The organism is Halobacillus sp. ABA4_118 (assembly GCF_056160205.1).
Window position 1 is genome coordinate 3,699,765 of the sequence record NZ_JBSWWS010000001.1, and the last position, 56,848, is coordinate 3,756,612.

Genomic DNA, 56,848 nt, shown 5'->3' on the forward strand with positions numbered 1-56,848 from the left:
CCCGTCGGTTTCGAGTACAGCTGCTTCCACGTGGCTGAAACTGAAGACACCTTTTTTTCTTAACTCTGCAATAAGTTCATCCACTGTAAAACGTACTTTTTTCATTTCTTTCATCTGAATCTGTCCATCTTTCATGAGTATGGCTGCTTCACTATTGAAAATCCGGCGGATCCAAAGACTTTTCAACGTCAAATGGTCGATAAGAAAAACCAGTCCCGAAAATAAAGCGAGGGCAAGGATGCCACGAGGAAGAGACACACTTGGGGATAGAAACGTCGTCGCTGTCATACTTCCCAGGGTTATACCTGCAATAAAATCGAAAAGCGTCATCTGGGATGTCAATTTCTCTCCAAGTGTCCGGGCCAGTATATATAATACAAAAAATAAAACGATTCCGTTTCCAAGATACATAACCATATGCATCAGGCACCCTCCTTACTCTTTTTCCTTAATCCTAGGGTTCCATATTTCATCAGGGAATATGAAAAAGTCACCGAATTATATATTTGGAGGGTTCCTGTGTGATTAATAAGCCTTTAAGTTGATGAAATGAAACGGCTCTGAAATAATAAGACCACACCTACTAGAAACGGAGGTATGAACATGGATGCATTTATCCGCTCCGATCAATACCATTATATAAAGAATGAAACCCAGAATCTGCTGAACGGCCACCGGACGACCAATGATTCATCGGTCACTCAGGCACTTACCTCTCTTTCTTCCGAAAAAGCCCTCGATGTTTTTGAAGTGTTAACGGAAGAACAGCACGAATTGATCCGTCAGATTGAACAGGTGCAGGAAGAAACGGATGCCATTTTTTATTTTTCCAGACTGAAGCATTATGTGATTCCTTTCCCGCAGCTGACCGACGCAGAAATCAGTCTCCTGTTTCCTAAAGTTAAAAAACTTCAGGTTCCGGGATTCGATGAAATGGACTGGGCTGAAATGTCCTATATGGGGTGGAATGACCCTGCAGCCAATCGTAAATATATCATCACGAAAGTCGACGGCCGGTATACCGGTCTTTACGGACACTACCTGCCATCCCGGCAGAAAAACATATGCACGCTCTGCCATGAACAGGAGCGTGTCGGCCTGTTTACGGTCACCAGCCAAGGGAAAGATGCTGAAGAAAGCGTAACCCGTGGGAATTATATCTGCTATGACAGCAGGAAATGCAACGAAAATATAAAGTCCAGGAAACCTCTGGAGTCGTTCATCAACCGTATGATGAACCTATAAAAAAAGCCCATCCGGAATCCGGATGGGCTTTTTTTATGCTTGTTTCTGTTCAGTTTCTTTGTCGTAATCAGGAGAAACCGCACGCTTAATCGTCAAGGCAATGACCACAGTGATAACTCCCAGGGCAAGCGCAAACCAGTAAGCTTGATGAACGCCGGCTGTCATGGCTTCGGCCATTAGGGCACTTCCCTCCTGTGCCTGTTCTCCATCGAGATAATTTCTCTGCCCCTGGCTCATAATGCTGACAAAAATGGATACTCCAAGCGCTCCTCCGATCGGCTGCAGCGTATTGGCTATCGCTGTTCCATGAGGATACAAGTGCTTCGGCAGCTCATTCAGCGCATTGGTCTGGGAAGGCATCATAATGGCTGAAATCGACAACATCAGCAGGATATAAGCAAGAACAAAACTCCACGTCGGGATGGAGGGTGTGATTTGGCTGAAGAAGAACATCACCCCTGTCAGGATAATCGTCCCGGGAATAATCAGCTTCCGTGGGCCGACTTTGTCAAATAACGTCCCCATGACCGGTGACATTAACCCATTAAGCAGGGCGCCGGGAAGTAAAAGCAGTCCGGCGATTTTAGCGGAATATCCAAGAGGACCCTGGAGATACATCGGCATGACGATTTCGGAAGCGAACATCGCCATAATGACAATAACAAAAATAGAGATGCCTCTGGCATAGCTCGGGTATTGAAAAACCCGTACATCAAGAAGCGGCTCATCCAAACGGAGCTGGCGGAAAACAAACCAGACCATGCTGATAACTGCAACAGCCAGGATCACGATAATCGAGGGTGAGGCGAATCCTGCTTCCGTTTCCCCTGCACTGCTGAAGCCATAGACGATTCCGCCGATTCCTATAGAAGAAAGGACAATCGAAAGTGCGTCCGCCTTCGGTCGTGTGATCTCACCGACATTCTCAAGGAATTTCCATGCGAAAATGATGGAAAACAAAGCAAATGGAATGACGGTAATAAACAACCAGCGCCACCCCAGGAAATCAACAATGACCCCGGATAATGTCGGGCCGATCGCTGGAGCGAACATGATGACGAGTCCGAATGTTCCCATAATCCTTCCTCTGACCGCAGGCTCATACAGCAAAAGAAGGGCATTCATAATGACAGGAATTAACAATCCGGTTCCCACCGCCTGAATCATACGCCCGGTTAAAAGCATCGGAAAGTTCAATGCGGACGCGGCAATTGTCGTTCCTATTAAGAAGATCGTCATAACTCCGATAAACATCTGTCTCGTCGTAAACCATTGAATTAAGAGGGCGGATATCGGCATCAAGACCCCCATCACCAACATGAAGCCCGTGGCCATCCACTGGACCGTCGGAGCACTTAAGCCGAAAACATCCATAAGTTCTGTTAATGCTATGTTCAAAAGCGTCTCGTTGAGAATGGCAAAAAACGCCCCGATCATAAACGTGGCCAATATAATTTTTCTATTCTGTGTCGTCTCCATTTTGAACCTCCATCTTCTCTGTCAAAGTACAATCCTTCCCTATGTTCTATAAAATGATCCACTTTTGCAAGGGTTTTGCTTTTCTTTACGATCATTTACACCTGTTTTTACAAAGACTTCCTTATAAAGAAAAGAAATCAATCTTTCTTTGACAGAAAGCTCACAATGATGTAAATTACTATTGTACGAACAATAATTTTAATTATTACTAAAATATTCGTGTTTCAGGAGTGATTTTGATGGAAAATGTATTTGATTATGAAGATGTTCAATTAATTCCCGCAAAATGTGTCGTAAATAGTCGTTCTGAATGCAACACCTCTGTTCAATTTGGAGATCATACGTTCAAGCTGCCTGTGGTTCCCGCCAACATGCAGACCATTATTGATGATGAAACAGCAACAAAGCTTGCTGAACATGGATATTTCTATATCATGCACCGCTTCCAGCCTGAAACACGCACCCGTTTTATTGAAACCATGAAGGAAAGAGGTTTAATTTCTTCCATTAGTGTTGGTGTGAAGGAAGACGAATATGAATTTATCGAATCATTGGCTGCGCGCCATCTGACTCCGGATTATATTACGATCGACATCGCCCACGGACATTCCAGCGCTGTCATTCACATGATTCAGCACATCAAAGCCCACCTTCCTTCCACGTTCGTCATTGCTGGAAATGTCGGTACTCCAGAAGCCGTCAGGGAACTTGAAAATGCCGGAGCCGATGCCACTAAAGTAGGAATCGGACCAGGAAAAGTATGTATTACCAAAGTCAAAACCGGTTTCGGTACGGGTGGGTGGCAGCTGGCAGCTTTACGCTGGTGTGCAAAGGCAGCCAGTAAACCTGTTATTGCCGACGGCGGAATCCGCACCCATGGAGATATCGCAAAATCCATCCGTTTTGGCGCCTCCATGGTAATGATCGGCTCCCTCTTTGCCGGTCACGAAGAATCCCCGGGAGAAACCGTTGAAAAAGATGGGAAACTCTACAAAGAATATTTTGGCTCTGCTTCTGAATATCAAAAAGGGGAAAAGAAAAACGTCGAGGGCAAGAAGATGTTCGTAGAATACAAAGGACATTTGAAAGATACCCTTACAGAGATGGAACAGGATCTTCAGTCCGCCATCAGTTATGCAGGCGGTACCGACCTTGATGGCATTCGACACGTGGACTATGTCATTGTAAAAAACTCCATCTTCAATGGAGACAAAGTTTATTAAAAAGAAAACCGGCCGCTTCTACGGCCGGTCAGGCTGTCGGTAACGTTTCCGGCAGCTTTTTTTGTACAATGGATTCCCGATCTTATGAAAAGCCCGTTAAGTATGCCTGCAGAAGCACGATCATTCGAAGATCTGCTTGGTCAGGAATCTCTACCGGAAAAAGTTAACGGAGGCCGTGCTACCGACAGGCTTCTTCCCATATGCGGGCCTTTGCAATCAAGATGACATAAAGCCACCTCTACATGATGTTTCTAAAGCCGGGACGGTCTTCTTCTTTTCCATCCGTATCAATAATCTCGCTGCAGAAGTGGGATGTATATATCAAAATCATGATGATCCATTTCCCTTGGCACCGGGTACTTCTCGAACTTGATTGGCAGATCATCATACTCCACACCAGGTTCACGATGAGGTTGTCTCCCCATATTCTTAAACCATTGATAGACAGCTGTATAGGTATCTGCAACACTTTTTCCTTTCAAATGCTGCACGTGCAGATAGGTTTGTTCTGGAATCGTTTGAAGATTCATCGTCGAGGGAATTTCCACCGACTCGTCAACCTGAATAGTGGACAAATCCATCATCCCTCGTATGATAAGAAAACCCCCATTGTTCAGATAGATGCTCAAGGTCAGCTCTTGCGATCATTTCCGCCATTACACCCTCTATAAACCCTTTCAGATCCGAAAGCTCTGTGTAACTCCCTTCCCATCTCCGGCAGGCGGTCTTCCATTCCGGAAGCGTAATGATTTCCATAAACTCACTCCTTTCCCGTAAAACAAGATTTATCAGTTATGTCAGAGGTTCAATCTGTTTTCTCTACTACGTATGTGCCTCTTTTTCCCCTTTCCAAACCAGCCCATATAAATAATCAGGTCTTCCAATAATAAGCATCCATCTATTCCGTTACCTTGTTTCGCTGGACAGTGCCGCCTGCTCTTCTACACGGTCGACAAACTCCTGGACGACTGTATCATTCCCTTTTTTATTCGCCAGCTTCATCATGGCACGGCCGACAAAGTTGGTCCCACGATTGGACCCGGAGTATATCAACCTTGTTGTTGAATCATCTACTTTTTCCAATCGGAAGGACGCCGTTACTTCAAACGCTCTGCCGATCACAAAAGCGATTTTCTTATGTTTAAATGCCGGTTTGTCTTCATACACAAGCGTATCTACAGTATAGGTTTCGAGACGCTTCCCTTCTCTGTAAGTCTGAAGATGTTTCGCACCAGCTTCCGTTTCTGTTTTTTCGATCAGCTTATGCTCTTCCACCTTAGGCATGATCCGCTTAATGTTTTTATCTTTGAAAAGATCCCACACATCCTCAAGTGAAGCGCCGATCATTTTTTCTTTTTCCCATTCTATCATTCGTTCTCCTCCTTACCAGATTGGATAAAATCATCCAGTTCCTTAATTCTTTCTTGAATATCTTCTGCCTCTTGTTCCATTTTGCTTTTCTTTTCGGCTAACAATTTTTCCAGACTGGTAAAGGAGTCATCGTCCATGACCGTTTTCATTTCCTGTATGGAAAAACCGAACCTCCGCAGTTTACCAAGCAGAAGAGCGAGAAAATAGCTGCCGTCATCATAGTACCTGTACTTGTTTTCGGGATGAATAAAAGCCGGTTCCAACAGGCCCACCTCTGCATAATACCGGAGTGTATCCTTGCTGAGGCCGGTAATGTTTGAGAATTCACTTCTTTTATACATGACACACCCTCCTGCACTTATTATAAACCGTGGGGTACACACCATAGTCAAGGAATCTTTCCAAATGAAAAAAAATCCCCTCCCATTGACCTTATTTCCTCTATCATTACGAATCTTTCACGCTGCACCAGGCAGGATAAAAGTCCGGGTAGTTTTTGTTTCATGTTTAACGTTGAAAGATATTGTCTGAAGTGTGGACTTCAACCCTATTATGCGAAGTAAGAACATGAGGAATTTACCTTGTAATATAATGGAAATTTACATACACTTAATCATAAACCTGTTAAACAATCTTTCGCAAAGGAGTCCGCTATGCTCACTAAAGTAAAGCAAGTCTTATTTTTAAAGCGCTTGGAAAAAATGCTGGGATCTTACAGGATAGACGTTCTCCATTTTATTCCCGGCAGAGTACGGCTTTCGTCGCCTTATTGGGAAGGGCGATCTAAAATTATTCAGCGTTTGATTCCATTGTTGGAATTGGAAAGTAAAATATACACCATCAAACACACACCTGAGACCGGAACACTCCTTGTAGAGTACGATCCTGATCCAAATGTAGGGGAAAAACAAATAGAGAACTGGCTAACCATCATTCAACGCGTTCACAATGATGTAATATCCAAAGAAGTGACTGAATTATGATCCAGAATTTAATTGGTCTTGGTGCATCTTTGGCCGCTCCAGAAATCATGAAGCGGATGAAAGATCAAAAAGTTCAGGTCCTCCATGCGATGCCGGGAAGAGTCCGTCTCCAAAGCGATCATTGGAAAAATGAAACGACAGCTGCTGCTCTGGAAGAAGTATTCACGGAACTCCCCATCGTCCAGCATGTGGAAGCTTCCGGTATCACAGGGAGTCTACTCATCTTGTTCAACAGCAGTACCCTGACATCGGAACAATTTGATGCCTTAATCCAGCTTGCCGTCGACACGTCTACATCAACCTACCCCTACATAGAATCAAAGATGAAAAGTTCGTTCCGAAAAGGGATGAACTCTCTGAACAATACGGTCAAGAAGCAGACCGGAGGGAAAACCGATGCGGAATCCCTTTTGGTTTTATGGCTCCTATATAAAGGAACAACAGGTTTCGGCGGCAATCCGGCCTTCGCCAGCAGCCTCCTTTACTGGGCTTATACTCTCATCCAGAAAGATGGTGACGATAAACCTTGATACAAGGAACAATCATACATCAGCTGCCAGGAAGGACGAGGTTGAGAATGGAAAAAGGACGAAGGCAAGAAGTCGTCGAAGCTTTTCATCGAAACCTTCCAGGGGTGAAATCCGCCCTTTACACCCCGGAAACGGGGTCGCTGCTGCTCCACCACGACGTTCACTGGAATGCGGACAGAAGCAGCACAGCTGGTTTACTCTCTTCAGTGTCTGAACTTTCACCCTATAGAAAAGAACTTCAAGCAGCAGGTGCTGCTTTCCTGATCGACTTTTTCCTGCCTGCCTCCCGTTTCACTGGAATGCTGAAAGTCCTTTCCCCTTCAGCATTGACCACCTTGTACGCTTGCAGGAATACTCTAAAGAACGGGATGCGGCCACTTCAGGAAAAGACCCGCCCAAATGCCGACACGTTGAGCATGGCGGCTATCATCGCCTCTATTTTAAAAGGAAATCCGAAATCAGCCGTTACGATTCTCATCATGTCGACGTTAAGTGAGATCATTACCGACATGACATCACAGCGAACGAAGACATACGTGCGGGATATGATGAGCGTGGATACGCCATATGTATGGAAAGTAATAAAGAACGGCCGGGAAGAGAAAGTCCCCATACAAACCATCAATCCCGGTGATACACTGGCGGTTTTCGAAGGGGAAAAAATTTCAGCGGATGGCCAAGTGTGCCAAGGAAACGCCACCATAGATCAATCGGCCATTACAGGAGAATACATGCCTCAAGAAGTGTTCAAAGGGCAGGAAATGTTTGCCGGGACTATTGTACTGTCCGGAAGTCTGCAGATGGAGGTTACCCGCGTCGGAGAAGACACAACCGCTGCCGGAATCATTCATATGATTGAACATGCTCAGGATTCCAAAGCCCCGATTCAAAATTACGCAGACGACATGTCGGAACGGCTGGTTCCCGTTTCATTACTGCTGGCGTTATTGACATACGCTCTTACAAGAAGCTGGGACCGTGTGTTGAACATGCTTGTCATAGATTATGTATGTGGGATCAAGCTGGCTACAGCTACAGCTACAGCTGTTTCCGCTTCAATCGGCAGAGCAGCCCGTCAAGGTGCGATCATAAAAGGTGGGCAGTACCTGCAGTCCTTAGCCTCTGTCGATACCGCCATATTGGATAAGACCGGAACCATTACAGAAGGACGGCCTGAAATTGTTCAAATCCTTCCATTTAATGGTTTCACAGAAAACGATGTACTGCGATACGCAGCGTCTGCTGAGGAGCATTCCTCTCATCCCATAGCCGAAGCTATTTTAACTAAAATGAAAAAGAATGGTCTCACTGCCTATGACCATGACCACTCAAGCATTGAAAATATCGTAGGTCACGGCGTTAGAGCGATCGTCAATAAAAAGGAAGTACTGGTCGGCACCCAGGAACTTCTCATAAAGTCAAATGTGGATATGACCAGCCTGCCTTTTCTTAAAAAATCGTTAAAAAAGAAAAACACCGTATACGCGGCTGTCAATCAGTCCATTGCCGGCGTGATTGTTATCGAAGATGCTGTCCGCTCTGGGATGAAACGGACGATAAACCAATTAAGAAGAAGCGGGATCGATGAAATTGTCATGATTACAGGGGATAAAAAGGAGACAGCTGAGGAAGTCTTCAAGGAGCTCCATCTGGATCACTATTTCCCTGAAGTCCTCCCCCACGAGAAAGCAGCCTTTGTCCATCATTACAAAAATCAAGGAAGAAATGTCATGATGGTCGGTGATGGAATTAATGATGCTCCTGCTTTGGCAGCAGCTGATATAGGAGTAAGCATGGGAGGAAAACGGACAGATATTGCCGTGGAGGCCAGTGACCTTGTTATCACTTCAGACGATCCTCTAATCCTGGCAGATATGATTCAACTATCGAAGTCCACCATGCGGATGATCCGGCGAAATTTCGCTGTTACCATTGCTTTAAATAGCGCCGCTATATTGTTAGGCCTTTTCGGTTGGATTACACCGACAGTGGGTGCGGCCATACACAACTCGGCTACAATCGGAGTTGTCCTGAACAGCACACGTTTGTTGGTGAACAAGGAGAGAAAACCATGCAGGCAACCTTTACCATCGTCCACGACATACCTGGTCGACTCCGCCTGATCATTCCTGCTCTCTACGATAAGAAAGAACACGGGCAGATCCAGGATATGTTTACGTCCATCAAAGGAATACAGAAGGTAAACATTGAGCCGGCTATTCAATCGATGACGGTTCACTACTCCAAGGACGTGATTAACAGAAAAATCATCCTCCGTTTTATCAGTCTATTTTTCAAGCAGACGCAGTTTGATCCGCTGGACAATATCATGATCAATATTGCCCCTGCCCAGCGCAAGGATTTTCTACGTAGTCTTGTTACAGGATTCCTTATTCTGCTGGCCTACTTGAACAACAAACCGGGGAATGTTCCTGGAATGCTCGACTATGCCGTCGTCATTTCCACTGCTTATACGGTTTTATCCCATGGAGAAAACAAACTTCGCCACCCGGATGTTCTCACAGGAATTGTAAGCATGCTGTCCATCGGGGCAGGAAACATTCTTCAAGTAGCGATGGTAACGTGGGCTGTCAACGTCCTTGAGCTTTTAAATGATTCAAATAAAAAAAGATTACTGGCATTCTAAAAAAAACAGGAGGTATCACTATGGTATTAAATAAGGATTTCATGATGGGATTTGTATCAGGAACAGTCGTTGGAGCAGTCGGCTACCGGCTCTACGAACAAAACCAGGGTCAGCTTTCACAGCTCATTCAAAACCCCGGCGTTCAATCTATGAATTCACTGCCTTCCCTTTCAACGAACCAGAATGAAGTTACGGTGGAGGACTTGATCGCACAGAAAGAACGCCTGGAAGATTATATTGCCGAGAAAAAAGTGAACAGTGCCCAATAAGAAGAAGGCCAAAAGGTACACTCCCCCGGGAATGTACCTTTTTTATAAACTTTCGTATAATATTCTGACTTCACTGTTGACATTTCATGGAGTTAGCTATATATTTTGCACATAGGAAACTTTTTATGCCAATAGCAATATTGTCATCTTTTTTTGGGACCCCCATATAGTAAAGGGGTATCTTTTTTAAACTAAAAGTTGCACTCGGCAAATTTAAATGCCCTAATATAAATTTCATGAAGACATGCACGAACCATGCATATAGAAAATGATTAAAGGAGGATCATCATGCACCACCCTGCTATATCCATCAAAGATCTTCACGTTTCCTATTATGGAAATGAAGCTGTCAAAGGTATCAGCCTCTCTGTGCAGCCAGGGAACCTTATCGGCATTATCGGGCCAAACGGCGCAGGTAAATCTACGTTTCTAAAAGCTATACTGAATCTGATTCCTAAAGATAAAGGAACCATACAGTTATTCGGGAATTCCATTCAGGAAGCACGACGGAAAATCGCCTATGTCCCTCAAAGAAATGATATCGACTGGGATTTTCCAATTACTGTCCTCGATGCTGTCCTGCTCGGCACCTATCCCAACCTGAAACTGTTCCGGAGGCCGGGAAAAAAAGAAAAAACCTGGGCACTGGAGTGTTTGGACAGAGTCGGTATGAAAGATTTCAGCAAGAGACAGATCGGTGAACTTTCCGGGGGACAGCAGCAGCGTGTATTTCTTGCCCGCGCCCTGGCCCAAAAAGCAGATATGTTCTTTCTTGACGAGCCTTTTGTAGGAGTCGACGTATCCAGTGAGGAAACGATCGTCAAGATCTTGAAGCAGTTATGCTGGCAGGGAAAAACCGTCGTGGTCGTCCACCACGATTTAAGTAAAGCAGAAGAATATTTCGATCAGCTCATTTTACTAAATAAAGAATTGGTAGGTTTCGGTCCTGTCAGTGAAGTTTTCCGTACAGAAACCATCGCCAAAGCTTATCAAGGACAATTCGCCTTTATGAAAGAGATTGGAGTGTAATTATGGAATTTATTGAAGCCGTCTTTCAATATGAATTTCTACAAAAAGCGCTGCTTACATCGATTATGGTCGGTATCATCTGCGGAGTCATTGGCTGCTTCATTATCTTAAGAGGGATGGCACTCATGGGAGACGCCATCTCACACGCCGTCCTACCTGGTGTTGCCATCTCTTATATGCTGGGAATCAACTTCTTTTTCGGTGCCGTTTTCAGCGGTGTACTAACGGCCATTGCCATTGGATTCGTCAGTCAAAACAGCCGGATCAAACATGATACATCCATTGGAATTATGTTCACCGCTGCATTCGCTGCCGGGATTATCATTATTACACTGCTGAAGAGCAGTACAGATTTGTATCACATCCTGTTCGGGAATGTCCTCGCCGTCCGTTCGTCAGATATGTGGATCACCATGGGCATCGGTCTATTTGTTTTGGCAGCTGTGTATTTATTCTATAAAGAACTGCTCGTTACATCCTTCGACGAAACGATGGGAGCCGCCTATGGGCTGCCTGTACGTATGATTCATTATTTTCTTATGACTCTGTTGACGATGGTAACCGTGGCTTCTCTGCAGACCGTCGGCATTGTCCTCGTCGTAGCCATGTTGATTACGCCGGCAGCCGCCGCTTACCTATTAACAGACCGGCTTTCCATCATGATTTTTCTCGCTGCCGGTATCGGCGTCATATCAAGCATTACAGGGTTGTACTTCAGTTTCACCTACAACCTGGCTTCAGGAGCTGCCATTGTTTTAGCAGCCACCGCTCTATTTATTCTCGTCTTCCTTTTCTCACCAAAGCACGGACTTCTATGGAAAATGCTGAAAGTAAGGAAAAAGCGGGCATCCCTCGTTTAATGAATGAATAAAGTTAATGGGAGTCATCATTAATGCAGGGAAGACAAGTACCTCTTCCCTTTTACCACTTGTTATCTAAAGCACCATGGTATAAAACAACGATTAACGAATAGTCAGGAGGAATGATATTATGTTAAAAAAGAATTGGATCCTTAGTGTACTCGTGTTTTCCACTCTGCTCTTTCTGGCAGCCTGTGGAGACAATGAAGCAAGCGGAACGAAAGAGGAAGATGAAAAAGTACAGGTCGTAACGACGTACTCCATTATTTATGACATCGTTAAAAATGTCGGTGGTGACAAAGTGGAGATTCACAGTCTCGCTCCCATCGGCTCCAACCCCCATGAATACGATCCACTACCGGAAGATGTAAAGAAAACAACAGATGCTGATGCCGTATTCTACAATGGTTTGAATTTGGAAGCGGGAAATTCATGGTTCAATAAACTGATGGAAACCACCGGAAAAGCCGGCGACGATGCTCCTGTCTTTTTAATGAGTGAAAATGTTGAAGCCATGTACTTAACCACAGAAGGCAAGGAGGGTGAAGAAGATCCTCACGCCTGGCTGAATATTCAAAACGGGATCCAGTATGCTGAAAACGCACGGGACGGCCTGATTAAGGTGGATCCTGAGAACAAGGAAGTCTATGAAAAAAATGCAGAAGAATATATCGCAGAACTGCAGGATCTGCATGATGAAGCAGTGGCCCAGTTCGAGGAAATCCCCGAGGAAGAACGTGTGCTCGTTACAAGTGAAGGAGCATTCAAATATTTCAGTGAGGCTTACAACTTCCAAGCCGAATACATTTGGGAAATCAACCAGGAAAACCAGGGAACTCCTGATCAAATTACTAGAATTGTAGATTTGATCAATGAAAGAGAAATCACAGGATTGTTCCTCGAAACCAGTATTGATGCCCGGAGTATGGAAGCTGTATCATCAGAAACCGATGTTCCGATCAGGGGTAAAGTCTTTACCGATTCCCTTGCTGAACCTGGAGAAGATGGAGACAGTTACATCTCCATGATGGAATGGAATATCAAAACGATTAAAGAAGGATTGACTCAATAAATGCTAAAAACGCCTCCCGGCTGATCGGGAGGCGTTTTTTGTACAGCAGGAAGCGGCCGGGACCCACCCCCTGTATATATATTCATTTACGTGTCTTACAGCCTGATATTCAGTGATTCAAGAGACGTAATAATTGGCTGTCCTGTGACTTTGAAATATTAAAAGGGAGAGTTTCTGGACTTCAGAAACTCTCCCTTTCTTCAAGAAAAGCCTATGATAAGCTCTCTTCCTGATTGCCAGTAGACATCCATATTTTTTTAATAGTCAACGGATGTCCCGCAATAGGAAACCGGTGATCAGGACTTCTTCAATAATAGATAAATAAAATAAGGGGCGCCGATAAGCGCAGTCATAATTCCGGCTGCAATCCCATCGGGTTCTGCGATGTTTCTCCCGACCGTGTCAGCAAACAACAGAAGCCACCCTCCTATCAGGATACTCAAAGGCAGGTACAGCTGGCTTCTCGGACCGATAAGTACCTTGGCCAGGTGAGGAGCCATCAAACCGACAAATGCAATCCCTCCGGTAACGGATACAGCAGAAGCAGCAAGAGCTACTGCGGTCATCAACATAATAAAACGCTCTTTCTTAAGCGGAAGACCAACGCCGATGGAAACCGGTTCACTTGTGTTTAGTAGATTCATAACGTTGCTTTTCCAAAGTGCAAATGGAATTAAAACGATGATCCATGGCAGCAGCGCAAGGATGAAAGGCCAGTCTGTGCCCCAGATACTGCCTGCCAGCCATTTGGAGATGAAGTCCACTTTCTCCCTTGGTGCTGATGATATGAGAATAATCATTAAACCGGAAAGAGCCATGGAAAACCCGACACCGACCAGCACTAAACGGACAGGCTCAAACCCGGTCCTTTTATTATAGGAAAACAAATAAATACCCAGGGCCGTAATCATTGCTCCCCCGAATGCGATCAGTGGAAGAATATAAACGAAAGAGCCTGCATCAATGGGAGCAAACAAAAAGAAGAGCGCAACAGCAGCCCCTGCCCCTGCATTGATTCCGATAATTCCCGGATCAGCGAGATCATTCCGGCTGATCCCTTGAAGAATAGCGCCGGATAAAGCAAGAGCCATCCCCGCCAGTACGGTTATGATCATCCGTGGAAGACGAATCGAAAATAAAACAAATTCCTCTTTAAAACCGCCGTTCCCGAGGATCGTTGGAAGAATCCGGTCATAGGAAACGGAGGAATATCCGAGACCAAGCCCTGCTACAGCGGTTGCTAAAATTAAGAGTGAAAGCAGGACCAGATATAGACGTTGTTTTTTCAAGACGGAAGGATGAATCATGAGAATGCATTCCCCCTTTTTTGTATAACAAAGAGGAAGAACGGCAGACCGAGTACAGCAACAATCGCTGCAACCGGCGTTTCATAAGGGGCGTTAATCGTCCGGGCCAATGTATCCGCGAGGAGAAGGAAAGCTCCACCGAACAAAGCAGACATCGGAAGCACCATTCTGTAATCATTTCCCACGATCGGTCTGACCATATGGGGCACCATCAAACCGACAAAGGCAAGATTTCCGACCAGCGCCACCGCTGCTCCGGCCAGCAGGGTAATGACGATGAATAAGATAATTTTAACAGTCAGGATATTCTGCCCGAGTCCAACGGCCACTTCCTCATTCAAGCTGATAATCGTCAGCTGACGGGCCAGCAGGACAGCAACGATCGTCCCGATGAATACAATGGGAGCAATAAGCTGTATCTGACTCCAGGACGTTCCGATCAACCCACCGGCCGTCCACATGGATACATCTTTGGACACTTTGAAATAAAGGGCTACACCTTCGGCCACAGCGAACAAAAACGCTGAAATGGCTGCTCCGGCAAGTACAATCCTGAACGGAGAAAAACCGCCGCGTTTAGCTGAACCGATTCCAAACACAAGAACCACTCCGACGGCCGCTCCAATGAAACAGGCCAGCATAATTCCCATGTAATTCGCAGAAGGGAATAAAGCAAGTGTAACCGCAAGTGCAGCATTTGCCCCTGCGGTTAAACCAAGCAGACCCGGATCAGCAAGAGGGTTCCGGGTCAACCCCTGCATAATCGCCCCTGACACCGCCAGCGCCGCCCCGACAAGGGCGGCAGCAATCTCCCGCGGCAGACGGATTTCCCTTAACATCGTCGTAGTTGAGTCCAGCGAACTGGTCGTCATGGAAACCCACGCCTGCTTAAAGGTGGTGTCCGCCGCCCCGAATGTCATGGCGACAAAGAAAGAAAGGATGAGGACGGCGATTCCAATTATGAATTTATATAGTTGCCTTACTGAAAAAGTCTGCATAAAGTCTCATCTTTTCTACAAAAGGTTATTCGTTCAAAAACTTCTCTTGAAAGAAGCTGAGCTGGTGTTCCAGTGAAAGAGGATCATTGAAGTAGAAAGCTTCGGCATCTGCTTCAAACACTTGATCGTTTTCTACAGCAGGAATATTCTTGTACGTTTCCGTTTCCTGGAAGGAGCTGTCTGCACCATCCGACTTACTGAAAATCATGTAATCCCCGGCAAAGTCTGAGAGCACTTCCGGAGAAATCGCATAGAAACCATCCTCAAGTGCCATTTCCTTCACTTTATCAGGCATCTTCAGTTCCATCTCTTGATAGAGAATTTCTGTTCCGCGTGCCCAGTTATCTCCGAAGACATAAAGCTGCTTATCAAACTCTTCGAATACAGTGACCGTCGCATCTTCACCGATTTCATTTTTGATTTCTGTACCCGCTTCCCCGGCTTTTTCCTTAAATTCATCCACCCACTGCTGGGCTTCCTCTTCTTTGTTCAGAAGTTTCCCGATTTCCACATGCTGCTCCAAATAATCGAGCTCACCATACGTGTAGGTGACGGTCGGAGCAATTTCATTCAGTTTGTCCTTGTTTTTCGTGTTCGCCAGCCCGATAATCAAATCCGGGTCAAGCTCAATGATTTTCTCAAGACTTTCATCAGAAAGCTCTTCTGCATCCGCAAGATCTTCCTCGAACAACGGGTTGCCTTTAGACCATGCGTCCACCCCTACAATGTTCGTATCCAGCGCAAGAACATTACCCGCGAAGGACGAGAGGACAACCACCCGCTCCGGCTCAGCCGGAACTTCAACTTCACCGTTTTCGGACTCATACATTCTTGTTTCTGAATCAGCACTCGTCTCTTCGGTTTGTGTATCGTCTCCGCTTTCATTCCCTGTATTTTCGTTTTCTGTTTCTCCACCACCACAGGCGCTAAGAATGAGCAGCAGTGACAAGAGACCGATCAGCCAGATTTTCTTCATGATTTCTATCTCCCTTTAATAAGTTGTATGTCAAACAAATAGGTTTTCCTGTTCGAGGGTCCGCAACGATTTCAGCATCAATATGAAAGACCCTTCTTAACACGCTTTTATGAATGACTTCCTGTCCGGATCCAGATTTTATGATTCGTCCGTGCTTCAATGCAATCAGGTGATCAGCAAACCTGGCAGCCTGGTTGACATCATGAAGCACCATGACAATCGTCCGTCCTTCTTCTTTATTCAGCCGTTCCAGCAGTTCGAGAACTTCCAGCTGGTGTGCCATATCAAGATAGGTCGTCGGTTCATCAAGCAGGATGAGATCTGTTTCCTGAGCCAGGGCCATCGCAATCCATACCCGCTGCCGCTGTCCACCCGACAAGGCATCCACCGGCCGGTATTTAAATTCCGTCATTCCTGTCATTTCAACAGCCCAGTCAATGACCTCCCGATCTTTTTTCGATAGACGGCCGAACCCTTTTTGATAAGGAAAGCGTCCGTATGATACAAGCTCACCGACTGTTAATCCTGGAGCACCTTCCGGAGATTGAGGAAGAATCGCCATCTTTTTGGCCAGTTCCTTTGTCGGGTGATTATGAATGCTTTCACCGTCCAGATAAATGCTTCCTTCCTGTTTAGGGATGATGCGTGCAATCGATTTCAGCAGTGTGGATTTCCCACAGCCGTTGGCCCCAATAATCGTCGTTATTTTCCCTTCCGGAATTTCCAGTGTCATATCCTCTACAATGAGTTTATCCTCGTAGCCCACATGGAGACCATCCGTATGTAGACGTGTCATAATAAGGACCCCTTTCGAACATTTAAACCATTTAACAGTGATAATGATTCTCACTCTCGTACATTATACTACGTGCTTCCGAGAAATTTGTCAACGCTTCATTCTCTTTCAAATGTGCGGAATTACCGATTCCATGAAAAAATACGATACTATTCTGTATTTTCCATAAAAAAAGAAGCAGAGCGGTGGCTCTGCTTCTTTTGATCCTCTGCTTAATTGACGCCTACATTATTCCAAGCCTGTGTAACAGCGCTGGCAGTTGAAGATCCATATAGATCCTGAGCTGACTGCTCAAGCGCCTGCTTGGCACTGGAAAAATTGCTGTTCGGTGTCAGGTAAACCGTAAGGGCACGGTAATAAATCTTTTCTGCTTTCGATTTCCCAATGCTGTTAATGGTATTGTAAGCAGCTTTGTTCGGAATGCCGCTGTTGATGTGGACACCGCCCCAGTCCCCTGCTTCCGTATTCGGAAGGTTGCGGTATTCATTCATATGAGAGGGCTGGTCATAGGCATTCGGATTGGACATGGAACGCAGCGCATCTCCTGAACGACCCGGCGTATACACATCCTCACCCATCAGCCAGTCCTCTGAATCTACAAAATAACCAAACACATCAGAGAAGGACTCATTTAAAGCTCCCGGCTGATTTTCATACACAAGGTCAGCGGTTGTATCTGTCACAGCATGAGTCAATTCATGAGCGACGATATCGTCAGCACCGGATAGATATGTGAACGTACTGCCGTCCCCATCTCCATAAATCATCTGGTTCCCTGTCCAGGCTGCATTATTGTAATTCGAACCGTAATGGACAGTGGAACGAATATTGGATCCCTGGTCATCATAACTTTCACGACCGAATGTATCATAGAAATAATCAAAAACTTCTCCAGCATAGTAATGAGCATCTACAGCCGCTTTCTGTCTTTCGCTTGTGAACGTATTACCAGAATCGGTAACATAACTTCCTGGTAGATTACTAAATTGTCCACCATAGTTATCAAATGTTTCAATAACCCCGCTCATTGGCTTTGTCGTATCATATAAATAGTACGTGTTGTTGTACGCGTAGGTGTTAAGTGATTTCGTATCTCCCAATACACCTGTTCCTGTACCTGTAGCTTCATGGACAGCGTTGGCAGCTTTCAACACTTCTCCTGACTCCGCATTAATATACACCTTCCAATTGGCAGGATAAGGCTGAGCAAACTGAAGCTCCACTTGGTAAGCCAGCGTATACCCCTGTTCACCATGGAACACAACAAGATCTGTGTTTTCCGTTAACGTTTCAAAATCTTCACCTACATCACTTTTCTGGACTTTATCCGCTTCACTGCGATCTACGTCAATGTGTTTCCAAGCGAGCATCAACGACTTCGTCTTGCTTACGCTTCGTTTTTCTTCAAGCTTGTCTGGTGCATCCATATGAAATTCACCATTCACAGCTGAAACATTCCCGTTCTTATCGGTATGTACCACGACTTCTGAATCAGCGACAGGAATTCCCTCAATCACCCGTTGGTATGTGTAATGCTTCATTCCAAGTTCATCGGTTTCTGTATCCATTAATTTCAAATCTTTGGATGGATTCAGCTGAAAGTCTTTCGCATTCTGCTTAAAGAATTCCTGAATCCCTTTTTCTGATTTAACATTTTTCGCCTGCCATTCTTTCTGCATAAACTCCGATGCGTTCGGTACCTCTTTTACATCTTTGCCTGTCTCCGCATGAGCGAGTGTCCCGCCAGACACAAGACTCGTACCCAGAACAAAGGTAGCCATTACTGATTTCCAATTCATCGAATCCCTCCTATTTATCTAGCACATTTTCAATATATCATAATTTTCAGTTAATGAAATTGTGAAAGTAATAGGGTTTAAAACCGTTTAAGATTGTCTTTTTTCATCGAACTTGGGAATATTTCTGCGGTTCAACTAACGAAAATATCCTCAACAATAAAAAATCCCGGATGTCTCATCCGGGATTTTCTTCGATCTATGCGTTTTTGCGAAGCAGTCTCATACTATTGAGGATGACGATCAGAGCAGCACCTGTATCACTTAACACAGCCATCCACAACGTTAAGAAACCTGGAAAAATCAAAATGAGCGCCGCCAGTTTCGTAAGCAGGGAAAACCAAACGTTCTGTTTGATAATGGTCAAGGCTTTACGGCTCAATCGTATCGTATGAGGCAGCATTTCCAGATTATCCGCCATTAGAACGACGTCAGCTGTTTCCATAGCTGTATCCGTCCCAGCACCGCCCATCGCAATACCAAGGTCTGAGGAAGCAAGAGCAGGAGCATCGTTGATCCCATCCCCCACCATAGCCACTTGTTTCCCTTCCTCCTGCAGTTTCTCGATCGCTTTTGTTTTATCTTCCGGCATCAAATCAGCGAAATAACGGTCCACACCTGCTTCTGCTGCTATCCGCTTGGCGGTCCCCTCGTTATCTCCCGTAAGCATAACCAGTTCTTTTAATCCCGATTGCTTCAAGGATTGGATCGACCGGATCGTGATTTCCCTGATAGAGTCAGCGACAGAAATGATCCCTTGTATTTCTTTATCCGTACCTATAAGAACGAGGGTTTTCCCTTCTGACTCGAGCTGATCCAATTGATTTTCCACTTCATCCAGATCAACTCCCAGTTCTTTGAACAATTTCGGATTCCCTGCGTAATAGACAGTCCCATCTATCTTGGCCTGGGCGCCTTTGCCAGGCCGTGTGCGGAAATCACTCCCGCGGGCTGTTGATATCTGCCGTTCTGATGCATACGATGATACGGCTGCCGCTATCGGATGAGTAGAATATTCTTCAATCGTCCCCGCAATCCTGATGAGATTCTCTTTTTCTCCATTAAGAGCAATAACATCTGCTACTTTCGGTTTACCTTCTGTCAGGGTACCGGTTTTATCAAAGGCAATAGCTTGGATGGCACCCGCTTTTTCAAGGAATGTTCCACCTTTGATCAGTACACCATGCCGGGCTGCATTCCCAATGGCCGATACGATCGCTACCGGGGTGGAGATCACCAGGGCACACGGACAGGCAACAACAAGCAGGGAAATCCCTTTATAAAGCCATTCGCTCCATGCTCCTCCTGTAACCAACGGAGGGATGACCATTACTAACAGAGCCAGCATAAACACAATAGGTGTGTAAACAGCTGCGAATCGGTCTACAAACGCCTGGGTAGGAGCTTTCTTTTCCTGTGCTTCTTCCACCAGATGTATGATTTTTGCAATGGCTGTATCTTCGGATCGTTTCGTTACACGGACTTCCAAAGAGCCACTCTCATTAATCGTCCCGGCATAAACTGTATCTCCTTCCTGCTTATCAACAGGAAGAGATTCACCTGTAATGGGTGCCTGGTTCAAGCTGGAAGCTCCTTGGATGATCTCTCCATCCAAAGGAACGCGGTCCCCCGGCTTGACAACGATGACCTCCCCGATCGATACCGCTTCAACAGCTTTGCTGACCCACTGACGGCCTTCTTTCACCAACGCTTCAGCCGGAGCAATGTTCATTAAGCTGCGAATGGAATCTCTCGTTTTTTCCAACGATCGATTTTGAAGGGCATTCCCTAAAGCAAACAACCAGACGACCATAGCTCCTTCGAACCATTCCCCAATCAGGGCTGCTCCAAGAGCCGCGGAAGCCATCAGCACGTTCATATCAAGCGAGCCGCTTCTCACAGCATAGAAAGCACTTCTTAACGGTTTCCACCCTCCCACGGCAATGGCCAGCGCATAGAAAGCCGTCACCCATACGACAGACAGCGACGTGAAGGACCCGATAAAGCCCAGGGCAAGAAGAGCCCCCGATATTACAGCAGAAGGAAAAGGTCTTCGAGGAGTCTTTTGACCTTCCTTAGAGGAACCCTCTTTTTCAAGATAAGCTTCAAAACCCGATTTTTGGACGCCTCTCATGATTTCTTCAGGTTTTGTCGTGTGAAGGACATGAAGTTTACCTGTGGAAAAATTCACGCGTACATCCTGAACATCGGGGTGATTCGACAGATGCTTTTCAATGGTCACGGCACACGAACCACAGTCCATCCCTTCTACTCTATATGTTTCCATCTCCCTGCCGGTTTGAAGAGGCTCGGCTTCAAATCCCAGCTTTCTCACCTGATGAGGAATTTGTTCATAAACAGCCCGGCTTTCTCCGCCGACAACCATTTTAGCTGTACCATAATGGACGGAAACAGATTGCACCCCCTCTTTTTTTCGGAGACTTTTTTCAATCGTTGCGGCACACGAAGGACAATCCATGCCTTTAATCTGGTATTCTGCAAGCTGTGTCGGAGGTGCCGAAGGACCGGACTCCTCGTCTTCCTCTTCTTCACTGGTTTCACAGCATACGTTTTCCTGATCCTCTTTTCGTTGATTGGAGGAGCAGGAATGTTCCTCATCCCTCCTGCTGGAATTCTCTTTCGAGCAGCAGGAAGACCGGGACTGGATCGCTCCCGGCTTTTGCTCGTGGCTGCCGGAACAGCAGCTATTTTGTATATCTTTTTCGTTCGTACTCATAAACCCCATCTCCATTCTGTACCATCACTCATGTTCGTTGTGCAGTAAGGCGATCGATACTAATTGCCGGACATGTTCATCAGCCAGGGAATAAAAGACGAGCTTCCCTTTCTTCCTATGCTTAGCAAGATTCATATTACGCAGGAGCCGTAAGTGATGAGAGGCCGTAGCGGTTGTCGATCCAATAATATTTGCCACATCACACACGCACAGCTCATCTTCCAGGGTTAGAGCGTAGGCGATTTTCATGCGTGTCGGATCGGATAGAGCTTTAAAAATCTGCTCCACGCCGGACACCCGCTCCACCTGAGGCTGCACGCGCTGAACAAGCGCCTCGTCATAACAGAAGATATCGCACGTATCTCCGGCTTGCTTTTTCATTACCTTTTCAGGCATTCTGTCCACCTCATTCAAATACATGTTTGATTGTATACCCATCATATGCTCTACGCTTTCAAGCGTCAACATTCAAACGAAGATTAGAATGAAAAAACTGCCTCTCGAGAGACAGTTTTTCCTGGTTTTATCGCAAAACCTACTTTATGTATCAAGCTGCTTCCGGAATACCGTACTCACTTTTTCTTACTGCATATGTTTCTCGTAAAATTTATGGGCTATTTGTCTTGTGAGTCCTGAAGATAAAGCGATGCTTGTAAAACCGTGCTGCTCGGCCCATCCTTCAATGAACTGCAGGAGGATGCTCCCCCATCCCGAAGAGCGCTCTCCGGCAGTTGTGACTAAATCACATACCCATACGAACCTGCCGTAGTACAGCGTCGTCATCGGCTTGAATCCTGCAGCAGCCACAAGCACTCCATCGTTCCATAATCCATAAAGGTGATAACGATCCACAGAGACGGCCTCCTGAACAAGTTCTACAAAGCTCTGCTCACTTAAATGGGGACGCAGCTCCTGCATGACTGGAAAAACAGAACGGAAATCAGATTCCGTTTTCATTTCTATGATTTTGTACCCTTTCATCTTCCCTCTCCTCCTGCACTATTACCCTGTGAAGAAACCACCGTTTCAAGCCCCCGCTGCAACCATGAACCAGACCACGCTTCCTACGACAATCACCAATAAGATGACCATCATCCATATGATCGACTTCATACGATTCACTCTCCTTTTGTTCATTGTAACAAAGAAAGAGGTGAAAAAAATAAACCTTCATCCGGTATGGTCATGCCAGATAAAGGTTTTCCTTTTACTTTTTCTTCTTCATCATTTTCTCCATAGAAGCCATGTCTTTCGGCACTTTGCCATCAAGAATAGCCTTGACGATCATATCTTCTTTCTCCCTGGATACCGGACGATTGGCAAGGGAAGATACTTTCTTAATTACGTTGCGAATGGTTTTTTCATCTTTAAAGTTTGCCCCCTGCAGGGATTGTGCCAGCTTAAAGACTTCATCCATTTTGACGCCTGTCTTTTTTTCAAATTTATCAAACAACGAGAACCCTCCTCCTCCATTCATAAGATTCATACATATCCTATGTGCAGAAAAGAAAGGCCGTATATGCATCTGTCCCTGTTTCCTTGATTCCTTCCAGATAGCAGTCACGGGTCGTTTTTTAACTACCTGTCAGTAAAAAGGGAACCCTGATAGATTTCTGATGCACTTTTTTGAAGCAAAGAAAGCATCGTTTCTTCCGGGTGGGATTTATGGTAGGACGCCACCATCCGGTAGCCCAGCTGGTATCCAGCCCACTTCGGAAGTCCCTGCCTTCGACTGCCATACAAATAATTCATATGTTTCTTCTGACCTCTCAAATAGATGGAAGGAAGGTATTTCTTTTTCCAGATCTGCTTCAAATGCCGGTCGGAATACCTTTGTGTCCATGGTGCGGTGTATTCTTCCCCGTAGAGTTCGAGGACTGCGTATTCTCCTAAGCCCTCAATGATAAGGGAATCCAGAAGTGTGACCTTATTCATTGAATAGGACCCTTGGTGAAGGCGGCAGACATGGTTGTACTCATGAGCAAGTACAGCTTTCCAGTCGTCCTTTTCCGAAACCCCGCCATAAAAGATATACAACGCCTCTTTGAAAGCTGCTCCACCTCTCCCATGTTTTCCGAAGAGACCTCCCGTTTCTTGAAAAGGATATAAATAAACAGGTACATCAGGACCGTGCCACATTTTTTTCAGACGCTTGAATTCCTTCTCAAGACGCGAATATAACTCATGCTCCTCCCACTCTTTCACCAACCTTTCTGCTCTTTGGTAGTTTTCGGGCTTAAATAATCCATAGAAGTGAAGAAGCTGCTGGATTTCTTTTTCTGTAAACTCAGGAAACGGATGATCCGCCGTCCTGCATAACATCTTTCGCTGCATTTCGTTTATATCCACTTTCCTTTTCGCTGCAGCCTTGCAAAATCGTTTCACTGATTCCGCCGTCGGCACCACGCCCATGCCTATCCCCCACTTCAGCTTAACTTTTGTACAAGTATATGTATCAACTTTGAACTCATGTGAATCCCTGGTGAAGTAGACAACCGCACACGCAGGATTCAGACCTGGACATATGCTATCAGTGTAGAGGAACCATCCTCAATTCATGTCAGAAAGGAGTTTTCCTCAATGGGCTTTGGATATGGTGGATACCCTGGTGGTTTCGGCGGCTATGGCTGCGGTTATGGATACGGTGGATACGGATCCGGCGGCGGTTTCGTATTGATTGTTGTATTGTTCATTCTCTTGATTATCGTTGGAGCAGCTTTCGTCTGCTGATCAACCAGCGGGTGCCCATCGCAGGCACCCGCTTTCCTGTTTTCCGATCGTTTTATGTTATATTCCGTATGAAAAGGGTATAGGACTAGGAATGAAATAGAAAAGGAGTGTCCAACTTTGACTACATTCAAATTAAACCAAGATGCACCTGATTTCACACTACCAACCGTGTCCGGGGAAACCTTCAGCTTCTCAGACACGTTAAAACAAGAAGGTGAAAACTGGAACCTCATCGTCTATTTCCGCGGCTCCTGGTGCCCGGCCTGCATGAGTGAACTTGATGAATTCCAAAACAGCAGAGACTATTTCGACAAACATAACATCCGCCTCATAACTGTCACGCATGACGATAAGGCAGCTCTTGAGAAAATGGTGGAGGAGCATGATTTCACATTCCCTGTGCTTATTGATGAGAACCTGGAATTCCTTTCTTCCTACGGTGTCCATTATCATGATGAGCAGGCGCCGTATGAAGATCATGGAACTCATGGAGAACCGGCCTACTTTCTGACAGATGACCAGGGGAAAGTCTTGTACCAACAGCGTCAGACAAGCCCATTCGGCCGTCCCCACCCAAATGAAATCCGTAAAATCGTTAAGTATATCCGGAGCAACCTGAAATAACAGGCCTTTTCCTATACGACCGGTGAGAAAAGCACCGGTTCTGTGGCTGACGGGAATATTCCCGTCAGCCTTTTTCTATTCCTGATCTGCTGCAGGATTTTGGTCCATGCCCCCCCCCCCAGACTCGATCCGTTTTTATTCTGAAACGAGCTGTATCGACAAAAAGACCGGTGCCGAACGCACCGGTCTTCCTTATTGCAGCAGGTGATAAAACAATCGTTCCCGATCTTCAATGAACTGCTTCATAATGTGGTAATGACTCGTTTCTTCGACCCCGACTTTCCGGCATCCTTCCTCTGTAAGCTGAACAATTTCTGCATGAGGATAAGCCATAAGAATCGGGGAGTGGGTGGATATGATGAACTGGGATTCATTCTCTACAAGGTCATGCATTCTCGAGAGCATCGAAAGCTGCCTCAATGGAGAAAGGGCGGCTTCAGGTTCATCCAGAATATACAGCCCCTTTCCGAAGAAACGATGATTGAAGGCAGCAAAGAAAGACTCTCCATGGGACTGCTCATGCAGGGAGGTACCTCCAAAGGAATCAATAACCTTCCCCCCTCCCATCGGATCACTATCCATATCCTCAATATTTGTTGCTACATTATAGAACGTTTCTGCCCGGAAGAAAAATTGATCGTCCGGTTTTTTTATCCCTTTAACAAGGCGCAGGTACTCATCAAGGTGAGAGTGCGAATCATAGCTTGTGAAATTGAAATTCTTTGTCCCGCCTTCAGGATTAAACCCATAGGCTACAGCCGCTCCTTCAAGCAGAGTGGATTTCCCCATTCCATTCTCACCTACGATGAACGTGACATTAGGATGGAACTGAAGTTCGTTCAATTCCCTCAGCACAGGTAAATGAAAAGGAAAGGATTGAAAGGATGGAACCTTTTCTCTTAACAATTGAAGCGATCGGATATACATATCATTCCTCGATAATTTTGCCACGGGATGTCCACCTTTCTGATATACATGAAATATTCTTTCTGCCCATACGATGGTAGAAGCACATATGATGAGGGAGGAGCAGATTAGTGAAAAAAATCATCCTGTTCACCGACCCTGGTATTGATGATTCCATCGCCATTATGTATGCCCTGATGCATCCCCAAATTGAAGTGCTCGCCATCGTCTCAAGCTACGGAAATGTAACGAAACAAAAAGCTGTTGATAACGCAGCTTTTCTTTTGAATAAAGCCGGATTCCCTTCCATTCCCATGATCGGTGGAACAAACAGTCCATTGAGTGGTGAAACCCCTGAGTACTACCCTGAAATTCATGGGCCGGACGGACTCGGTCCATTGACTCCTCCACCCTTTAAAGGGAGACTCAACAACTTTTCTGATGTGTATGATATTCTCCTTGCCCATACCGATGTAACGATTGTGGACATCGGGCGGAACACAGCGCTTGCGCATTTATTTCTCCTCGGGAGCGATATAGAACCTCACATTAAAGACATTTTCCTCATGGGTGGGGCGTTTTTGGTTCCAGGCAATGTCACCCCATCTGCGGAGGCCAATTTTTTTGGTGATCCCGTTGCCGCCAACATCGTCCTTCAGCGGGCTGCGACCATCTATATCATTCCCTTGAATGTGACATCAAAAGCCGTCATTACCCCTCACCATATCCAGCAGATCACGGATTATTCTTCTCATCCCCTTGTGCCGATTCTCAAAGAACTTATGGATTACTATACAGAAGCTTATCAAACCCTTATCCCCGGAATCAAAGGGGCTCCTCTCCATGATGTATTGACTTTATACTTGATGATCAACCCTGGGAAGGGAAGATATGTAAGAAGATCCGTCTCTGTTTTAGTCGAAGGGGAAGGAAAAGGAACATCTATTGCCGATTTCCGCCCGGGGTCACACTCCAACCCGGGTGACCCTGCGATTTGTCTTGAATTTGATGTGCAGGCTTTTGTCGATGATTTCATCTTTACCATCAGCTCTTCCCCAATCTCCACCACGACGCACCCGAAAAGGGAGGGCCGCTCATGAAGGATGCAGCAGAAAAGGCCGTTTCTGAAATCACTTCTGCCGTCCAGGCTGAACAGGGCCACGATGGTCACTACTCTTACTGTTTTGAAAACAGTCTTTCCACAGATGTCTCGATGATCCTTTTGCTGCGCTCGTTTACGAATGATGCTTCCACCGTCCAAAGTCTATGCACACGACTTGCTTCCTTACAACAGCCAGAAGGCTGGTGGTCCCTCTATCATGATGAAAAAGGGAATCTATCTGCAACGATCGAAGCTTCATTTGCCCTTCTTTACGCCGGGTTTTATAAGAAGGAAAGTCCGGAAATACAAAAAGCTTTTCATTTCATCCGTGCCAAAGGAGGTCTTCGCCGCTCCCACTCCATGACAAAAATTTTACTTGCCATCTACGGGGAATATGATTGGCCGCATGTCTTCCACCTGCCTGTTCATATCAGCCTCCTCCCCCCTGAATCGCCTTTGTCCTTTTATGATTTCAGCAGCTATGCAAGGGTGCATATGGCACCGATCCTGCTTATGTCCGACAAAAAATTCCGCCTGTTGAAACCAGGGATTCCAGACTTTCACACATTGAATAACCGAACAGTGGAAGATGGATCAGACCATCGTTCTCCACAGCTGCTTGCTCATATAAAAAGGAAAATTCTCCATCTTGCCGGAGCTCCAGAGCAGCTGTACTGGACCGCCAGAAAAAGACTGGAATCCTATATGATTGATCGAATTGAATCGGATGGAACACTTTATAGTTATACGAGCTCCACCGCTTATATGATTTATGCCCTGCTGTCATGCGGGTATAAAGAATCCCATCCTGTCATTCAACGGGCCATTTCAGGATTGAGAACCCACCTCTTTCCACTCCAGGAAGGGTATCATATGCAGAACTCCCCCTCAGCCATTTGGGATACCGCCCTGGCGGCTTATGCTCTAGCCTTTGCTCCATCATCTAAAGCAGGCTGTACCAAAGCATTATCCTTTCTCCTCCAACATCAGCAGTACAAATACGGAGACTGGGTGATGGGAGCGCCTTCTCTTCTACCCGGAGGGTGGGGGTTTTCAAAAAGCAATTCCATCCATCCTGATCTTGATGATACCACGGCAGCTTTACGAGCTCTTTCCCCCTTTTTAAAAAGTCATCCTCCGCTCACGAACCATTATACTCGTGGGTTGAACTGGGTGATGGGACTTCAAAATGAAGATGGGGGCTGGCCGGCTTTTGAAAAAGGGAAAACAAACCCACTCCTCCGCTATGTGCCGATGGATGGAGCTGCGCATGCCGCTCTTGATCCATCCACAGCGGATCTGACAGGGAGAACACTGGAATTCTTATGCACAGATGGTGGTCTTAAACCTGACCATCCAAGCGTAAAAAAAGCCGTCCATTGGCTGATCGATCATCAGGAAAAGGACGGTTCATGGTACGGACGCTGGGGAGTCTGTTACATCTACGGGACATGGGCGGCGCTGACCGGTTTGGCCGCTGCCGGAAAAACCATCGACCACCCTGCCGTTCTCAAGGCAGCTGAATGGTTGATGTCCATTCAGAACACGGATGGCGGCTGGGGAGAGTCATGCCGGAGTGATCAAAATGGAACATACACTCCGTTAGGCACCAGCACACCCTCTCAGACAGCCTGGGCTTTGGATGCTCTTCTTTCGGTTTACAAAAAAAGGACGCCTGCCATTGATCAAGGAGTCTCCAGTCTGTTAACGCAGCTGAAAAACGAAGATTGGAGTACCCGATACCCTACGGGAGCGGGCCTGCCCGGAAATTTTTATATCCATTACCACAGCTATCATGCTATCTGGCCGCTTATCGCCTTGAAAAAATACCTGCAGATGGATGAATAATCAGCCGTGGGCTTCAGGCCCGCAGCTGATGCTCCTCTGTATGTTCACGTACCTCCGGCTTTTTCTCCAGTTTATAAACAAGGACACCACCGATTAAAAGAGCAATACCAAGCAGCTTCTGCCAGGATAAATCGGAAGCAGCAAACCCGAACCATCCTCCTGTATTAATGATGAATGCAAGAACGATCTGGGAAATCAAAGCAATTGAAATAGCATAAGCCGGGCCGATCAACGTAACTCCCTGCATTAAAAAGAAAACGATTCCAACACCAAAGACCCCGCCGAATAGATAAATCGGATTTACATTTCCAAAAGTGAACAGACTTTCCCTTTCAACGGCGTAAAACACCGGCAGTGAACAGACAAGGCCAAGACCGAGCACTAGCGTTGTTGTGGCCCATGGCCCTGTTTTCTCACTGACCCGGGCATTAAAGACATTTTGCAGACTGATCAATATGCCTGCCGCGACGGCAAGAACGATGCCTGACATCGAATTCCTCCTTATTCATAAATATTACCTTTTGCCAGCAGCCGGAGCTCCTGTAAATTTTTTATCATAATCGATCCTCTCGACCTTTCGATAACTTCATCAGCTTCCATCTTTCTCAGGACCCGGTTCAAATGGCGGTAGCTCGTTCCAATCCACTCGGCCAGTTCGGATAAGTTGGACGTACGCATTTCCTGATGAAAAGCGGTCCCTTCACCTACAGAAGAAATGGACAGCAAGTACCCGGCCAGCCGGACTTCAACTGGATAAAGCATATGCATACTCGTAAAATGAGCCTCTGTATAAAATTTATGTGCCACCATTTCCAAAAGGAAACGGAGAATAGCCGGGTGCTCCTTTTCCAAATCCTTCAGTGCTGCATAGGGAAAACCGATCATTTCACCCGAACTGACCGCTTCAACAGAATTAAGTACGGCACTTTGCTTTACATATTCAACATCGCCGATGACTGCGAGCGGTTTTTTAAACCGGTTGATCAGTGACTGGCCTTCTGGTGTGAGGGTGTAAATTTTAATTTTCCCTTCGACTAAGAAATAAAGCCGGTCCAGCCTTTCCCCCGGCACAAATAAATCTTCACCTTCTGTAAAGGAAAACAATTGAAGCTTATCCTTATAGGGTCCGGGAAAATACTGGTCAAGATCATACATGGACAGGTAGTCCATCATTTTCTTTGTGCTTGCTTCTTTCATGGTGATGTCTCCTCTAAATCAAAGTTGAAAAAGGATCACGCCAAGCACCATCATCGTCAGTCCTGCCGCCTGCCTCAGGGTAATTGGTATTTTCTTCTCACCAAACCATCCGCGTGATTCAATGATAAAGGCGGTACCAATCTGCGCGACAAGTAAAACAGCAATAGCAGCAGCCGGACCGATCTGATGGATAGCGGTTAATTCGGAAAAGACGACAATGACACCGAAAGTCCCTCCGGTCAAATATACGAAGGGAACACGCGCAAAGCTCTTCCCTTTTCCATCTCTTACTTTCATATAAATGGAGAATGAAATGGCAAAGGCCACCAAATGAACCATTGATGTTGTATGCCAGCCGCCAATGGAATCACTCATTCTCGCGTTGAAAATGCCCTGCAGCGTGATACAAAGACCTCCAAGCAGGGAAAATAATGCACCTTTCATACGTCAGCCTCCTGTTCTTCCTATATTAAAAAGGAAGACAGAGCGCTCGGAAAGGACATATGTCCTTTTTCGTCATAGATGCAAAAAAATACAGAAACAGACACGTTAGTTGACCGCGTCCTGTTTCTGCTTTTCTTTTTGTTTCTCTTTACTTTTTTTCACCCGCTCCTCCAGTGTCCGCTTCAGCTGGGCCTTATACTTCTCCTCGACAAGGATGTATAAAAAGTCCCCAGCGTGAATCTCTGTCTCTCCGTAAGGGGTAATCACTTCGTTATCGCGTATAATGGCACTGATATTGGCACGGTTGGGAAAGCTTACCTCATGCAGTTTTTTTCCGACAACCGCTGATTCAGCATTGGTCTGATACTGAATCATCTCGGCTTTGGCTTTCCCCATCGATATAAGTTCGATGCTGTGGTGGGGCACATCCTTTTTCGGACCTACCAATGTCATCTTCTTGGCTACATAGGAAATCGTCGATCCCTGCACAAGGGCTGATGTCAGAACAACAAAGAAAACGAGGTTAAACAAGCTCTGGCTGTTTTCCAAGCCTTCTACAATCGGGAACGTAGCGAGAACGATAGGGACAGCTCCCCTCAAACCAGCCCACGATATAAACAACTTTTCCTTATTCGAGTAGTTCATGCCAAGTAATGACAAAAACACGGCGGCGGGGCGGGCAATTAAAATAAGCACCGCCGAAAGCAGAAGACCATTGATCATGATCGGGGCGGTGAACAATTCACTAGGAAAAACAAAAAGGCCGAGAATCACAAACATTAAAATCTGCGCCATCCATGCAAAGCCTTCGTTAAACTGAAAGATGGAATACCGGTATGTCAATTCGCTATTACCAATCACAAGCGCCGCTACGTATACTCCAAGAAAGCCACTGCCTCCGCTGAATGCTGTTATGCTGTAAGTAGCCAGGGCAAAGGCTACCGAGAAAATCGGATAAAGAGCACTGGAATCCAGTTTAATCTTATTAATCGAAACCGAAGCGAGTTTCCCTAACACAAAACCAAATACAAGACCGAGACCCATCTGGAAGAAAAAGCGGGGGATCAGCATCCACAGGGATGTATCCGGTGAAGTAATCAATTCAATGAAAGATAAAGTCAAGAAGACGGCCATCGGGTCGTTCGTCCCTGACTCAGCCTCAAGCGTCGCTCCCATTTTCGCCTTGATATTCCTTTCTTTCAAGGCAGCGAAAACGGCTGCAGCATCAGTGGATCCTACAATGGCACCAAACAAGAGGCTCTCCAACAGACTGAGTTCAAACAGAAAATAGACGGAAAACCCGGCAATCATCGAGGTAAGGAGCACACCAAGGGTGGCGAGTGACAGAGACGGAAGTGCAACAGACTTCACTGTAGCCCACTTCGTATGGAGCCCGCCTTCAAATAGAATAATGACAAGGGCAAATACACCTATCAACTGTGCCGTTGATGCATCGTTGAAATAAACGATGCCGAGGCCCTCACTTCCGAATAACATGCCGATCAAAATGAATAAAATAAGCGCCGGGATCCCCCAGCGGCTTGAGAATTTAGCTACGAATACACCGCTGAAAAGTAATAAAGCGGTTAATAATAAAAATGAGTCTGTTCCAAAAGCTTCGAAAAACATGGAAGGTCTATGCTCCTTCGTTGGTAATGGGGATTTTGAGGAAAAAGACGTGAGTCATCTATAATTATCCTACAGGACCCGGCCAAAATCAAAAAGACTGCCTGTGAAGCCATTTGTGAATCCAAACCGCCGCCTGAGCTCCATCGGCTGCCGCTGTACTGACCAGCTGAGAATGCATCAAAATATCCCCAGCAGCCCAGACGCCTTCAATATTTGTCATTTTCGTTCGGGGCTCCACGAGAACGTGTCCTTTATCATCCTGAATGACACCGAGAGAGTAAGCCAATTCGGTTCGGGGGCGGCTTCCACCAAAAGCAAGAAAGGTTTTTTCCTCAGCCCAGGACTCTCCAGTGGAACTTCTCAAGGACTGGACCTGTCCAAGATGATGGGCAAGGTCCGTAACCACCGCTTCATAGACAGGGATTTCCTTATCCTCAAGCCCCCTTCTTTTCTCAGCAGTCAATGGAAGGGCACCATGGTTGACATAAATAATATCTCTCGTCCAGTAATAGATGGTTTCCACCATGTCCGCCCCTGGGTCTCCGCACCCCCAGACAGCTGTCCGTTTGCCTTTCACTTCATACCCGTCGCAATCCGGACAAATATAGACAGAAACCCCCAGACACTCCTGTAAACCAGGGACATACGGGTATGCATCCTGGACACCTGTAGCGAACAAAAGACTTTTACCTTTGTACACGCGGTCTTTCCGGGTCTGGACAATAAAATCTGTGAAAGACTTATGAACACGGCTGACCTCTTCTTCCACACGCGTAACTCCAAGAGCCTCTACTTGTTTCAGACCACGCCTTCTCAATGTATCCCCGCTGACACCGTCCGGAAAACCAAGCAGGTTACTGTATTTCCGGCACGCCGAGGACCTCCCTGAACCAGCATCTACGATAAGGACGCTCCGCATATACCTTCCAAGCTGGACGGCTGCCTGCAGCCCGGCCGGACCTCCTCCTATAATAATGCAGTCATATTTCATCGTATCCACGCCCGTTCAACCTTTTCGCTTACCTTTCCCACGTGCGGATTATTTACTCTTTTTTTCTCCGCACCCTGTCATCCAGCGTCCATCCCCTTTATAATGAGTAAGAGCAATTTTACTACAAGGAAAAAAGGTGTTTACGACTATGAGTTTACTAACAGTAAAAAACCTGAGCCACGGCTTTGGTGACCGTGCGATTTTCGAGGATGTGTCCTTCCGTCTTTTAAAAGGGGAGCACATCGGGTTGATCGGTGCCAATGGCGAAGGTAAATCAACGTTTATGAATATCATTACTGGAAAACTTGAACCGGATGCCGGTTCCATCACCTGGTCCAAGCGGATCCGGATTGGTTATCTTGACCAACACGCAGACCTTGCCAAGGGCATGACCATCCGTGACGTGCTGAGAACAGCTTTTCAGTATTTATTTGATATGGAGCAGGAAATGAACAACCTCTTCGCAAAAATGGGAGAAGTCTCTCCTGAAGAACTGGAAACCCTCCTGGAGGAAACCGGAAGCATTCAGGATATGCTGACCAACAATGATTTTTACACCATTGATGCAAAGGTGGATGAAGTCGCCAATGGGATCGGGCTGGATGATATCGGCCTTGAGCGGGATGTCCACGACTTGAGCGGTGGTCAGAGGACGAAAGTGCTGCTTGCCAAGCTGCTGCTGGAAAAACCGGATATCCTGCTTCTGGATGAGCCGACCAACTATTTGGACGTCGAACATATTGAATGGCTGCGCACTTACCTGCAGCAGTATGAGAATGCCTTTATTCTCATCTCTCACGACATTCCTTTCCTGAACAGTGTGGTCAATTTGATCTATCACATGGAAAACCAGGAGCTGAACCGTTATCCGGGAGATTATGAGGAATTTCAAAGAGTATATGAAATGAAGAAACAGCAGCTGGAGGCCGCTTATAAAAAGCAGCAGAAGGAAATCGCCAGCCTCAAGGATTTCGTAGCCCGCAATAAAGCCAATGCCGCTACAAGTAAAATGGCGATGAGCCGCCAGAAAAAGCTGGATAAGATGGATGTTATCGAACTGGATAAAGAAAAACCGAAACCGAGCTTCCAATTCAAGCAGGCCCGTACACCGGGAAAGTATCTATTTGAGACGAAAGACCTCGTCATCGGCTACGACGAGCCTCTGTCCCGTCCTTTGAATTTATCTATGGAACGCGGCCAGAAAATAGCCCTCTCCGGGGCAAACGGAATCGGTAAGACGACCCTGCTGAAAAGCATCCTCGGGGAAATTCAACCTGTCTCCGGATCCGTGGAACTTGGAGAACACCTGCACATCGGATACTTCGAACAGGAGCTGACCGATGTGGGAAGCCGCACCTGTATTGAAGAAGTGTGGGAAGAATTCCGGCACTTCACCCAGTATGAAGTACGCGCCGCCCTCGCTAAGTGCGGGCTGACTAGAAAACACATTGAGAGCAAAGTCCAGGTGCTCAGTGGTGGAGAAAAAGCAAAAGTCCGCCTCTGTAAGCTGATCAATAAAGAAACCAATCTTCTCGTTCTTGACGAGCCGACCAATCACCTGGATGTGGATGCCAAAGCTGAACTGAAAAGAGCCCTTAAGGAATATAAGGGCAGCGTTCTGCTCATTTCACACGAACCGGAATTTTACCAGGATATCGTGACGGATGTATGGAATTGCGAAGACTGGACGACGAAAGTCTTTTAATGGAAAAAGGCTGCATCCTTGTCAGCAGCTTTCGACCACACGGCAAAAAGGGGAGGTTTTCTGTTGGACAGAAAACCTCCCCTTTTTATTTCAACATGACAGAGGCAGCAGGGACAGGAGTTTTTTTATTCAGGAAGGAGCTCAGACTACTCTACTGCTGCAGAAAAAAGCCTTAAAAGCTGAGTCCGATTTTTGAATTCCGGACTTTTCTAAAGACTGTCATAAGAGCGCAACCGCTTCCATTCCTCTTCCAAAATTTTATGATTGACACCCCCTCTTACACCCTAATAAAATGTGGTGAGAAATTTAGAGAGTGCTGTGCATTTTCATTTGGAAAAGGAAGGGAGGAACATGTATGCTTTACCGCTCAATCGTCTATCTGACCGGTATGCTTATTAACTTCTTCGGTGTTGCGCTGCTTATCAATGCCACACTGGGAGCTGGATTCTGGACGTCATTTTTCATCGGGGTTTCTGACCACCTCGGATTTACGGTCGGTTTCTGGTACGGGGTTTTTCAGCTGATAATTATCTTCATCAATGCAAAGCTCATGAAATCAATGCCTGAAATCCGGGCGGTCATCCCTGTATTCCTGGAAAGTCTCATCCTGGACTTCTGGCTTGAAATCGTCTTTGCAAGTGTAAACTTAACGGCTGCCCCGTTCTTCGTAAAAGTTGTGACTCTGCTTGCCGGTGTCATCATTATCGGTATTGGTGTAGCCATCTACATTCTGCCGGAATTCCCGAGAGCGCCTGTCGATCAGCTTTTCCTTGCTGTCAGTGAACGTTTCCAATTAAGCCTGCAGGCAGGTCAGACGATTGTAGCGGTCATCATGACCTCTCTGGCCTTCCTTATTGGAGGACCTGTGGGACTTGGAACACTGGCCCCTATGCTGTTTCTCGGTCCCGTGATCCAACTGGCTTATACAAAAGTTTATCCGCTGTATCACCGACTGCCGGCAGCAGCAGATCAAGCCTATCAGGAAGCTCCATATTAAAGCATAATCGAATTATTTTACCAACCGCCTGCAGAGAAACCTCATGTTTCCCTGCAGACTTTTTCATTCATCCTCCTCCCATTCATAACAAAAACCCGGGCTTCTTAACGCCCGGGTTTCTCTCTTTACCATTCACATAAAAAGGGCTGATTCTTTTCATCCAGACACGCCTGAATCCTTTCCAGGAAATTCGTCCATGTGACAAGCTTTTCAGCCTCTTCCAAATTGAAAAATCCAACATCCAGAGCCTCTGCGGTCGTTTTCAATTCTCCTCCAATCACTTTTCCAATGAAAAGGGCATTACAGATAGACCGATCAACGTTTTGAAAAATGCCGCAGAACCGGATCACTTCAATCTTCAATCCACATTCCTCTTCAGCCTCCCTGACAGCAGCTGCCGTTAAGGATTCTCCTTCCTCCACCTGCCCACCGGGAATCTCCCAGCCCCGCTTCGGCCCCTGAATCAGTACAAATCTTCCTTCTTCATTCAATATGACCGTCGCTGCCGATATGATGTGCTTTGGTGCCATTCCTCCCGCGACCTCCCCCTTATTATGTAAACTGTCCGTATGTTCACCTGCTCTTCCTTATGTAGATGACCAGGTGATGGGCAGCACCCGATGTTCTTCAACATAGGATACAAGATCACTGATTACTTCTCCAGCTGAAGTGTCTCTGCTGAGCCTTGGGCTCTGCCCCGACCAGAGGGACATGTATTCCGGGTTTCCTTTGGCTGCGGAGGCCTGTCTGATCGCTTTTGTCATTTGGTTTTGCAAAGGGTATGGGAGCAGGTCCTCATGTCTGCTCAACGATTTTGTAAAAGTGTTACGGATGCCCCGGGCCGGCTTTCCGCTGAAGGCGCTGGTTAATGTCATTTCATCTTCTCTGGCCTTTTGGATCATCTCCTTATGCAACTCATGGGCTCCGCTCTCCCGGCTTGTTACGAAGGCGGTTCCCATCTGGACCCCTTCAGCGCCAAGGGAGAGAGCAGCCGAAAAACCACGGCCATCCATGATTCCGCCCGCTCCAACAACCGGAACCTTCACCGCATCTACGACCTGGGGAATGAGTGAAAAGAGACCGATCATGCTCTTTTCAAAACTCTGCAGGAAAGAGCCTCTGTGCCCGCCTGCTTCACTTCCCTGAGCAACGACGATATCCATGCCTTTCATTTCATTCAAAACAGCTTCTTCAACAGTTGTAGCTGTTCCTATTGTAATGACACCTGAATGTTTCAATGCTTTCATGACCCTTCCTGAAGGGAGACCGAATGTAAAGCTTACGACTGGTATCTTCTCTTCCAATACGACATTGATCTGCTGTTCAAACAATTCCACATCAAGAAAGGGGTCCTGACGTTCGTGTACAGCCAATTTATCATAGTAGGGTTCCAGCGCCTTATGGGCGGCTGTCACCTCTTCTCCACTTACTTCGGGATATTCTGGCACAAACAGGTTCACAGCAAATGCCCTGCTGGTTTTTTCTTTGATATTTTTAATGGCCGACCTCATTTCCTCAGGGTGCATATAGCCACCGCCGAGTGTACCGAGACCTCCATGGTTCGACACTTCTGCTATAAGGGACGGAGACGAAACTCCTCCTGCCATTCCCGCCTGTATGATGGGATACTTGATAGAAAGCATATGGACAAGTCGGTGTTGCTTCTCCATTTACCGAACCTCCTCTTTTCAGATGCATCCAATATCAACATTGACAGATCATCAGCAGATTGCCATCCGGATCTTTGAAATTAAAATAGTGGTGGTGCTGGATTTCTGTCACAACATTGATGTTCTGAGACATCATGTAATCATAAGCAGCTTCTATATCTGTCGTATTCAAATGAAAAACCGGAATATCAAATGTTCTGCCGGGTTCATATATCCGGCTGTCCAAAACCGCTCCAGTCCCCTTCATCGGCAGGATGTACAAGTGGTCATGGACGATTTCACCGTCATTGGGTACACCTAATAGGCAGCAGTACCAGTCACGGGATTTTTCTATATCCCGGACAGGGATAAAAACGGTCCCGATTTCATTTTTGACCGGAGTGGTCATATTACTTCCTCCTCTGTTTCGGTCTGCCTTTCAACGATAAAGAGCATCCGTCACAAGGATGCTGTACAAGTAGGAATCCCGCCAGCCTTGATCGAGTTTCAAATGCCCTCTCATCCGTCCTTCCTTCTCCATTCCGTTCTTTTCCAAAACACGGATGGCTGCGGCGTTGCGTGGATCACAGACAGCCTCAATTCTATGCAGGGTCAAGTTTTGGAATCCGTAGGAAATCATCTGCTCCGCCGCCTGTGTAGCGATGCCGCGTCCCCAGTACCCCGGGTGGATCACATAAGAGATCCGGCCGATTTCATTTTCCTTATCCAGAATATTCATTTCAGCAGCTCCGATCAAATGACCTTCTTCAATATCCGCCAGCCCCCAAACATACCTGGTCGGGTCCTCCACGCTCGTATCGGAAAGGACCTGCTCTATGTAAAGTTTCGTTTCTCTCTCTGAATTCGGTCCCCATGCCTGAAAACGACAGACGTCAGAAATGGACGCATAGCTGTGGACCGCTTCCCAGTCCTCTGATGTAATCTCCCGCATAAAGAAATTCGTTGCTGTTTTCATTCGTCTGCTCCTCTCAATATCCATACTCTTCCTTTACCCTTTACTTCTCCCTGGGAACAGAAAAATCCTTTTCCCAACAAAAAAAAGCACAATTCGGGAATGAATTGTGCTTACAACCATCACTTCTGCACGGGGATCCAAATCTCAGAAAAGTAATCGTTCCTATAAGGATCTCCTTCAGGATAGACTTCGAGTTCAGGACCGGGGGCCTGTGTGTAGCTGCTTGAAGGAAACCATTCGGAATAAATTTGTTCCCACTTCTCCTGCATCGCCTGAGGCATTGGACCCTTCACTTCAAATACAGCCCAGACAGCTTTTGGAATGGAGATGGAGGTCATAGAGGCAGGAACTTCGTTCACACTGGCTGCAGCAATCGAGTAATCAATGACACCTTCTTTTTCATCCGACCGATCTTCACAGATCCCCAAAATCCCTCTGACCGGTCCGTTATTCACTGCTGCGATTTCCTCAACCGTGCCATCCGTATTTAATTCCACCCACATCTCAGGGATTTTCTTTAGGTTTTCCCCGTGCAGACAGGATATTTCCCTTTTCACTCCAACAGCCTTAAACCCTTCCTTTTCCTCAATATGAAACTTCATCGGCTCAGCTCCTTTGATAGTTACTTGAATGACGAGGGGATTAAAAACAGTCACCTTCCTTTCAGGAAGCCTTATCTCTCTCGGCGGGCATCCATGCTGTTTTCGGAAGGCCCGTGCAAAAGATTCCGGGGATTCATAGCCATATCGATACGCAGCATCTATGACTCTGGTGTTCCCCTGCTTCAACTCCAGGGCTGCAAGTGTCAACCTTCTTCTTCTGATGTATTCCATTACCGTTGTACCTGTTAAAAGATGAAAAGTTCTTTGGAATTGAAACGGAGAAAGACAGGCCTCCCTGGCCGCTTCCTTCATCGAAAAATCCTCTTTCAAATGGCTTTCTAAATATTGAAGTGCTTTCTGCATTGTTTCAATGCCCTTCACATCTCTCCTCTCCTTTCCTTCTCTTTTACCTTAGCACGAGTAAACATTAAAAACCTGCCCTCCCATGCTCTTGGATGACAGGGTTGACGGTTGTAATGAAAAACCGTTGTCCGTTATCGTTCTGTATTTGGAATATCTTCATCTGTTTCTACATCTATCTCGTACACATCACCGGATGCGACGCTTTCTGAAATTCCATAAATGCCCATTTACACAGCGTTAACGTATGGCACCGTTTCTTCTCAGCCTCTTCCTTTCCTATAGTTCGCTTTTCATAGAAGAACCTATCTTTTCACCATACTGTACGCATAAAAATAAATTCCCTCTGTTGTCCTACATCTTTAAATGCTTCCCAGTCCATGCACCCATCTATTGAGGAAGGATTTGAAATGAAACGAAAACAAGAGATGCATTTCTGCATCTCTTGAAAAAAGAAGCGCTATTGTTTTCCTTTTTCCACAGCCTCGTGGATATGCTTTAAATATTTGTTCTGCTCGTCCATCTTAGTGGTGATTTTCTGTGTGTTCTTTTCTATCGTATGCGTGATGGACCAGAGCGATATAATAATGACTACAACAACTATAAGACTGATGACATATCCCTCCTCCGTCTATTACATATCAATTATTGGTAATTAATCACCGCAGGGTTTGGATCCAGCCTCAGCACATCTTCGGCACTCATCACCGGTTCGTCCTTTTTGTAAAAGATTTTAAATCCTCCGTACTGGACAGCTTCATTACGGACGAATTTGCGGTAAAGAGACATTTTAGTCGCTGAATCCCCCCACCCATCATAGTTGAGGACAACTTCAACGTTATCTGTCGGTGTGATGGCTTCCTTGTTTGTCAGCGCTTCATCCATAAATTGGTGGACGAGAATCATTTTATCCGGCAGGTCGTTTTCCTCCACCATCGTTGATAAATAATCCACTGCCTGCTGTACTTCTGCTCCATCTACCTGACCTAGATTCACTCCCGGCGTTTCGCCTTCAGCCACGTGAAATTCCGTATCGATGGCAAGATGTACATGCGGGAGTTTCAACCATTTTTCCAACAGCTTGACCTGATTCATCACAGAATCGGTCCCCAGCTGAACATCAAGCATCAACAAAGCATCGTTCTCCTCAGCGAGTTCCGCGTAACGGTCGATATCTTCAGGCGAGGTGCGGTGATAATATTTACCTTCCGGACCAGGCGTGCGCTGCGCGACCGTACTGATCAACTCAATCATCGGAACAGCCGGTCGTTCAGGATCAGCGTTGGAATAGGCTTGTGTCTGTTCCTTTAGTTTTTTCATGAGTGCGTCGGGTTCCATTTCCCCAAGGATTCCCATATTTTCAGAATCCGGGTGCCCATAATAAGCAACGATTCTATGATCCTTCAAAGGGCCTGAACTTTCATCTTCAGCCCCTTTCACAAGTGTTTCTCCCACCGGCACCATCCGGGTCCGGTCACCCCCATGCGCCTCTGCAGACGGCATGTTGTTTAATTCTTCTTCGGTTAATCCTTCTTTTAAAGGAGCTGCTGAATCATCCGGATCTACGGCTTTAAATGGTTGTTCCGTGTGCTGAGTATCTGATGAAGCCGATTCTGTCCCTTCGTTTTCCTTCGTTTCTTCTTCCGTTTCTGTTTTATTGTCCTGTTGATCCGAAGACGATTCTTCTGAGCATGCGGCTGCGATAACTCCCAGAATCAACACAAATAGTATCACTGTAATCTTTCTCATGCAGTCACTTCCTATGTAGTAGATTCAGTTTCCTACCTGATAGAAAACTTCCTATATCTTAACATAAGCCGTTGAATTATTTGATAGGTAGAATCGATTAGATTATTCACAGCAGATGACGATGATCCCGCCTGTATCATTGCTGTAACCTTGACCGTTTTTTCGTTGATCTCTCTTTTTTCTTCTACACTTATGGAGGAAACCGCCCATAAAAAAACCGCCGGGAGACGGCGGTTTCACTGAACTTTTTCTAATTTATGAACTTCACGTGAGGAGGTCAGATCTTTGGTCGCTTCACGATAGGCCTGATAATGGTCAGAATCGATATGCATCTGCAGCGCCTCCTGGTCCTTCCACGTTTCATAAAAAGCGAATACAGAAGCATCATCAAGAGAACGGTGAAGGACGTAATCGACACAACCCGCTTCGTTACGGGAAGGCTCGATCACTTTTTTCAATTCATTGAACAGTTCCTCCTCCCGTCCTTCTTTCGCTGTTAGAAATGCATGAATCGTTATCATAGTTATTCTCCTTTTTTTACAGCCGGGTCAGGCTGGTGACTTACTGCCTTTTCATTTTACAAAAACTCATGTCAGTAGAGAAATCATCCGCTCATGAAGTGGACAAAGATCCGACACTTATTGTTCCCCAAAGCTTTCTTTCCATACCAGCATTCATCATATGGTGATTAAGAAAACTCATCCAAGAGGTGGTTCGCCGTTTAAGCAGACGCATGCTGACTTTTACTGGTGAGTGTAAAGAAGAGTACCGCTCCTATAAAGGATGTGCTGAATAAAATCAGTCCCATAGGTACAGCAGACGTTTCATCCAAACCGACCAGCGGTGAAACCACGGCTCCAAACAACAGCGGAAGCATACCGAGAACTGCACTGGCGCTTCCCGCGCGGTGGCCCTGATGTTCCATGGCAAGAGTGAATGTACTCGTCAGCACCATTCCCATCGCTGTCATATAAATGAAAATAGGAGTAACGATGGAATACAAAGGCCCTTCTATCCAAGTCATTACCAGTAGAAACCCTGTGGCGGTTACAGCTGTCAGAACAGCCGTACGCAGCAGGCTGCGCTCATGGATGATTCCTCCGAGACGACCGATCAAAAAGCTCCCTGTGATGATGGCAAGTCCATTCATTCCGAACAAGATACTGAAGACTTGGGGAGATACGTTATAAATGCCTTGATAAACGAACGGTGTTCCGGATACATAAGCGAAGCTTCCCCCGTGGACAAAGCCGATGGTCAACGCATACCCAATGAAGGAACGATCTTTAAGCAGGCGTCCAATCGTCAAAATAGATTCTTTGACAGAGCTTGGAATCCTTTTCTCCTTTGGAAGAGTTTCCGGCATTTTCCCAATGACCGTCAAAACGATAGCCGCTCCGACAATACTTAAGAAAAAGAAAATCGTTTCCCATGTTGAAAATGGCAGTAGCAGAATCGCCCCTCCTGTCATCGGAGCAATCATTGGAGCGGTCGCATTAATAACCATCAATAATGCAAAAAACTTCGTCAATTCGCGTCCTGTAAACACATCACGCACAACCGCACGTGAGAGAACGATTCCTGCCGAAGCAGTAAAACCCTGCAGAAACCTTGCTATAACAAGAATGGTAATGTTCGGTGCCAGTGCACTCAAAAGTGAAGCAACAGAGAATAAAGCCAGAAAAATGGTTAATGGCTTTTTTCTGCCCTGCGCATCACTGATTGGACCTACGACGATCTGTCCAACAGCCAGACCTATAAGACAGGCGGTCAGGCTGAGCTGCACCAATGAAGCACTTGTATTTAGATCAGACGCGATAGCCGGAAAACTCGGCAGATACATATCAATATTCAGCGGACCCAGAATCCCGAGCATTCCAAGCAGAAACGCTAATCCGATTCTTTCTTTCCCTGTTGGATTTTGTAACATTGTTCAAACACCTTCCTCTTTCTCTCTATCTGTAAATAATCCCTGCTATATATCCCTCAATCACCTGTTTGTTAAACTTCGATTTTATCCCTGTTCCTTTGAAAAGTCTATGCTTTTCTGTATGATTCACTGCTCTTGATTGAAAACAGCTTTACGAAAGCGGTTCCTTCATTAAATAAATAGCTCTGTTAAAGTCTGTGGTTGATATTTTAAACGATTACTAAATCGTTTCCGTCTGGAATTAGGTTCCGGTCCGTTGTTTACTCAGAGCATGGGATGGCAGGGAAAACCGTCCGCTTCCGCGGGGAACGAAGTTTGAGAAGGCTCACGGTACCCCGTGGAAAGGGAGTCATTCCCAAGGCCGCCTCCTACAATCCCATGACAGAAAGGGGTGATCTGAGCTCACATGTTAAATAACAACACCAAGCAATAACAGAGCCAAATAAATAAAAGACCTGACTGTGTCAGGTCCATAATCCTTCCTTCTTTTACATCCATTCTGCCTGTGACTGCCTTTGTTCCGGCTGAGGTTCATAAGTTTGTCCAAAAAGCCTGGCGGGATTTCTGGAAAAGATCTGCTCCAGCTGCCCGCTGGTTACGGCTCCCTCCTCCAGTAGACCAGGAAGAATATGCTGGAATAAATAGTCCGGCTTCCAGTTTTTCAGGAGTTCCTTCAGGGCGTCAGGCATAACCGGGTCCCGGCCCCACCAGACGTTGACCGTATCATGGGAAAGAAACAGCTGGTCTTCATACCCTGATCCAAGAAGAGCCTTTAAAACAATTGTCCGCTGCTCATCCGAAGGGGCGCCGACTATTCCCTGAAGGCCCCAGCGATCCATCGCAAGATAGACTCCGTGCTTCAGCACCTGCAGATGTTCCGTAATATCTGTCGTTCCACACATGTGGCCGATCACAACCTTTTTAGGATCAGCTCCTTCTTCCATTAGGAAAGCTGCCTGTTCCGGTCCCATGGTTCCCTCCTGCGTATGGGTTAAAAGAACGATGCCTGTTTCTTTCTGCACTCGTACCGCTGCCCGGAAAAACATGCGCTCATACTCCGTAATTTCCCCTTTGCTCGAAGCCAGCTTGATGATGCCCGGTTTAATACCGGTTCCTTCTATCCCTCCGGTTATTTCTGCTTTGAATAATTGATAGATTTCCTCTTCAGCTGTTCCAAGCTGCTGACGGAACTTGAAGTAAGGGGTGGCCCCTTCCTCTTCATAGTAATAACCGGTGGCACAAATAATGTTCAGGCCGCTCGCTTCAGAAACGGCTCTGAGCAGTTCTACATGACGTCCGCATTCATTCGGAGTAGGATCGACGACCGTTTCAACCCCCTGCGTCTGCATCAATTCGGCCACTTTAAGGCCCTGTTGTTTTTTCTCTTCAAAATCAAACCCTCCAAGGGTCAGGTCCCCTTGGAAACCAGGATACCCAAAGAAAAAGTGTTCATGAATCAACGTTTTGCCAAGCTTGTCCGTCTTGATCGGTCCTGTTACCGTTTCAACGTACTGCATGGACTCCTCCTCCTTTATTATACCTACCAGTCAGTATGTTAAGGCCAAAAAATAACCTTATCTCAAGGATAAGGTTATTTATCAGAATATTCAATGCACTTATGAAAATATAGCGGTTAGTCGATGTAGGAGCGCAAAGCTTTTTCAAAAACATTCCAGAACTTTTCCTTGTCCAAATGAACAGCAAAATGGACATTCGGTTCTTTTTTCGTTACACCAAGGAGATCGACACTTGTCATACCCGTAGTATATTCTCCTCTTGTCTCCACGTCCACATGCACATGCCTGCATTCGAAGATGTCTGGTTCTATAAGGTACATAGCTGTACACGCGTCATGAATGGGTCCGGCTTCAAAGTTAAAGACATCTTTATACGTTTTCGAAAAGAATTCCAGAAGCTCAAAAACAAATTGGGCAGCGGGGTGATCGACAGCTGCAACCCTGTCCATAATATCCCGGTCGGCGAGTGCTTGATGTGTCACATCAAGACCAAACATCGTAATCGGAATGCCGCTTTTGAATACGTGCTCAGCCGCTTCTGCATCCACCCATATATTAAATTCGGCCGCTGGCGTCCAGTTCCCGAACGTTCCCCCGCCCATCAAGACGATTTCCTCAATATTGTTCTTAATCCCGGGCTCCTTGATGAGAGCTGAGGCAATATTTGTCAAAGGACCTGTCGGGACGAGCGTGATTTTCTGTTCTGATTGAAGAGCTTTTTCAATAATCAAGTCCACCGCATGCTGTTCAACCGGCTCTTTTGTCGGAACGGTTGGAAGTTCGGGACCGTCAAGCCCCGATTTCCCATGAAAATCTCCTGCTGTCACCGGACCGCCTGTTAAAGGTTTTGCCGCTCCCTCAGCCACTGGAACGTCCAGTCCTATCATTCCACAAACATGTAAAGCATTGGATGTACATTTCTCCACTTCTACATTTCCGGCCACGGTCGTTATCGCTTCGATTTGAAGCGGACTTATTTGAGAAGCTGCTAAAATAATCGATATGGCATCATCATGGCCGGGGTCACAGTCGAGAATCACTTTCCTTCCCATGGTACACACCTCCCCTTCCCACATCAGGAATAATTTGGATCTTTTTCGTCTGTAATAAGCATGTGTCCGGGCGCATGGGTTATCATAATCGAAGGCTGTGCCTGAAGGGCGGCATTCTGCGGAGTTACGCCGCATGCCCAGAATACCGGTGTCATTTCATCCCTGTCGAAGGTAACAGCTTCACCATAATCCGGTTGTTGAATGTCGTCGATTCCGATCTGCTCCGGAGAACCGATATGAACAGGCTCACCATGGGAAGATTCAAATTGCTGGGAGATTTCCAAAGCCTGATCGACTAAATGATTCGGAACGGCACGCATACTTACAACCATATTTCCTTTGAAGATGCCTGCTTCTTTAAGGGGAATATTCGTATCAAACATTGGGACGACTTTGTTCTGGTCTTGATGGAGCAGAGGAATCCCCCCGTCAAGAAGGGCCTGTTCAAAGGTAAAGGAACATCCAATGAGAAAAGTAACAAAGTCATCCTGCCAGACTTCGTTCAAATCCAGGACTTCCTCTGAAAAGAAGCCGTTTCTATAAATCCGATAGCGCGGGAGATCGGTGCGGATATCCGCATCTGCGGAAGCCGGATTCGTCACCCCCGCTTCCATAACTTCCACAACCGGACATGGTTTTGGGTTTCTCATACAAAATAAAAGAAAATCGAAAGCGTAGGCTTTCGGGAGCGTTACCAGATTGGTTTGTATATACTGTTCACACAAGCCGGAAGTTGTTCCAGTCAACTCCTGACTTCGAAATTTCATTCGTGTTTCCAATGGATTCATACCAACACCCTCTCTTGTCTATGGTTCTATTATAGCGAAAATAACCCTGATTTTTAAATCATTCCAAGTATTCTGCAATTTTATGAAGCAGAACTCTTTGTACATCCAGTCTACCCGGGAGGGCAGGTTTTATCTTTTCCGGCAGAAAAGTTTACGATAACAATCGTACCATGCCAAATACCCGGGGAGTGCCCCCGGGTATGCTTCAGGTTATGAAGTCTGCTAGAAAGTTGAAAAAGGCGAGCCATGCTAAGGAAGCGGCACTCATAGCCAGTACGAATATAGATAATATGGGATGAAACCCTTTTTTATACTGGGCCTGAAATATGAAGAGAGCAGAAACAACGATGCCTGCAGCGAAGGCAAAGCCGAACAATAGATTAATCACCCCTTCAAAGGTGAAATCATATCTGAAAATGATGGTAAGCATGTATAGAATATCTATAGCAGCCAGAATAATTAAAAGACTTCTCTTCACGAATACTCCTCCAATTGTAATCTGTAGTCCTTCCTCCTTTGCCTTTTCCATAAAAAGATAAACGTACGGATGTTCGAACAGAGCACACAAAAAAACACCTGAGCATCTCAGGTGCTTTCGTCTTATAACAGAAACATTCCAGCAATACTGGCTGACAGGAAGTTGGCCAGTGTGGCGGCAGCGACAGCTTTAAGACCCAGGTTGGCTACGTCTTTCCTCCTGTCAGAAGCAAGGCCGCCAAGGGCGCCGATCTGTACGCCGATACCAGACAGGCTGCCAAAGCCCGTTAATGCAAAGGTCGTCACAATTTCTGCCTTCGCACTTAATTCGCTTTTAGCTTCACCAAGACTGGAAAACGCAACAAATTCATTGGCCATGATTTTCTCCCCAATAAATCCAGCTGCTCTAACAGCCTCTTCCCAAGGGACACCAATCACGAATGCCAGAGGAGCCAGCACATATCCAAGCAGCTGCTGAATGGTAATCGTAAAGCCGAACAAACCACCGATCCAGCTGACCATCCCGTTCAACAGGGCCAGAAGGGCGATGAACGACAGCAGGATCGCTCCGATATTCAGGGCCAGCCGTAAACCGGTCACCGCTCCGTTTGCCACAGCATCGAATACGTTCGACGTATCGCTGTCTTCCGGGTTGATATCAGTGAACTCTTCCGAACGCGGCTCAGTCTCTGGAAGAAACAATTTAGCCATCACAAGGGCCGCCGGTGCAGCCATAAAAGAAGCGGCCAGCAGATACTCTACGTTAATGCCGAGAAGTGTATATCCTACAAGCGTTGACCCGGCTATAGAGGTGAATCCACCAGTCATCACAGCAAACAATTCCGATTTGGAAATTTTGGATATAAATGGACGGATCAATAACGGCGCCTCTGTCTGTCCGACAAAAATGTTCCCTGCAGCATTGATGCTTTCCACCTTCGTCGTGCCGAGAACTTTAGACAGGAATCCTCCGATCAGCTTTATGACGATCTGCATAATACCAAGGTGATACAATACAGCAATCAAGGAACTGAAGAATATAATTGTCGGCAGGACTTGAAAGGCGAACAGCATGCCCATCCCTTCCTGATTGATCAGCGGTCCATAAAGGAAACCGATTCCTTCCTCTGTGTATCCGATCAGCTTACTTACTCCGGAAGACATGGCTCCGAGTAGTTTCTGCCCTCCACTGGTTGCGAAAACCAGGAAGGCAAAAGAAACCTGCAGCAAAAGACCTGCGCCAACGGTTCTCCAGCGAATCGCTTTTCTATTTGTTGAAAATAGCAGGGCCAGAATGAAGACGACACTCACTCCGCCTAACCCCCATAAGATATTTATCATGTTGAAACCCCTCTTCCTTTTCATCCACTGTTTCATGTACTGCCGTTTCGAACTAAAGGATAAATGATACCAGTTGAAAAAAAGGGCCGCAATAGGTTTATAACAAGTAAGAATTGTCCGATAATGCAAAAAAATGGACCCCTTCTATGGGATCCATTTTCATTAAGAAGCATTTTTTTCGTAGGCTCTGTTCAGGTGACGACCAGACAGGAACCAGCCACCGACAGCGATACCAAGTAAAAGGGTCCAGAAGATCACCGTCCACACAAGACCATGAGCGAAATGTTCATCCAGTATACCGACATCCTTATGGGATAACGTTATGACAGCAAGTTTCACCCCGACCCAGGCAACAATTAGATAAGCCGTCGTCTCCAAACTTGGACGTGTTTCTAAAAGCTTCACGAACCAGGAAGCAGCGAATTTAATCAAGACCAAACCGGCAATACCTGCTGTTATAACCACGATGAATTGACCACCGTCCATGCCTCCGATTACTGGCAGCGGTGATTCCGGAAGCGCAAGAGCCAGCGCCACAGCAGCAAGGATGGAGTCGATAGCGAAAACCAAATCGGCAAACCCGATTTTCACAACCGTCGGCCAGAAGCCCTTTCCTTTTCCTTCCTGTGCTGTTTCTTCATCGTCACTCTCCCTCGATAAAATATTTTTCAAACCAAGGTAGATCAGGTAGGCGGCACCAAGAGCCTGCACCTGCCATACACTGGCGATGAACGATATAGCAAATAAAGCACTGAAACGGAAAACAAAAGCACCGATAATTCCATAATTGATCGCCCGTTTCTTCTGGTCCTCCGGCAGATGTTTAGCTATCACGGCGAGAACAAGAGCATTATCCGCAGATAACAAACCTTCAAGACCGATTAAAATTAACAGGGTCCACCCGTATTCAATCCAAATAGATTCCATGTTTTATTCCCCTTCCTGATGAAGGCTTCTGTATCGTTTACAGAAGCACACAAAAAGACCCTTACCCTGATTGGTAAAGGTCCTGCCAGCAGCATGTATGCCGCCAGTAAAGCCGAGAGCGGAAACTCTGTCATGATGACTTTACTGTTAAAGCTACTCCCCTTCATAACTAGTAAAACTATAGCAGAAGGATAGAGAAGTGGTCAATACAGCTTAAAAACTATACACGGCACAAAGAAGGGATGCCTTGAAGTTCCTGATTCACTTCCGCCGCAATCATAACAGAAATCCTCTTCTGCGATTCCTCTGTTAAACCGGCGATGTGAGGGGTCAGCCTGACGCCCGGTGCATGGAGGATAGGGTTTTCAGGTTGGACAGGTTCATTTTCCAGCACATCGAGAAAAGCACCTGCCAAACGCCCTTCATGTAAGGTGTCAGCCAGAGCAGTCTCATCGACAATGCCGCCCCTTGCGGTATTGATGACCCAGGCATAAGGTTTCATCATCCGTAAGGCTTCTCTGTCCACAAGGTTTTTCGTAGCCGCATTGAATGGCACGTGAATGGAAAGAAAATCGGACGTCCTCAGTACGTCTTCCCATTCTTTTTTCACAACGCCCGTTTCGTCAATCATATAATCATATTCAGTACGAAAAGGATCATAGCCGATCACATTCATACCGAAAGCCTTTGCCCGTTTTGCTGTCCTGTGGGAAATCTCCCCCAGACCAATGAACCCGAGCGTTTTTCCACTTATTTCAAATCCGGTATGTACCTTTCTTTCCCACTTGCCTTCAGTCACACTCTTATGGGCTTCATGCAGAGGGCGGCCGGCGCTGAGAACCGCCTGCATCACATACTCCGCCACAGACACGGCATTCGCGTTTTTAGCTGAGATGACAGAAATCCCCCGGTTTTCCGCTTCGTTCCGTTCAATATTATCCAAACCTACGCCTAGCCGGCCGATGACCTTAAGATTTGGTGCACAGCTCAACAGCTCCTCATCCACCTGGGTCTGGTTCCGTACAATCAACGCATCAGCGTCCCGAAGATGCTCCAGCAGTCCTCTTCTGTTCTTATACCATTCTTTATCGTATGTTACTTCGTGGCCTTGATTCTCAAGAATCTCCACGCCCTCCGGCCATATTACTTCACTTATGAGAATATTCACAGTTCTCCCACCCTTTCCTTTCTTTCATTAAACCATTTTGTTGGAGAAGGGACAAAGGATGTCGTATGGTTTATCGAATTTGAAGGATAATCAATCAAGGTGACCAACCAGCAGTCAGAAAAAGACTGCGCCGAGCCAAGGTTCCTTAGAGAATCCCGTGCGGTTTCCTTTACACCTCTTTCTCAGGATGCCTTTTTAAAATCCGTTCATCTCCGTCATTTCTACTGCTCATAGCCGAATATCACCTTTTGACAGGCTTCACACCTATGAGCTGGAATCTTCCTTACTTTAAGAAGCGCACTTTCTACCAGAACCTCACTGCCAAAATCCATAACAATCGAATCAGGCGATTCTGACCAGCAAATCTTCCGCGGAGAGAATATGTATCCCGCTTTGAGTTTACGGCCACAGTCAGGGCATAGCATGATGTCCTTGTTCATTTTTTCAGCACCACCTTTTTAATGCTTGGAAGGGAACAACGGACTCTTTTGGTTATAAAACGCTTTAACCTCCACATAAATAGACATGAGCTTCCACTTATTCAAAAGACTCCGCTACTAAAACGAGGGTATCTTTAGATAACTGCTCCAGACGACTTTCGAGTTTATAGGTAATAGCTTCTGCCGTCCATTTCAAATATTTTGTGTTGTTATCCACGGCATACTTTCCTGTACCATCACCAACAGCAATCTCTTCCGTTTCCATGCCCTCCAATGAAAGGTCTTCCTCTTTCATCGTGGTCAATGTCATGGATTCTCCCGACTCACCATGAAAAATAAACGTTAAAAGAGTATCTTTATCTTCCTTCGTTCCAGCTTTTATTTCGACACCATGCACCTCATAAGGCATCACTTGAGGGAATTGGGGCTGAAACGATTCATCAGAAGAACGGGTCTCCAGACTTGAATGGTCATACTCAAATAATCCGTCCGATGTTTTTTCCACGGTATCAAAAGCATGCCTCAATGCCTGGCCCTCCGTAAAATAGATCCGAGTGATTTCCCCATCTTCATTTGTGTTTACTCTCCCACGAACATCAGCCGTTTCACCATTATCTACATTCACCTGGTAATCAAAAATATAATCTGTTTCTACGTCGCTTTGCTGGATGTCTTTATTTTCCACTTCCATCTTCACTTCACTGCTGTACGCTTGTTGGTGATACCTTGTAAGCAGATTCGTCTTCATCGCCTGATCCATATAATCCTCCGTTAAATAGGGTGCGAACTGCTCCGTATAATAGGCATGAACCTTTTCATAACTGCCTTCTTCATACAACTCCTTAACCTCTTCTCCCGGTCCTGTGAACAGCTGCGTGAGCACTTTCGATACATCATCTTTCGTTGTGGTATTTTCTTCATGGTCTAAAGAAGACTGGGAAGATGTGCATCCTGCAGTAAAAAAAAGAACAGCAAAGACAATGGAAACCTTTTTGATCATGAAACAACCCCCACCTCTCGTTCTTTCCTGACTCTACGAACACCAGGGGCATCCAGTTTCAAAATTTAATAAATGATTCCTTATTTTAGAACAAACCAAACGTTCTTGACGAAAAAAAGAAGCTGCGTTTAAGCAGCTTCCTTGTCTACTCTTGATTCTTTTGTTTCCCAAAATGGAAAATGCCGACGAATATACCCAGGGCCGTCATGCATAAAGCGAGAATAAGTCCGGCCCACGGACCGACACCGGCAATGAATGGGACAGAAAGTGCGGTGACGAGGCCACCTCCTAAAAATGGTTCATAAACGAGCTGCTTATAGCCGAAAGCTTCAAATGCCGGGGACTCGTTGTCCGGATCGACGATGCGCATCAATAGAAGGCCCGTGGCCGTCACCCCCATGGATTGACCAAAATCTCCGATCCCTCGTTCAAACCAGTAATTTGGAATGATCTTGGGAGCAAGGAAAATAAAGCTGAAGAGGTTCCAGGAAATCCCGGCCACAGCCAAAATTAAGAAAGGCACAAGATAGTCCCCGATCACTTCCAGGGAAACCGTTGCGATGGCTGAGATAATTAACAAGTCCAGAGCCAGCCCCTGGATGCGGTTCACCATTCTCCGATCAATCAAGTTGTATTTATCATTTTTGTTAAAGAAAATCTGAATGATAATGCCGCCGAACATAGCAACCGGAAACAATGGAATGTATGTCATGAAGCTTGATCCTGTCCAATTGGCAATCGTGATGCTTTCAAGTCCGATCAGCCCTTGTAAAATACCCCAGCCAATCAGAATGGCGACCATTATGATGGAGAGGTGGAAGGATAACGGCTCGATGGATTCAGGGCGGAGAGTCATTTTCCCGGCAGGTTCACGATTCTGATATTCCATGATGCCGCTCTTCCGCAGTTCAGAAAATCCATGAGCATCCTTGATGACCTCGGTCTTGTTGTTCCGGACCGCCCAGTTAATCAAGATAATACCGAAGATGACCCCTGATAAAACACCCACAGTGGCCAGGCCGATCGCTAAATCGAAGGCTTCTGAAAAACCAAGCTCTTCAAATGTACTTGCCATTCCCGCCGCTGTACCGTGTCCTCCTTCAAAAGCCACTTCAATAAGAGCACCGGCCATCGCTGGAATATCGAAAAAGGGTGTTAGAATCAGCAGTACGACTAACAAACCGATCACATACTGTCCCCACCCGACGGCCCAGCCAAAGGCAAGCTGAGGGCCGCCGTAGGTCCAGACGTCTTTCAATTTAGGCATAGCCGCTCCCAAGAAGAGAGAAGCAAAAACTACGTTAATCATTAACCCTGGAAGGGCTGACCAAACCTGGATAATCGTATCTGTCATAATGCCGTTCGTTAAGAAATGCCCTTCTGACACAAATTGGGCTGCAATTTTCCCAAGCACCTGAGGACCTAATAATAAAGCTATAAAGCCGCCGATAATCGATGCCGGCAAAAAGAGATCCTGAAATATTTTCACTTTTACTCTGATAATCTTCCCGATGATAAGAAATACACCAATGTATAATAGCGCAAAACCTATTTGTTCCGGACTCATTATCCCATCACCCCGCTGTTTTTAAACTTCAATTCATGAATAACCTTTTCCCCCGATTCCCGCTGAAAAAAGAGTTTTAAACGCTTATGAAAAAAGAAAGACTTTTCAATCATTTCCTTTGAAAAGTCTTTCTTTCTTATACCTCCTATCCTAGATCCCAACCGATCCCCTCTATGGAAATCATCCTCTTTCCTGAACCTGATGACAGGCACTGTTCCTGAACGAAAACGATGATTTTTTGGAGGTGTGGATTCTGAGGGGGTTATGGCCTTATACAATCCATCAACAAAAGCCGAATTGAAAACGAAATGAACTTCGACCATGGGTAACTTCCGCAAAGAACGAGGTTTACGTTTCATTATCGAATGGGGAATGCCTTACCTACATGTATAATTCGGTCTGTCATAATTCCGGCTGCCTTAGTAAAAATAATAGAAAACCCATCTGCTTCTCTATCTTTTCAGAGACTGTGATATTCATCTATACCAAATTCATATCCTGTCATAGAATGTACTATCTTGATATTCAGGAGGTGTATGGTATGAATCATAAACCGTGTAAAAAGGATTGTCATCCTGATGTGGATGTAATCACCTGCAGCTGCTGTGTTACTGGACTAGCTAATGTCATCTCCAGCCGTTTCCGCTGCGGAGATACGATTGGCATCACTTTCTTCGTAGAAGAAGGAGCAGGCATTTTTGTCGGCAGGTATCGAGGACTGGAAGACTATGTTCTTGAAATTGATGATCTACTTGTACCTGGGACAACCAGTTTCATTCCTCTATGTGATGTAGGAAGTGTCGAAAAAGGCCTTCCGCTGCAGGAGGAACCTATGCAGATCAGCAAGGTCACCAGGGTGACAGAGTAAACGTATAGATCGATCCTCTCATTGAACAAAGAAAAGGGAGCACTTTTATCGTGCTCCCTTTTCTTCGTGATGTAATCTGAAATCCCTTCATTCATCCTGATGCATCAGGGGCTCCAGTTCAGCTAGTAAGCGAGTGGTTTCATCCAACAGCTCTTGATATTGCACAATGCCGGTGATCAATACGGCTGTGTAGATGCCTGTACCCAGTATAAATAAAACTCCCTTCCAAAAAGGATTCAGCCCCGTATCCTTCTCTTTTATGCTGTATTTCAATCTTATGAGCTTAGATAGAGGGAAATAGACCAATAGCAGGATATAAGAAAGGAAGGCCGCATACATTTGTCTTAATTGTTTTTCATTCACCCAGAGATACGTCAGTTCTTCCGGCTTTCCCTCCAGCGACTTCCAGCTTATAGCAGTTTGATGAACGGTGCTTCGTCTCCAATTATATTCTTCGACCCTCGTTGTCTGATCTCCCAACTCTTTGACGCCTATCCCAAAAGGAGCGGGAGTATCTCCGAATGATACGACATGATACACAATAAAGATAAGAATGATGAATAAAAAATGGAATGCTTTGTCCATGCTCTCCTCCTCTCCCACCTTGAGACATCACTTCCATTGAATCTATTTCTCCTAGGTTTCCATCAATATGTAAAAGTACCGGAGATCGCCTGTGCTGAAGTACGTATCCCATGCTTTCAGGGTTCTTTCCGAAAAAACGTTCAAGTGCTTAAGTATTAGTTTCGCGAATAAAAGGGCTCCTGCAGAGCTGGCTGTTATAAGGTTCTGATCCGCTACGGCCTTTATGTCCTTGTAATACGCCTCCCCATCATAGTTCGGACGGACCATTTAAAGATATTCAAGACTGTTGCTGGTATGGAAACGATTGTTCAACAAACCGGCTTCAGCAAGCATCGGTGTGGCCCCACAAATGGCAGCAACCGTCGCCCCACAGTCCAGAAGCTTCGCTGCTTTATGTATGATGGGTTGATGGATACATCGGTTCCACGTATCTGCTCCGGGCAGCAGCAAAACGGTCGAAGGAGAAAGGAGGATCTCATCCGTGGTTATATCAGGTGTAATCCTCATCCCTCCTTTTGTCGTAATTGTTTCTTTTCCTGCCCCTGCCACCTGAAGTGAAACATCTTCCCGTCTTCTTTTAAAGTACTGCCCCGAGTTCAACTCAGCGGTTACATAGCCAAGTTCCCAGTCTGCCAAGGTATCTAAAGCATAGACATAAACGTTCATTCTACCAACCTCCATTTTTTACGCACTTCCCACCACAATCCCTAAGACAGAAAAACCATTCCTGTTAAGACAGAACACATCGCCTGCTCCCCCATACAAAACCTTCTATAAGGGACTACGAAATGCCTTGTATAAAGTTTCATAATGAAGAGAACCCCTCCACCTATAAGTCTACGTTCATTTTCCCATTATCGTCGAAACGGCGCTGCCTTCTTAACTTCCGCTTTTAAATACCGGTGTATTTTTTCCGAAAATTCTATTGATTCTCACTATATTTTCCTGTAATGTATAACGCAAGCGAAAGGATACACGTTGATCAAACGGATCAGCTGCTTTAAAAATTACATACGAACTTATCCAGAGAGGTGTAGGGACTGGCCCTTTGATACCTCAGCAACCAGCCATTGGCACGGTGCTAAATCCAGAAGGCAGTTATACTGCCTTGAAGATAAGGAGTCTTAGATAAATGGAAGGCCCCTTATCAAAGGAGGTCTTTTTTTAATGGAAATATACACCACTTCTTCTGTTAAAAAGAGCTCCATCAGAATCTGTGAGTCAGCATATTCCTTTAGAAGGATGAGCTTTCTAATATATTTATTCAATACCAAATGGAAAGGTTGTTGTGAAATGAAACGATCATTAGAGCAGAGGTTACAGGATGGACCCGTCATTTGTGGAGAAGGTTACTTGTTTGAATTGGAGCGCCGCGGCTATTTACAAGCTGGATCCTTCGTACCGGAAGTAGCGCTGGATAACCCGGAGGCACTCAAACAGACTTATCGAGACTATATGCTTGCGGGCTCCGACGTTGTGTTAGCATTCACGTATAACGGTCACCGCGAAAAAATGAGAATTATTGGAAAAGAAGAATTACTGGAACCGCTCAACCGTCAGGCAATTCGTCTGGCTAAAGAGGTGGCTCAAGAGCATCCAGAGGAAGAAGCTCTTGTGGCTGGGAACGTTTCCAATACCAACCTGTTCAATCCGGATAATCCTGAAGCTGTTGAGAAAACAAGGAGCATGTTTGCAGAGATGATCGGCTGGTGTAAAGAGGAAGGTGTAGATTTCGTGAATGGTGAAACCTTCTACTACTATGAAGAAGCTCTGATTGCTCTTGAAGAAATTCAAAAGCAGGACCTCCCTGCTGTCATCACATTCGGTCTGATGGGGGAGAACGTCTTGCGAGATGGCTATGAAGTCGAAGAGGCCTGCCGCTTATTAGAAGAAAAAGGGGCGCTCGTTGTAGGAATGAACTGTTTCCGCGGTCCGGCAACGATGCAGCCGTACGTTGAGAAAATCCGTAAAACCGTGGACGGTTATGTTGGGGCCCTTCCAATCCCTTACCGGACAACGGAGGAGCATCCTACTTTCTTCAACCTGCCGGACGGTGGCTGTGCCTGCACGCTTCCAACGGAAACAACGTTCCCAACATCTCTCGACCCGCTCTATACGAACCGTTATGAATTGGCAGAATGGGCTAAGGAAGCTCACGGTATCGGTGTGAACTACCTGGGACTCTGCTGTGGAGCGTCTCCGGCTATGCTTCGTGAAGTAGTCGAAACTGTCGGACGCACAGCTGTAAACTCCACGTATTCACCAGATATGAAGAAACACTTCCTATTCGGCAGTGATGACACGCTGCAGGATCATATAACATCGTATAAAACAAAAGCCTAAGCAAAAAAAACCGCCTGT

61 protein-coding genes and 1 riboswitch (1 of these 62 running past the window's edge) are annotated in these 56,848 nt (G+C 46.0%); of the genes, 18 read left to right on the forward strand and 43 right to left on the reverse strand.

Annotated elements, in window-relative coordinates; translation table 11 throughout:
* Positions 1-423 carry the 5' portion of a DUF421 domain-containing protein gene (locus ACXAGL_RS19005; RefSeq protein WP_474992178.1) on the reverse strand. The gene continues 252 nt to the left of window position 1, outside the view, so only the first 423 of its 675 coding nucleotides appear in the window; the start codon lies at positions 421-423; its stop codon lies beyond the left edge, outside the window.
* Between the two features lie 180 nt (positions 424-603).
* On the opposite strand from ACXAGL_RS19005, the gene ACXAGL_RS19010 reads away from it, so the two are divergent.
* A complete protein-coding gene (locus tag ACXAGL_RS19010; protein ID WP_474992180.1) occupies positions 604-1,245 on the forward strand; it encodes a FusB/FusC family EF-G-binding protein in 642 nt (213 codons plus the stop codon).
* Between the two features lie 33 nt (positions 1,246-1,278).
* Here ACXAGL_RS19010 and ACXAGL_RS19015 read toward each other — a convergent pair whose 3' ends face one another.
* Positions 1,279-2,724, reverse strand: coding sequence for an MDR family MFS transporter (locus ACXAGL_RS19015; RefSeq protein ID WP_474992182.1), 1,446 nt, complete (start codon positions 2,722-2,724; stop codon positions 1,279-1,281).
* Positions 2,725-2,963: 239 nt separating this feature from the next.
* Here ACXAGL_RS19015 and guaC point away from each other — a divergent pair, with 239 nt between their 5' ends.
* Positions 2,964-3,947 (forward strand): GMP reductase, encoded by a 984-nt coding sequence (gene guaC, locus ACXAGL_RS19020; protein WP_474968821.1) that lies wholly within the window; start codon positions 2,964-2,966, stop codon positions 3,945-3,947.
* Positions 3,948-4,234: 287 nt separating this feature from the next.
* Here guaC and ACXAGL_RS19025 read toward each other — a convergent pair whose 3' ends face one another.
* From ACXAGL_RS19025 to ACXAGL_RS19040, 4 genes are all read right to left on the reverse strand, one after another.
* The gene (locus ACXAGL_RS19025; protein ID WP_474968822.1) at positions 4,235-4,522 is read right to left on the reverse strand and encodes an effector binding domain-containing protein; all 288 of its coding nucleotides are present in this window, start codon (positions 4,520-4,522) and stop codon (positions 4,235-4,237) included.
* Positions 4,503-4,703, reverse strand: coding sequence for a hypothetical protein (locus ACXAGL_RS19030; protein WP_474968823.1), 201 nt, complete (start codon positions 4,701-4,703; stop codon positions 4,503-4,505). The genes ACXAGL_RS19025 and ACXAGL_RS19030 overlap by 20 nt, the downstream gene beginning before the upstream one ends.
* Before the next feature lie 150 nt (positions 4,704-4,853).
* Positions 4,854-5,318 carry an SRPBCC family protein gene (locus tag ACXAGL_RS19035; RefSeq protein ID WP_474971323.1) on the reverse strand — a complete coding sequence of 155 codons (465 nt, stop codon included), beginning with the start codon at positions 5,316-5,318 and terminating at the stop codon, positions 4,854-4,856.
* Complete coding sequence (locus ACXAGL_RS19040) at positions 5,315-5,659, reverse strand: MerR family transcriptional regulator (RefSeq protein WP_474968825.1); 345 nt, start codon at positions 5,657-5,659, stop codon at positions 5,315-5,317. The genes ACXAGL_RS19035 and ACXAGL_RS19040 overlap by 4 nt, the downstream gene beginning before the upstream one ends.
* 312 nt (positions 5,660-5,971) lie before the next feature.
* Between ACXAGL_RS19040 and ACXAGL_RS19045 the strand changes: the two genes are divergently transcribed.
* The 8 genes from ACXAGL_RS19045 (at position 5,972) to ACXAGL_RS19080 (ending at position 12,708) form a co-directional block, all read left to right on the forward strand.
* Entirely contained in the window at positions 5,972-6,301 is a 330-nt protein-coding gene (locus tag ACXAGL_RS19045; protein WP_474992184.1) for a hypothetical protein, read from the forward strand.
* Complete coding sequence (locus ACXAGL_RS19050; protein WP_474992186.1) at positions 6,298-6,831, forward strand: HMA2 domain-containing protein; 534 nt, start codon at positions 6,298-6,300, stop codon at positions 6,829-6,831. Before ACXAGL_RS19045 ends, ACXAGL_RS19050 begins: the two co-directional genes overlap by 4 nt.
* Positions 6,832-6,878: 47 nt before the next feature.
* Positions 6,879-8,954, forward strand: coding sequence for a heavy metal translocating P-type ATPase (locus tag ACXAGL_RS19055; protein ID WP_474992188.1), 2,076 nt, complete (start codon positions 6,879-6,881; stop codon positions 8,952-8,954).
* A complete protein-coding gene (locus ACXAGL_RS19060) occupies positions 8,903-9,478 on the forward strand; it encodes an HMA2 domain-containing protein (protein WP_474992189.1) in 576 nt (191 codons plus the stop codon). Before ACXAGL_RS19055 ends, ACXAGL_RS19060 begins: the two co-directional genes overlap by 52 nt.
* Before the next feature lie 20 nt (positions 9,479-9,498).
* Positions 9,499-9,747, forward strand: coding sequence for a hypothetical protein (locus tag ACXAGL_RS19065; protein ID WP_474992191.1), 249 nt, complete (start codon positions 9,499-9,501; stop codon positions 9,745-9,747).
* A 288-nt stretch (positions 9,748-10,035) separates the two neighbouring features.
* Positions 10,036-10,776 (forward strand): metal ABC transporter ATP-binding protein, encoded by a 741-nt coding sequence (locus tag ACXAGL_RS19070; RefSeq protein WP_474992192.1) that lies wholly within the window; start codon positions 10,036-10,038, stop codon positions 10,774-10,776.
* A gap of 2 nt (positions 10,777-10,778) precedes the next feature.
* Positions 10,779-11,636: a metal ABC transporter permease gene (locus tag ACXAGL_RS19075; protein ID WP_474968829.1), complete on the forward strand. Its 858-nt coding sequence runs from the start codon at positions 10,779-10,781 to the stop codon at positions 11,634-11,636.
* A gap of 130 nt (positions 11,637-11,766) precedes the next feature.
* The gene (locus tag ACXAGL_RS19080; protein WP_474968830.1) at positions 11,767-12,708 is read left to right on the forward strand and encodes a metal ABC transporter solute-binding protein, Zn/Mn family; all 942 of its coding nucleotides are present in this window, start codon (positions 11,767-11,769) and stop codon (positions 12,706-12,708) included.
* Between the two features lie 296 nt (positions 12,709-13,004).
* Here ACXAGL_RS19080 and ACXAGL_RS19085 read toward each other — a convergent pair whose 3' ends face one another.
* The 10 genes from ACXAGL_RS19085 to ACXAGL_RS19130 form a co-directional block, all read right to left on the reverse strand.
* Complete coding sequence (locus ACXAGL_RS19085) at positions 13,005-14,015, reverse strand: FecCD family ABC transporter permease (protein WP_474992194.1); 1,011 nt, start codon at positions 14,013-14,015, stop codon at positions 13,005-13,007.
* Positions 14,012-15,013: a FecCD family ABC transporter permease gene (locus tag ACXAGL_RS19090; RefSeq protein WP_474992195.1), complete on the reverse strand. Its 1,002-nt coding sequence runs from the start codon at positions 15,011-15,013 to the stop codon at positions 14,012-14,014. Before ACXAGL_RS19090 ends, ACXAGL_RS19085 begins: the two co-directional genes overlap by 4 nt.
* 25 nt (positions 15,014-15,038) lie before the next feature.
* On the reverse strand, positions 15,039-15,989 hold the full coding sequence (locus tag ACXAGL_RS19095; protein ID WP_474992197.1) for an iron-hydroxamate ABC transporter substrate-binding protein: 951 nt from the start codon (positions 15,987-15,989) through the stop codon (positions 15,039-15,041).
* The gene (locus ACXAGL_RS19100; protein ID WP_474992198.1) at positions 15,940-16,785 is read right to left on the reverse strand and encodes an ABC transporter ATP-binding protein; all 846 of its coding nucleotides are present in this window, start codon (positions 16,783-16,785) and stop codon (positions 15,940-15,942) included. The genes ACXAGL_RS19095 and ACXAGL_RS19100 overlap by 50 nt, the downstream gene beginning before the upstream one ends.
* 212 nt (positions 16,786-16,997) lie before the next feature.
* Complete coding sequence (locus ACXAGL_RS19105) at positions 16,998-18,584, reverse strand: M4 family metallopeptidase (protein WP_474968835.1); 1,587 nt, start codon at positions 18,582-18,584, stop codon at positions 16,998-17,000.
* Positions 18,585-18,780: 196 nt separating this feature from the next.
* Entirely contained in the window at positions 18,781-21,318 is a 2,538-nt protein-coding gene (locus ACXAGL_RS19110) for a heavy metal translocating P-type ATPase (protein WP_474992200.1), read from the reverse strand.
* 24 nt (positions 21,319-21,342) lie between these two features.
* On the reverse strand, positions 21,343-21,714 hold the full coding sequence (locus ACXAGL_RS19115) for an ArsR/SmtB family transcription factor (RefSeq protein WP_474968837.1): 372 nt from the start codon (positions 21,712-21,714) through the stop codon (positions 21,343-21,345).
* Positions 21,715-21,900: 186 nt separating this feature from the next.
* Positions 21,901-22,299: a GNAT family N-acetyltransferase gene (locus ACXAGL_RS19120; protein WP_474992201.1), complete on the reverse strand. Its 399-nt coding sequence runs from the start codon at positions 22,297-22,299 to the stop codon at positions 21,901-21,903.
* Positions 22,300-22,525: 226 nt separating this feature from the next.
* Positions 22,526-22,771 carry a stage VI sporulation protein F gene (locus ACXAGL_RS19125; protein WP_027954587.1) on the reverse strand — a complete coding sequence of 82 codons (246 nt, stop codon included), beginning with the start codon at positions 22,769-22,771 and terminating at the stop codon, positions 22,526-22,528.
* 125 nt (positions 22,772-22,896) lie between these two features.
* The gene (locus ACXAGL_RS19130; protein WP_474992202.1) at positions 22,897-23,652 is read right to left on the reverse strand and encodes a DUF2268 domain-containing putative Zn-dependent protease; all 756 of its coding nucleotides are present in this window, start codon (positions 23,650-23,652) and stop codon (positions 22,897-22,899) included.
* Positions 23,653-23,898: 246 nt separating this feature from the next.
* Here ACXAGL_RS19130 and ACXAGL_RS19135 point away from each other — a divergent pair, with 246 nt between their 5' ends.
* A complete protein-coding gene (locus ACXAGL_RS19135) occupies positions 23,899-24,048 on the forward strand; it encodes a YjcZ family sporulation protein (RefSeq protein WP_084163045.1) in 150 nt (49 codons plus the stop codon).
* Positions 24,049-24,165: 117 nt separating this feature from the next.
* Positions 24,166-24,672 carry a peroxiredoxin family protein gene (locus ACXAGL_RS19140; protein ID WP_474968840.1) on the forward strand — a complete coding sequence of 169 codons (507 nt, stop codon included), beginning with the start codon at positions 24,166-24,168 and terminating at the stop codon, positions 24,670-24,672.
* Between the two features lie 192 nt (positions 24,673-24,864).
* Here ACXAGL_RS19140 and ACXAGL_RS19145 read toward each other — a convergent pair whose 3' ends face one another.
* Positions 24,865-25,599, reverse strand: a complete 735-nt coding sequence (locus tag ACXAGL_RS19145) for an AAA family ATPase (RefSeq protein WP_474992418.1) — start codon at positions 25,597-25,599, stop codon at positions 24,865-24,867.
* Positions 25,600-25,709: 110 nt separating this feature from the next.
* Between ACXAGL_RS19145 and ACXAGL_RS19150 the strand changes: the two genes are divergently transcribed.
* Positions 25,710-26,678 carry a nucleoside hydrolase gene (locus tag ACXAGL_RS19150; protein WP_474971310.1) on the forward strand — a complete coding sequence of 323 codons (969 nt, stop codon included), beginning with the start codon at positions 25,710-25,712 and terminating at the stop codon, positions 26,676-26,678.
* Complete coding sequence (locus ACXAGL_RS19155) at positions 26,675-28,528, forward strand: terpene cyclase/mutase family protein (protein WP_474992203.1); 1,854 nt, start codon at positions 26,675-26,677, stop codon at positions 28,526-28,528. Before ACXAGL_RS19150 ends, ACXAGL_RS19155 begins: the two co-directional genes overlap by 4 nt.
* A 13-nt stretch (positions 28,529-28,541) precedes the next feature.
* Here ACXAGL_RS19155 and ACXAGL_RS19160 read toward each other — a convergent pair whose 3' ends face one another.
* The 5 genes from ACXAGL_RS19160 to ACXAGL_RS19180 form a co-directional block, all read right to left on the reverse strand.
* Positions 28,542-29,018: a DMT family transporter gene (locus tag ACXAGL_RS19160; RefSeq protein ID WP_474992205.1), complete on the reverse strand. Its 477-nt coding sequence runs from the start codon at positions 29,016-29,018 to the stop codon at positions 28,542-28,544.
* 11 nt (positions 29,019-29,029) lie between these two features.
* Positions 29,030-29,725 (reverse strand): Crp/Fnr family transcriptional regulator, encoded by a 696-nt coding sequence (locus ACXAGL_RS19165; RefSeq protein WP_474992207.1) that lies wholly within the window; start codon positions 29,723-29,725, stop codon positions 29,030-29,032.
* An 18-nt stretch (positions 29,726-29,743) separates the two neighbouring features.
* Positions 29,744-30,169, reverse strand: coding sequence for a DMT family transporter (locus ACXAGL_RS19170; protein ID WP_027954594.1), 426 nt, complete (start codon positions 30,167-30,169; stop codon positions 29,744-29,746).
* Between the two features lie 105 nt (positions 30,170-30,274).
* On the reverse strand, positions 30,275-31,798 hold the full coding sequence (locus ACXAGL_RS19175) for a potassium/proton antiporter (RefSeq protein WP_027954595.1): 1,524 nt from the start codon (positions 31,796-31,798) through the stop codon (positions 30,275-30,277).
* A gap of 88 nt (positions 31,799-31,886) precedes the next feature.
* Complete coding sequence (locus ACXAGL_RS19180; RefSeq protein ID WP_474992419.1) at positions 31,887-32,789, reverse strand: NAD(P)/FAD-dependent oxidoreductase; 903 nt, start codon at positions 32,787-32,789, stop codon at positions 31,887-31,889.
* Between the two features lie 148 nt (positions 32,790-32,937).
* Between ACXAGL_RS19180 and abc-f the strand changes: the two genes are divergently transcribed.
* A complete protein-coding gene (gene abc-f / locus ACXAGL_RS19185) occupies positions 32,938-34,494 on the forward strand; it encodes a ribosomal protection-like ABC-F family protein (RefSeq protein ID WP_474971306.1) in 1,557 nt (518 codons plus the stop codon).
* Between the two features lie 355 nt (positions 34,495-34,849).
* Complete coding sequence (locus tag ACXAGL_RS19190; protein ID WP_474968845.1) at positions 34,850-35,491, forward strand: YczE/YyaS/YitT family protein; 642 nt, start codon at positions 34,850-34,852, stop codon at positions 35,489-35,491.
* A 125-nt stretch (positions 35,492-35,616) separates the two neighbouring features.
* Here ACXAGL_RS19190 and ACXAGL_RS19195 read toward each other — a convergent pair whose 3' ends face one another.
* From ACXAGL_RS19195 to ACXAGL_RS19285, 19 genes are all read right to left on the reverse strand, one after another.
* A complete protein-coding gene (locus ACXAGL_RS19195; RefSeq protein ID WP_474968846.1) occupies positions 35,617-36,021 on the reverse strand; it encodes an NUDIX hydrolase in 405 nt (134 codons plus the stop codon).
* Between the two features lie 57 nt (positions 36,022-36,078).
* The gene (locus ACXAGL_RS19200; protein WP_474971305.1) at positions 36,079-37,161 is read right to left on the reverse strand and encodes an NAD(P)H-dependent flavin oxidoreductase; all 1,083 of its coding nucleotides are present in this window, start codon (positions 37,159-37,161) and stop codon (positions 36,079-36,081) included.
* Between the two features lie 34 nt (positions 37,162-37,195).
* Positions 37,196-37,549 (reverse strand): VOC family protein, encoded by a 354-nt coding sequence (locus ACXAGL_RS19205; protein WP_474971304.1) that lies wholly within the window; start codon positions 37,547-37,549, stop codon positions 37,196-37,198.
* Between the two features lie 30 nt (positions 37,550-37,579).
* Positions 37,580-38,116, reverse strand: coding sequence for a GNAT family N-acetyltransferase (locus ACXAGL_RS19210; protein ID WP_027954602.1), 537 nt, complete (start codon positions 38,114-38,116; stop codon positions 37,580-37,582).
* 119 nt (positions 38,117-38,235) lie between these two features.
* Positions 38,236-39,099, reverse strand: coding sequence for an AraC family transcriptional regulator (locus ACXAGL_RS19215; protein ID WP_474971303.1), 864 nt, complete (start codon positions 39,097-39,099; stop codon positions 38,236-38,238).
* A gap of 624 nt (positions 39,100-39,723) precedes the next feature.
* Positions 39,724-40,827 carry a hypothetical protein gene (locus tag ACXAGL_RS19220; protein WP_474992208.1) on the reverse strand — a complete coding sequence of 368 codons (1,104 nt, stop codon included), beginning with the start codon at positions 40,825-40,827 and terminating at the stop codon, positions 39,724-39,726.
* 236 nt (positions 40,828-41,063) lie between these two features.
* Positions 41,064-41,348, reverse strand: coding sequence for a putative quinol monooxygenase (locus ACXAGL_RS19225; protein ID WP_474968850.1), 285 nt, complete (start codon positions 41,346-41,348; stop codon positions 41,064-41,066).
* Positions 41,349-41,548: 200 nt separating this feature from the next.
* Complete coding sequence (locus ACXAGL_RS19230; RefSeq protein ID WP_474992209.1) at positions 41,549-42,757, reverse strand: Bcr/CflA family efflux MFS transporter; 1,209 nt, start codon at positions 42,755-42,757, stop codon at positions 41,549-41,551.
* 488 nt (positions 42,758-43,245) lie between these two features.
* Complete coding sequence (locus ACXAGL_RS19235; protein ID WP_474992211.1) at positions 43,246-44,274, reverse strand: phosphotriesterase family protein; 1,029 nt, start codon at positions 44,272-44,274, stop codon at positions 43,246-43,248.
* A gap of 116 nt (positions 44,275-44,390) precedes the next feature.
* Positions 44,391-45,326: a nucleoside hydrolase gene (locus ACXAGL_RS19240; protein ID WP_474992213.1), complete on the reverse strand. Its 936-nt coding sequence runs from the start codon at positions 45,324-45,326 to the stop codon at positions 44,391-44,393.
* Between the two features lie 23 nt (positions 45,327-45,349).
* Positions 45,350-46,114 (reverse strand): putative hydro-lyase, encoded by a 765-nt coding sequence (locus ACXAGL_RS19245; protein WP_474992215.1) that lies wholly within the window; start codon positions 46,112-46,114, stop codon positions 45,350-45,352.
* A 205-nt stretch (positions 46,115-46,319) separates the two neighbouring features.
* Positions 46,320-46,592 carry a hypothetical protein gene (locus tag ACXAGL_RS19250; protein ID WP_474992217.1) on the reverse strand — a complete coding sequence of 91 codons (273 nt, stop codon included), beginning with the start codon at positions 46,590-46,592 and terminating at the stop codon, positions 46,320-46,322.
* A 122-nt stretch (positions 46,593-46,714) separates the two neighbouring features.
* Positions 46,715-47,929 (reverse strand): NupC/NupG family nucleoside CNT transporter, encoded by a 1,215-nt coding sequence (locus ACXAGL_RS19255; protein WP_474992420.1) that lies wholly within the window; start codon positions 47,927-47,929, stop codon positions 46,715-46,717.
* A gap of 165 nt (positions 47,930-48,094) precedes the next feature.
* The gene (locus tag ACXAGL_RS19260) at positions 48,095-48,859 is read right to left on the reverse strand and encodes a TerC family protein (protein ID WP_474992219.1); all 765 of its coding nucleotides are present in this window, start codon (positions 48,857-48,859) and stop codon (positions 48,095-48,097) included.
* 220 nt (positions 48,860-49,079) lie between these two features.
* Complete coding sequence (locus ACXAGL_RS19265; protein WP_474992221.1) at positions 49,080-50,027, reverse strand: hydroxyacid dehydrogenase; 948 nt, start codon at positions 50,025-50,027, stop codon at positions 49,080-49,082.
* A gap of 221 nt (positions 50,028-50,248) precedes the next feature.
* Positions 50,249-50,467, reverse strand: a complete 219-nt coding sequence (locus ACXAGL_RS19270) for a PF20097 family protein (RefSeq protein WP_474992222.1) — start codon at positions 50,465-50,467, stop codon at positions 50,249-50,251.
* Between the two features lie 97 nt (positions 50,468-50,564).
* The gene (locus tag ACXAGL_RS19275; protein ID WP_474992224.1) at positions 50,565-51,467 is read right to left on the reverse strand and encodes a DUF4367 domain-containing protein; all 903 of its coding nucleotides are present in this window, start codon (positions 51,465-51,467) and stop codon (positions 50,565-50,567) included.
* A 145-nt stretch (positions 51,468-51,612) separates the two neighbouring features.
* Positions 51,613-53,034, reverse strand: a complete 1,422-nt coding sequence (locus ACXAGL_RS19280; RefSeq protein ID WP_474992226.1) for a sodium/glutamate symporter — start codon at positions 53,032-53,034, stop codon at positions 51,613-51,615.
* Entirely contained in the window at positions 53,034-53,357 is a 324-nt protein-coding gene (locus tag ACXAGL_RS19285) for a hypothetical protein (protein WP_474992228.1), read from the reverse strand. The genes ACXAGL_RS19280 and ACXAGL_RS19285 overlap by 1 nt, the downstream gene beginning before the upstream one ends.
* A gap of 218 nt (positions 53,358-53,575) precedes the next feature.
* Between ACXAGL_RS19285 and ACXAGL_RS19290 the strand changes: the two genes are divergently transcribed.
* Positions 53,576-53,902, forward strand: coding sequence for a hypothetical protein (locus tag ACXAGL_RS19290; protein ID WP_474992229.1), 327 nt, complete (start codon positions 53,576-53,578; stop codon positions 53,900-53,902).
* An 87-nt stretch (positions 53,903-53,989) separates the two neighbouring features.
* Here the strand turns inward: ACXAGL_RS19290 and ACXAGL_RS19295 are convergent, their stop codons facing one another.
* Both ACXAGL_RS19295 and ACXAGL_RS19300 read right to left on the reverse strand, forming a co-directional pair.
* The gene (locus tag ACXAGL_RS19295) at positions 53,990-54,487 is read right to left on the reverse strand and encodes a hypothetical protein (protein ID WP_474992231.1); all 498 of its coding nucleotides are present in this window, start codon (positions 54,485-54,487) and stop codon (positions 53,990-53,992) included.
* A gap of 267 nt (positions 54,488-54,754) precedes the next feature.
* On the reverse strand, positions 54,755-55,153 hold the full coding sequence (locus tag ACXAGL_RS19300; protein ID WP_474992232.1) for a DJ-1/PfpI family protein: 399 nt from the start codon (positions 55,151-55,153) through the stop codon (positions 54,755-54,757).
* Positions 55,154-55,503: 350 nt separating this feature from the next.
* Positions 55,504-55,608, forward strand: a riboswitch (SAM riboswitch).
* Between the two features lie 172 nt (positions 55,609-55,780).
* On the opposite strand from ACXAGL_RS19300, the gene ACXAGL_RS19305 reads away from it, so the two are divergent.
* On the forward strand, positions 55,781-56,830 hold the full coding sequence (locus tag ACXAGL_RS19305; protein ID WP_474992233.1) for a homocysteine S-methyltransferase family protein: 1,050 nt from the start codon (positions 55,781-55,783) through the stop codon (positions 56,828-56,830).
* The last annotated feature ends 18 nt before the right edge of the window (positions 56,831-56,848 follow it).

Excerpts from the sequence above, each read along its gene's own strand:
- ACXAGL_RS19010 (WP_474992180.1), top strand. The coding sequence starts at position 604 with ATGGATGCATTTATCCGCTCCGATCAATACCATTATATAAAGAATGAA.
- ACXAGL_RS19015 (WP_474992182.1), bottom strand. The coding sequence starts at position 2,724 with ATGGAGACGACACAGAATAGAAAAATTATATTGGCCACGTTTATGATC.
- guaC (WP_474968821.1), top strand. The coding sequence starts at position 2,964 with ATGGAAAATGTATTTGATTATGAAGATGTTCAATTAATTCCCGCAAAA.
- ACXAGL_RS19030 (WP_474968823.1), bottom strand. The coding sequence starts at position 4,703 with ATGGAAATCATTACGCTTCCGGAATGGAAGACCGCCTGCCGGAGATGG.
- ACXAGL_RS19035 (WP_474971323.1), bottom strand. The coding sequence starts at position 5,318 with ATGATAGAATGGGAAAAAGAAAAAATGATCGGCGCTTCACTTGAGGAT.
- ACXAGL_RS19040 (WP_474968825.1), bottom strand. The coding sequence starts at position 5,659 with ATGTATAAAAGAAGTGAATTCTCAAACATTACCGGCCTCAGCAAGGAT.
- ACXAGL_RS19045 (WP_474992184.1), top strand. The coding sequence starts at position 5,972 with ATGCTCACTAAAGTAAAGCAAGTCTTATTTTTAAAGCGCTTGGAAAAA.
- ACXAGL_RS19050 (WP_474992186.1), top strand. The coding sequence starts at position 6,298 with ATGATCCAGAATTTAATTGGTCTTGGTGCATCTTTGGCCGCTCCAGAA.
- ACXAGL_RS19055 (WP_474992188.1), top strand. The coding sequence starts at position 6,879 with ATGGAAAAAGGACGAAGGCAAGAAGTCGTCGAAGCTTTTCATCGAAAC.
- ACXAGL_RS19060 (WP_474992189.1), top strand. The coding sequence starts at position 8,903 with ATGCAGGCAACCTTTACCATCGTCCACGACATACCTGGTCGACTCCGC.
- ACXAGL_RS19065 (WP_474992191.1), top strand. The coding sequence starts at position 9,499 with ATGGTATTAAATAAGGATTTCATGATGGGATTTGTATCAGGAACAGTC.
- ACXAGL_RS19070 (WP_474992192.1), top strand. The coding sequence starts at position 10,036 with ATGCACCACCCTGCTATATCCATCAAAGATCTTCACGTTTCCTATTAT.
- ACXAGL_RS19075 (WP_474968829.1), top strand. The coding sequence starts at position 10,779 with ATGGAATTTATTGAAGCCGTCTTTCAATATGAATTTCTACAAAAAGCG.
- ACXAGL_RS19080 (WP_474968830.1), top strand. The coding sequence starts at position 11,767 with ATGTTAAAAAAGAATTGGATCCTTAGTGTACTCGTGTTTTCCACTCTG.
- ACXAGL_RS19085 (WP_474992194.1), bottom strand. The coding sequence starts at position 14,015 with ATGATTCATCCTTCCGTCTTGAAAAAACAACGTCTATATCTGGTCCTG.
- ACXAGL_RS19090 (WP_474992195.1), bottom strand. The coding sequence starts at position 15,013 with ATGCAGACTTTTTCAGTAAGGCAACTATATAAATTCATAATTGGAATC.
- ACXAGL_RS19095 (WP_474992197.1), bottom strand. The coding sequence starts at position 15,989 with ATGAAGAAAATCTGGCTGATCGGTCTCTTGTCACTGCTGCTCATTCTT.
- ACXAGL_RS19100 (WP_474992198.1), bottom strand. The coding sequence starts at position 16,785 with ATGACACGTCTACATACGGATGGTCTCCATGTGGGCTACGAGGATAAA.
- ACXAGL_RS19105 (WP_474968835.1), bottom strand. The coding sequence starts at position 18,584 with ATGAATTGGAAATCAGTAATGGCTACCTTTGTTCTGGGTACGAGTCTT.
- ACXAGL_RS19110 (WP_474992200.1), bottom strand. The coding sequence starts at position 21,318 with ATGAGTACGAACGAAAAAGATATACAAAATAGCTGCTGTTCCGGCAGC.
- ACXAGL_RS19115 (WP_474968837.1), bottom strand. The coding sequence starts at position 21,714 with ATGCCTGAAAAGGTAATGAAAAAGCAAGCCGGAGATACGTGCGATATC.
- ACXAGL_RS19120 (WP_474992201.1), bottom strand. The coding sequence starts at position 22,299 with ATGAAAGGGTACAAAATCATAGAAATGAAAACGGAATCTGATTTCCGT.
- ACXAGL_RS19130 (WP_474992202.1), bottom strand. The coding sequence starts at position 23,652 with ATGCAGCGAAAGATGTTATGCAGGACGGCGGATCATCCGTTTCCTGAG.
- ACXAGL_RS19135 (WP_084163045.1), top strand. The coding sequence starts at position 23,899 with ATGGGCTTTGGATATGGTGGATACCCTGGTGGTTTCGGCGGCTATGGC.
- ACXAGL_RS19145 (WP_474992418.1), bottom strand. The coding sequence starts at position 25,599 with ATGTATATCCGATCGCTTCAATTGTTAAGAGAAAAGGTTCCATCCTTT.
- ACXAGL_RS19155 (WP_474992203.1), top strand. The coding sequence starts at position 26,675 with ATGAAGGATGCAGCAGAAAAGGCCGTTTCTGAAATCACTTCTGCCGTC.
- ACXAGL_RS19160 (WP_474992205.1), bottom strand. The coding sequence starts at position 29,018 with ATGTCAGGCATCGTTCTTGCCGTCGCGGCAGGCATATTGATCAGTCTG.
- ACXAGL_RS19165 (WP_474992207.1), bottom strand. The coding sequence starts at position 29,725 with ATGAAAGAAGCAAGCACAAAGAAAATGATGGACTACCTGTCCATGTAT.
- ACXAGL_RS19170 (WP_027954594.1), bottom strand. The coding sequence starts at position 30,169 with ATGAAAGGTGCATTATTTTCCCTGCTTGGAGGTCTTTGTATCACGCTG.
- ACXAGL_RS19175 (WP_027954595.1), bottom strand. The coding sequence starts at position 31,798 with ATGTTTTTCGAAGCTTTTGGAACAGACTCATTTTTATTATTAACCGCT.
- ACXAGL_RS19180 (WP_474992419.1), bottom strand. The coding sequence starts at position 32,789 with ATGAAATATGACTGCATTATTATAGGAGGAGGTCCGGCCGGGCTGCAG.
- abc-f (WP_474971306.1), top strand. The coding sequence starts at position 32,938 with ATGAGTTTACTAACAGTAAAAAACCTGAGCCACGGCTTTGGTGACCGT.
- ACXAGL_RS19190 (WP_474968845.1), top strand. The coding sequence starts at position 34,850 with ATGCTTTACCGCTCAATCGTCTATCTGACCGGTATGCTTATTAACTTC.
- ACXAGL_RS19195 (WP_474968846.1), bottom strand. The coding sequence starts at position 36,021 with ATGGCACCAAAGCACATCATATCGGCAGCGACGGTCATATTGAATGAA.
- ACXAGL_RS19200 (WP_474971305.1), bottom strand. The coding sequence starts at position 37,161 with ATGGAGAAGCAACACCGACTTGTCCATATGCTTTCTATCAAGTATCCC.
- ACXAGL_RS19205 (WP_474971304.1), bottom strand. The coding sequence starts at position 37,549 with ATGACCACTCCGGTCAAAAATGAAATCGGGACCGTTTTTATCCCTGTC.
- ACXAGL_RS19210 (WP_027954602.1), bottom strand. The coding sequence starts at position 38,116 with ATGAAAACAGCAACGAATTTCTTTATGCGGGAGATTACATCAGAGGAC.
- ACXAGL_RS19220 (WP_474992208.1), bottom strand. The coding sequence starts at position 40,827 with ATGAGAAAGATTACAGTGATACTATTTGTGTTGATTCTGGGAGTTATC.
- ACXAGL_RS19225 (WP_474968850.1), bottom strand. The coding sequence starts at position 41,348 with ATGATAACGATTCATGCATTTCTAACAGCGAAAGAAGGACGGGAGGAG.
- ACXAGL_RS19230 (WP_474992209.1), bottom strand. The coding sequence starts at position 42,757 with ATGTTACAAAATCCAACAGGGAAAGAAAGAATCGGATTAGCGTTTCTG.
- ACXAGL_RS19235 (WP_474992211.1), bottom strand. The coding sequence starts at position 44,274 with ATGCAGTACGTTGAAACGGTAACAGGACCGATCAAGACGGACAAGCTT.
- ACXAGL_RS19240 (WP_474992213.1), bottom strand. The coding sequence starts at position 45,326 with ATGGGAAGGAAAGTGATTCTCGACTGTGACCCCGGCCATGATGATGCC.
- ACXAGL_RS19245 (WP_474992215.1), bottom strand. The coding sequence starts at position 46,114 with ATGAATCCATTGGAAACACGAATGAAATTTCGAAGTCAGGAGTTGACT.
- ACXAGL_RS19260 (WP_474992219.1), bottom strand. The coding sequence starts at position 48,859 with ATGGAATCTATTTGGATTGAATACGGGTGGACCCTGTTAATTTTAATC.
- ACXAGL_RS19270 (WP_474992222.1), bottom strand. The coding sequence starts at position 50,467 with ATGAACAAGGACATCATGCTATGCCCTGACTGTGGCCGTAAACTCAAA.
- ACXAGL_RS19275 (WP_474992224.1), bottom strand. The coding sequence starts at position 51,467 with ATGATCAAAAAGGTTTCCATTGTCTTTGCTGTTCTTTTTTTTACTGCA.
- ACXAGL_RS19280 (WP_474992226.1), bottom strand. The coding sequence starts at position 53,034 with ATGAGTCCGGAACAAATAGGTTTTGCGCTATTATACATTGGTGTATTT.
- ACXAGL_RS19285 (WP_474992228.1), bottom strand. The coding sequence starts at position 53,357 with ATGGTCGAAGTTCATTTCGTTTTCAATTCGGCTTTTGTTGATGGATTG.
- ACXAGL_RS19290 (WP_474992229.1), top strand. The coding sequence starts at position 53,576 with ATGAATCATAAACCGTGTAAAAAGGATTGTCATCCTGATGTGGATGTA.
- ACXAGL_RS19295 (WP_474992231.1), bottom strand. The coding sequence starts at position 54,487 with ATGGACAAAGCATTCCATTTTTTATTCATCATTCTTATCTTTATTGTG.
- ACXAGL_RS19300 (WP_474992232.1), bottom strand. The coding sequence starts at position 55,153 with ATGAACGTTTATGTCTATGCTTTAGATACCTTGGCAGACTGGGAACTT.
- ACXAGL_RS19305 (WP_474992233.1), top strand. The coding sequence starts at position 55,781 with ATGAAACGATCATTAGAGCAGAGGTTACAGGATGGACCCGTCATTTGT.